This is a genomic window from Lysinibacillus telephonicus, assembly GCF_003966145.1.
In the GTDB taxonomy this organism is placed as follows: domain Bacteria; phylum Bacillota; class Bacilli; order Bacillales_A; family Planococcaceae; genus Ureibacillus; species Ureibacillus telephonicus.
In genome coordinates this window covers 1-57,671 of record NZ_RXNR01000020.1, presented here as the reverse complement: position 1 = coordinate 57,671, position 57,671 = coordinate 1, and the positions used below count along the sequence as shown (strand labels likewise).

51 protein-coding genes, 1 riboswitch and 1 other annotated feature (1 of these 53 running past the window's edge) are annotated in these 57,671 nt (G+C 35.0%); of the genes, 42 read left to right on the top strand and 9 right to left on the bottom strand.

Going from position 1 to position 57,671, the window contains the following annotated elements:
• The 4 genes in view from EKG35_RS09060 to EKG35_RS09045 are tightly spaced (at most 19 nt apart) and all read left to right on the top strand, a layout consistent with a single transcriptional unit that may run on beyond the window.
• Positions 1-1,134, top strand: partial view of a hydantoinase/oxoprolinase family protein gene (locus EKG35_RS09060; RefSeq protein WP_126294126.1) — the 3' portion only. 903 nt of this gene lie to the left of the window's left edge; only the last 1,134 of its 2,037 coding nucleotides appear in the window; its start codon lies off the left edge, out of view; its stop codon occupies positions 1,132-1,134.
• Positions 1,135-2,865: a hydantoinase B/oxoprolinase family protein gene (locus EKG35_RS09055; protein ID WP_126294125.1), complete on the top strand. Its 1,731-nt coding sequence runs from the start codon at positions 1,135-1,137 to the stop codon at positions 2,863-2,865.
• Between the two features lie 18 nt (positions 2,866-2,883).
• Entirely contained in the window at positions 2,884-3,195 is a 312-nt protein-coding gene (locus EKG35_RS09050; RefSeq protein WP_126294124.1) for a cupin domain-containing protein, read from the top strand.
• Positions 3,196-3,214: 19 nt separating this feature from the next.
• The gene (locus EKG35_RS09045; RefSeq protein WP_400194848.1) at positions 3,215-4,543 is read left to right on the top strand and encodes a cytosine permease; all 1,329 of its coding nucleotides are present in this window, start codon (positions 3,215-3,217) and stop codon (positions 4,541-4,543) included.
• Positions 4,544-4,857: 314 nt separating this feature from the next.
• Here the strand turns inward: EKG35_RS09045 and pckA are convergent, their stop codons facing one another.
• A complete protein-coding gene (pckA, locus tag EKG35_RS09040) occupies positions 4,858-6,444 on the bottom strand; it encodes a phosphoenolpyruvate carboxykinase (ATP) (protein ID WP_126294122.1) in 1,587 nt (528 codons plus the stop codon).
• Positions 6,445-6,642: 198 nt separating this feature from the next.
• Positions 6,643-6,753, top strand: a riboswitch (SAM riboswitch).
• 247 nt (positions 6,754-7,000) lie between these two features.
• Between pckA and metK the strand changes: the two genes are divergently transcribed.
• Positions 7,001-8,197, top strand: coding sequence for a methionine adenosyltransferase (metK, locus tag EKG35_RS09035; RefSeq protein WP_126294121.1), 1,197 nt, complete (start codon positions 7,001-7,003; stop codon positions 8,195-8,197).
• A gap of 313 nt (positions 8,198-8,510) precedes the next feature.
• Here the strand turns inward: metK and EKG35_RS09030 are convergent, their stop codons facing one another.
• Entirely contained in the window at positions 8,511-9,023 is a 513-nt protein-coding gene (locus EKG35_RS09030; RefSeq protein WP_126294120.1) for a gamma carbonic anhydrase, read from the bottom strand.
• A 117-nt stretch (positions 9,024-9,140) separates the two neighbouring features.
• Here EKG35_RS09030 and EKG35_RS09025 point away from each other — a divergent pair, with 117 nt between their 5' ends.
• Entirely contained in the window at positions 9,141-9,944 is an 804-nt protein-coding gene (locus EKG35_RS09025) for an alpha/beta hydrolase (RefSeq protein ID WP_126294119.1), read from the top strand.
• A 253-nt stretch (positions 9,945-10,197) separates the two neighbouring features.
• Positions 10,198-11,652: an alanine/glycine:cation symporter family protein gene (locus EKG35_RS09020; protein ID WP_126294141.1), complete on the top strand. Its 1,455-nt coding sequence runs from the start codon at positions 10,198-10,200 to the stop codon at positions 11,650-11,652.
• Between the two features lie 91 nt (positions 11,653-11,743).
• Here EKG35_RS09020 and mnmM read toward each other — a convergent pair whose 3' ends face one another.
• Entirely contained in the window at positions 11,744-12,322 is a 579-nt protein-coding gene (gene mnmM, locus EKG35_RS09015; protein ID WP_126294118.1) for a tRNA 5-(aminomethyl)-2-thiouridylate-methyltransferase MnmM, read from the bottom strand.
• 26 nt (positions 12,323-12,348) lie between these two features.
• Positions 12,349-13,311 (bottom strand): tRNA modification radical SAM protein MnmL/YtqA, encoded by a 963-nt coding sequence (gene mnmL, locus EKG35_RS09010; RefSeq protein ID WP_126294117.1) that lies wholly within the window; start codon positions 13,309-13,311, stop codon positions 12,349-12,351.
• A 359-nt stretch (positions 13,312-13,670) separates the two neighbouring features.
• Here mnmL and EKG35_RS09005 point away from each other — a divergent pair, with 359 nt between their 5' ends.
• The 13 genes from EKG35_RS09005 to EKG35_RS08945 all read left to right on the top strand — a co-directional run bounded on the left by EKG35_RS09005 (position 13,671) and on the right by EKG35_RS08945 (position 28,330).
• A complete protein-coding gene (locus tag EKG35_RS09005) occupies positions 13,671-14,858 on the top strand; it encodes an MDR family MFS transporter (RefSeq protein ID WP_126294116.1) in 1,188 nt (395 codons plus the stop codon).
• Between the two features lie 96 nt (positions 14,859-14,954).
• Positions 14,955-15,169, top strand: a binding site (T-box leader).
• A gap of 155 nt (positions 15,170-15,324) precedes the next feature.
• Positions 15,325-17,739: a leucine--tRNA ligase gene (gene leuS, locus EKG35_RS09000; RefSeq protein ID WP_126294115.1), complete on the top strand. Its 2,415-nt coding sequence runs from the start codon at positions 15,325-15,327 to the stop codon at positions 17,737-17,739.
• Between the two features lie 618 nt (positions 17,740-18,357).
• Positions 18,358-19,128, top strand: a complete 771-nt coding sequence (cobA, locus tag EKG35_RS08995; RefSeq protein WP_126294114.1) for a uroporphyrinogen-III C-methyltransferase — start codon at positions 18,358-18,360, stop codon at positions 19,126-19,128.
• 19 nt (positions 19,129-19,147) lie between these two features.
• On the top strand, positions 19,148-19,903 hold the full coding sequence (locus tag EKG35_RS08990; RefSeq protein ID WP_126294113.1) for a sirohydrochlorin chelatase: 756 nt from the start codon (positions 19,148-19,150) through the stop codon (positions 19,901-19,903).
• Positions 19,896-20,042: a YezD family protein gene (locus tag EKG35_RS08985; protein ID WP_126294112.1), complete on the top strand. Its 147-nt coding sequence runs from the start codon at positions 19,896-19,898 to the stop codon at positions 20,040-20,042. The genes EKG35_RS08990 and EKG35_RS08985 overlap by 8 nt, the downstream gene beginning before the upstream one ends.
• Before the next feature lie 20 nt (positions 20,043-20,062).
• On the top strand, positions 20,063-21,874 hold the full coding sequence (locus EKG35_RS08980; RefSeq protein ID WP_126294111.1) for an assimilatory sulfite reductase (NADPH) flavoprotein subunit: 1,812 nt from the start codon (positions 20,063-20,065) through the stop codon (positions 21,872-21,874).
• Positions 21,875-21,887: 13 nt separating this feature from the next.
• Positions 21,888-23,609 (top strand): assimilatory sulfite reductase (NADPH) hemoprotein subunit, encoded by a 1,722-nt coding sequence (gene cysI, locus EKG35_RS08975; protein WP_126294110.1) that lies wholly within the window; start codon positions 21,888-21,890, stop codon positions 23,607-23,609.
• 57 nt (positions 23,610-23,666) lie between these two features.
• Positions 23,667-24,266: an NAD(P)-binding protein gene (locus EKG35_RS08970; protein ID WP_126294109.1), complete on the top strand. Its 600-nt coding sequence runs from the start codon at positions 23,667-23,669 to the stop codon at positions 24,264-24,266.
• A 415-nt stretch (positions 24,267-24,681) separates the two neighbouring features.
• Positions 24,682-25,449: a sulfite exporter TauE/SafE family protein gene (locus EKG35_RS08965; RefSeq protein WP_126294108.1), complete on the top strand. Its 768-nt coding sequence runs from the start codon at positions 24,682-24,684 to the stop codon at positions 25,447-25,449.
• 130 nt (positions 25,450-25,579) lie between these two features.
• Positions 25,580-25,810, top strand: a complete 231-nt coding sequence (locus tag EKG35_RS08960) for a hypothetical protein (RefSeq protein WP_126294107.1) — start codon at positions 25,580-25,582, stop codon at positions 25,808-25,810.
• Between the two features lie 101 nt (positions 25,811-25,911).
• Positions 25,912-26,358 (top strand): GNAT family N-acetyltransferase, encoded by a 447-nt coding sequence (locus EKG35_RS08955; protein WP_126294106.1) that lies wholly within the window; start codon positions 25,912-25,914, stop codon positions 26,356-26,358.
• 214 nt (positions 26,359-26,572) lie between these two features.
• Positions 26,573-26,983, top strand: a complete 411-nt coding sequence (locus EKG35_RS08950; RefSeq protein WP_126294105.1) for a MerR family transcriptional regulator — start codon at positions 26,573-26,575, stop codon at positions 26,981-26,983.
• A 36-nt stretch (positions 26,984-27,019) separates the two neighbouring features.
• Positions 27,020-28,330 (top strand): hemolysin family protein, encoded by a 1,311-nt coding sequence (locus EKG35_RS08945; RefSeq protein ID WP_126294104.1) that lies wholly within the window; start codon positions 27,020-27,022, stop codon positions 28,328-28,330.
• A 141-nt stretch (positions 28,331-28,471) separates the two neighbouring features.
• Here the strand turns inward: EKG35_RS08945 and EKG35_RS08940 are convergent, their stop codons facing one another.
• Positions 28,472-29,728, bottom strand: coding sequence for a BaiN/RdsA family NAD(P)/FAD-dependent oxidoreductase (locus tag EKG35_RS08940; RefSeq protein WP_126294103.1), 1,257 nt, complete (start codon positions 29,726-29,728; stop codon positions 28,472-28,474).
• A gap of 283 nt (positions 29,729-30,011) precedes the next feature.
• On the opposite strand from EKG35_RS08940, the gene EKG35_RS08935 reads away from it, so the two are divergent.
• A complete protein-coding gene (locus tag EKG35_RS08935; RefSeq protein ID WP_126294102.1) occupies positions 30,012-31,622 on the top strand; it encodes a putative polysaccharide biosynthesis protein in 1,611 nt (536 codons plus the stop codon).
• 16 nt (positions 31,623-31,638) lie between these two features.
• The gene (locus EKG35_RS08930; RefSeq protein ID WP_126294101.1) at positions 31,639-32,355 is read left to right on the top strand and encodes a pseudouridine synthase; all 717 of its coding nucleotides are present in this window, start codon (positions 31,639-31,641) and stop codon (positions 32,353-32,355) included.
• 538 nt (positions 32,356-32,893) lie between these two features.
• Here the strand turns inward: EKG35_RS08930 and EKG35_RS08920 are convergent.
• Positions 32,894-33,115 carry a DeoR family transcriptional regulator gene (locus tag EKG35_RS08920; protein WP_097072935.1) on the bottom strand — a complete coding sequence of 74 codons (222 nt, stop codon included), beginning with the start codon at positions 33,113-33,115 and terminating at the stop codon, positions 32,894-32,896.
• Positions 33,116-33,433: 318 nt separating this feature from the next.
• Between EKG35_RS08920 and pepV the strand changes: the two genes are divergently transcribed.
• The 7 genes from pepV (at position 33,434) to EKG35_RS08885 (ending at position 39,750) form a co-directional block, all read left to right on the top strand.
• Entirely contained in the window at positions 33,434-34,828 is a 1,395-nt protein-coding gene (gene pepV, locus EKG35_RS08915) for a dipeptidase PepV (RefSeq protein ID WP_126294099.1), read from the top strand.
• A gap of 19 nt (positions 34,829-34,847) precedes the next feature.
• Positions 34,848-35,705, top strand: a complete 858-nt coding sequence (dat, locus tag EKG35_RS08910) for a D-amino-acid transaminase (RefSeq protein WP_126294098.1) — start codon at positions 34,848-34,850, stop codon at positions 35,703-35,705.
• A gap of 343 nt (positions 35,706-36,048) precedes the next feature.
• Positions 36,049-37,044: a nuclease-related domain-containing protein gene (locus EKG35_RS08905; protein ID WP_126294097.1), complete on the top strand. Its 996-nt coding sequence runs from the start codon at positions 36,049-36,051 to the stop codon at positions 37,042-37,044.
• Positions 37,045-37,046: 2 nt separating this feature from the next.
• Positions 37,047-37,478, top strand: a complete 432-nt coding sequence (locus EKG35_RS08900; RefSeq protein WP_126294096.1) for an acylglycerol kinase family protein — start codon at positions 37,047-37,049, stop codon at positions 37,476-37,478.
• On the top strand, positions 37,471-37,992 hold the full coding sequence (locus EKG35_RS08895; protein WP_126294095.1) for a diacylglycerol/lipid kinase family protein: 522 nt from the start codon (positions 37,471-37,473) through the stop codon (positions 37,990-37,992). Before EKG35_RS08900 ends, EKG35_RS08895 begins: the two co-directional genes overlap by 8 nt.
• 127 nt (positions 37,993-38,119) lie before the next feature.
• Complete coding sequence (gene trmB, locus EKG35_RS08890) at positions 38,120-38,767, top strand: tRNA (guanosine(46)-N7)-methyltransferase TrmB (RefSeq protein WP_126294140.1); 648 nt, start codon at positions 38,120-38,122, stop codon at positions 38,765-38,767.
• A gap of 107 nt (positions 38,768-38,874) precedes the next feature.
• On the top strand, positions 38,875-39,750 hold the full coding sequence (locus tag EKG35_RS08885; protein ID WP_126294094.1) for a YtnP family quorum-quenching lactonase: 876 nt from the start codon (positions 38,875-38,877) through the stop codon (positions 39,748-39,750).
• 39 nt (positions 39,751-39,789) lie between these two features.
• Here EKG35_RS08885 and EKG35_RS08880 read toward each other — a convergent pair whose 3' ends face one another.
• Positions 39,790-40,107: a hypothetical protein gene (locus EKG35_RS08880; protein ID WP_126294093.1), complete on the bottom strand. Its 318-nt coding sequence runs from the start codon at positions 40,105-40,107 to the stop codon at positions 39,790-39,792.
• Between the two features lie 159 nt (positions 40,108-40,266).
• On the opposite strand from EKG35_RS08880, the gene EKG35_RS08875 reads away from it, so the two are divergent.
• From EKG35_RS08875 to EKG35_RS08825, 11 genes are all read left to right on the top strand, one after another.
• A complete protein-coding gene (locus EKG35_RS08875; RefSeq protein WP_126294092.1) occupies positions 40,267-41,343 on the top strand; it encodes a M42 family metallopeptidase in 1,077 nt (358 codons plus the stop codon).
• 107 nt (positions 41,344-41,450) lie between these two features.
• A complete protein-coding gene (locus EKG35_RS08870) occupies positions 41,451-41,966 on the top strand; it encodes a DUF84 family protein (protein WP_185807691.1) in 516 nt (171 codons plus the stop codon).
• An 81-nt stretch (positions 41,967-42,047) separates the two neighbouring features.
• Entirely contained in the window at positions 42,048-42,584 is a 537-nt protein-coding gene (locus tag EKG35_RS08865; RefSeq protein ID WP_126294090.1) for a hypothetical protein, read from the top strand.
• A 258-nt stretch (positions 42,585-42,842) separates the two neighbouring features.
• Positions 42,843-43,655: a DUF1444 domain-containing protein gene (locus EKG35_RS08860; RefSeq protein ID WP_126294089.1), complete on the top strand. Its 813-nt coding sequence runs from the start codon at positions 42,843-42,845 to the stop codon at positions 43,653-43,655.
• Entirely contained in the window at positions 43,655-44,272 is a 618-nt protein-coding gene (ytpR, locus tag EKG35_RS08855) for a YtpR family tRNA-binding protein (protein WP_126294088.1), read from the top strand. The genes EKG35_RS08860 and ytpR overlap by 1 nt, the downstream gene beginning before the upstream one ends.
• Before the next feature lie 205 nt (positions 44,273-44,477).
• A complete protein-coding gene (locus tag EKG35_RS08850; RefSeq protein ID WP_126294087.1) occupies positions 44,478-44,984 on the top strand; it encodes a hypothetical protein in 507 nt (168 codons plus the stop codon).
• Positions 44,985-45,252: 268 nt separating this feature from the next.
• The gene (locus EKG35_RS21240) at positions 45,253-48,735 is read left to right on the top strand and encodes a DNA translocase FtsK (protein WP_342774107.1); all 3,483 of its coding nucleotides are present in this window, start codon (positions 45,253-45,255) and stop codon (positions 48,733-48,735) included.
• Between the two features lie 368 nt (positions 48,736-49,103).
• Positions 49,104-50,420 carry a UDP-N-acetylmuramate--L-alanine ligase gene (murC, locus tag EKG35_RS08840; RefSeq protein WP_126294086.1) on the top strand — a complete coding sequence of 439 codons (1,317 nt, stop codon included), beginning with the start codon at positions 49,104-49,106 and terminating at the stop codon, positions 50,418-50,420.
• A 92-nt stretch (positions 50,421-50,512) separates the two neighbouring features.
• A complete protein-coding gene (locus EKG35_RS08835) occupies positions 50,513-50,998 on the top strand; it encodes a DUF948 domain-containing protein (RefSeq protein WP_126294085.1) in 486 nt (161 codons plus the stop codon).
• A gap of 21 nt (positions 50,999-51,019) precedes the next feature.
• Complete coding sequence (locus EKG35_RS08830; RefSeq protein ID WP_126294084.1) at positions 51,020-51,478, top strand: YtxH domain-containing protein; 459 nt, start codon at positions 51,020-51,022, stop codon at positions 51,476-51,478.
• A 163-nt stretch (positions 51,479-51,641) separates the two neighbouring features.
• Positions 51,642-52,505, top strand: a complete 864-nt coding sequence (locus tag EKG35_RS08825) for an AraC family transcriptional regulator (RefSeq protein WP_126294083.1) — start codon at positions 51,642-51,644, stop codon at positions 52,503-52,505.
• A 124-nt stretch (positions 52,506-52,629) separates the two neighbouring features.
• Here EKG35_RS08825 and EKG35_RS08820 read toward each other — a convergent pair whose 3' ends face one another.
• Together EKG35_RS08820 and EKG35_RS08815 are read right to left on the bottom strand one after the other, a co-directional pair.
• A complete protein-coding gene (locus EKG35_RS08820; protein WP_126294082.1) occupies positions 52,630-52,773 on the bottom strand; it encodes a YfhE family protein in 144 nt (47 codons plus the stop codon).
• A gap of 158 nt (positions 52,774-52,931) precedes the next feature.
• Complete coding sequence (locus EKG35_RS08815; protein ID WP_126294081.1) at positions 52,932-55,088, bottom strand: cell division protein FtsA; 2,157 nt, start codon at positions 55,086-55,088, stop codon at positions 52,932-52,934.
• Between the two features lie 209 nt (positions 55,089-55,297).
• Between EKG35_RS08815 and EKG35_RS08810 the strand changes: the two genes are divergently transcribed.
• Both EKG35_RS08810 and ccpA read left to right on the top strand, forming a co-directional pair.
• On the top strand, positions 55,298-56,383 hold the full coding sequence (locus EKG35_RS08810; RefSeq protein ID WP_126294080.1) for a bifunctional 3-deoxy-7-phosphoheptulonate synthase/chorismate mutase: 1,086 nt from the start codon (positions 55,298-55,300) through the stop codon (positions 56,381-56,383).
• A gap of 134 nt (positions 56,384-56,517) precedes the next feature.
• A complete protein-coding gene (ccpA, locus tag EKG35_RS08805; RefSeq protein ID WP_126294079.1) occupies positions 56,518-57,516 on the top strand; it encodes a catabolite control protein A in 999 nt (332 codons plus the stop codon).
• Positions 57,517-57,671: the final 155 nt, after the last annotated feature.

Here is a 57,671-nt window from a genome sequence, read left to right as displayed (position 1 = left end):
TACTATATTGAAAAGGACAACCGAAATGCTGGCTATCCAATTAAAACACCGGTTGTTGATATTGTAGAGATTGGTAATGGCGGCGGCTCTATTGCATGGATTGATGATGCAGGTTCATTAAAAGTTGGACCACAATCAGCAGGTGCATATCCAGGACCAGTAGCTTACGGCTTAGGTGGAACAGAGCCTACTACTACAGATGCTAATTTATTAACAGGCCGTCTATCAAGTAAAAACTTCGATTATGAGGTTGATTTAAATGCCGTTCGTGGCGCAATCGAAAGTAAAATTGGCCGAAAATTTGATATTTCAGCTGAAGAAGCTGCTTTAGGAATCATTCGTATCGCTAATTCCAATATGCTAAACGCACTTAAATTAATTTCTGTTCGTAAAGGATATGATCCACAAGACTTTACTTTGATTGCATTTGGCGGCGGTGGTTCAATGCATGCACCGGCATTAGCACTAGAACTTGGTGTGAAAAAAGTTGTTATCCCAGTAGCATCTCCTGTTTTCTCTGCGTGGGGAATGTTGATGACTGATTTGCGAAATGATTATATTCAAACTTATATTAAAAAAATGGACGAGTTATCAGTTGAGGAACTCAACTCACATGTAAAGGAAATGGAAGCAAAGGCTTTGTCGGAATTTTCTGCAGATGGTATTGATGAGAGTTTAGTAGAATTCAAATTATATTTAGACATGAGGTATTTGGGTCAAGAACATACAGTAAAAGTGCCGGTTGAGCTTAGCGATTTATTTAATAAAGAGCGAATCATTAATGAATTCCATAAGCTTCATAAGAAAAACTATACTTTTAATTTACCAGAGTCTCCTACTGAGATTGTGAATTTCCATTTAACAGCCTTTGGTAAGGTGAAAAAGCCGCAACTTAAAGAATCTCGTATTGAACATGAACTTGAGGAAGCAAAAAAAGAAGTGAGAGATGTTTACTTTGAACAATTAGGTTGGGTGTCAACTCCAGTTTATGACCGCGATTTGTTGCCAACAGAACAAGTAATTTCAGGACCGGTCATTATTGAAGAAAAGGCTGCTGTAACAGTAGTTTATAAATCTCAAAAGATAATGAAAGATGTATTTGGAAATCTTATTATCGAAAAGGAGGAAAAATAAATGACAGCAAATGCAGTGAAGCTTGATCCATTTACTTTAGAAATCGTTAAAGATTCTTTACTTGCAGCAGGCGATGAAATGTTCATTGCTTTAGCAAGAACTTCAATGAGTCCAATAATTTATGAAGTGCTAGATTATGCAAGTGGTTTAACTGATGCAGAGGGAAATCTCCTGACACAAGGCAATGGAGTGACAGGATTTATCGGGATGTTGTCGTTTATGGTAAAAGAGACATTAGCAAAATATCCGGGAGATAACTTAAAAGAAGGAGACGTTATTATCATTAATGATCCTTACCAAGGTGGAGGCTCCCATTTATCTGATGTCGGTCTAGTAATGCCAATTTTCCATGATAATAAATTAATTGCTTTTGCAGCGAATAAAGCTCACTGGACAGAAGTTGGAGGAAAAGACCCAGGTTCGTTTACAAATGATGCAGTAGATATCTTCCAGGAGGGGCTGCAATTCCCGTGCATCAAATTGTTTAACGAGGGAGTTGTAAATGAGGCATTAGTGGAAATCATTTCAGCCAATGTACGCTTCCCGGACTTATCATTAGGAGATATGTATGCGCAAGTAGCGGCGCTTAAAACAGGAGAAAAGCGCGTCAAGGAGTTATGTGAAAAATATTCGTCTGAAGTTATTCAATCTGCGATTACGTATCACTTAAATCACGGAGAAAAAATTTCTAGAGCAGAACTTACTAAATTGCCAAAGGGTGATTTTTATGCAGAAGACTTTATTGATACAGATGGCATAGGTAATGGCCCATTCCCGATAAAAGTGAAAGTTACTATTACAGATGAAGAGTTTATTTGTGATTTTAGAGGCAGCTCACCTCAAGTACCTGGTCCTATGAACTGTTCGTTTACAGGGTTAGCCTCTGCTGTTCGAGCAATTTTCTTGGCAATTACAAACCCAGATATTGACGTGAATGATGGAGTATTTAGACCATTAAAAATTATTGTAGATGAAAAATCGATTATGTCTGCTGAAAGACCGGTGCCAGTATCAAATTATTTTGAAACACTATTAGGCAGCTTAGATTTAATTTGGCAAGCACTTGCTCCACATATCCCAAATCGATTATCAGCTGGCCAATTTTTATCCGTATGTGCGGTTACCTTATCAGGAACTCACCATGAAGATGGGGAATCTTTCTTAATAGTAGAGCCTTCTGTCGGTGGGTGGGGAGCATCAAATAATATGGATGGTGCATCAGGACAGTTTTGTTTCTCAGACGGTGAAACTTACAACGTTCCTATAGAAGTAGCAGAAACTCGATACGGGGTTATGATTGATGAATATAGTTTGCGAATCGATGGAGACGGCTCTGGTGTTGGTCAATATGTTGGCGGTAAAGGTGTTATTCGCTCCTATCGTGCAATGACTGATAATCAACTCGTTACAGTTACTTTTGGACGCAATAAGTTTTTACCTTGGGGTGTAAATGGAGGGCATCAAGGATCTCCAAATCAATTTATTATTAAAAAATCAGATGGTACTGAAGATGGACCATTTGGAGTTTACCCAAGATATAAGCTCATGAAGGGTGATGTTGTACAACTAATGACTGGAGCAGGTGGAGGTTATGGAGACCCAAATTTAAGACCGCCAGAAAAGGTTGCACAGGACGTAAAAAATGGCTATTTTACAATCGAAGAAGCACGAAAATATTTTGGTGTAGAAATTGATTCGGAAACTTATAGCTTTAGAAAAATAGAAATATAGAAAAAGAGGTTATTAATAATGGAAATTCAGAAAAATATTGAAATATCTGGAACTGTAGAAGATTTATTTAACAAAAGCTTTGAAAATACTTGTGTACGATTTGGCATTGCAACGATTCAACCAGGTGAAAGACTGCCAAATGAAGGTTTAACGAGCCATGAGGAAAACGAATTTTCTTATATTATGAAAGGAACTCTTAGTGGTGAATCAGGGGGGGTCCCTTATTCTATCAAAGCTGGGGAAGCGTCAATAATTCCAGCTGGCGAACAACATTGGTGTGTAAACGAAGGCAATGAACCGGTTCAATTAGTCTATGCCCTTGTAAAATAAATGAATGGAGGAATTTTTATTGAATAAAGTTGAAGATTCTACACGTTTAGGACAAGAAGAGGAAATAAAATTTCTAAGTAATGATCCTGCTCTGACTGAAATTCCGCTAAAAGATCGACAACATTGGCTTACACCAGCGATGATTTTTGGAGGATTAGAATTTACAATTCCAGTATTAATGGTCGGTGCTTCATTAGCAGCGAGCTTTGGTTTATCAAAAATCCTTTTAATTTTAATAATAGCGCTTTTTGTTTTTCAATGGGTTGGCAATACTGTTGCGGGTTATATTGGTGCGAAAACGGGTAGATCTTCATCTGTTATAGCGAAAACAAGCTTCGGCACTACTCAAGCACGCGTTATTGTAGGGTTAACGATATTTGTCGTATCTCTCGGCTGGTGGGCACTACAAACAGCAGTTGCAGGGAACGCAATTTCGGCCATGTTTGGCATTGATTATACAACACAATATTGGAGCTGGGTTTTAATAACTGTAATTGCTGGTTTACTGTTTGCTTTACCTTCAATAATTGGCTATAACTCAATGAAATGGACAGACTATTTAGCAGTACCAGCAGGGTTGATATTAATTATTGGTGGGATTTACTTATCATTAAAAAATATTGGTTGGTCAACAATAGCTAATTGGAATCCTGAGCCGACAATGACAATTGCAGCTGCTATTAGCCTTGTAATAGGTGTAAACGTTTCTCAATGGGTAATTGCTTCTGACTATACTCGTTATGCTAAACCAACGTGGAAAGATAATTTGTTAATACCTAGTGGAATTGTGGTTGTTGGCTTCCCATTGTTTATTGTTGGGGCGATTATGTCTGTAGGCGTTGGTGATGCCGATATAGTAAATGTAATGATGAATTTAGGGTTTCCTATCTGGGGCTTTTTAATTTTATGGTTAGCTACATGGACTTCACAAATTGTAAATAATTACAGTATGGGCTTAGCCCTTGCAAATGTGTTAAATATTAGTTCAAGTAAAGGACGTGCAGTTTTAACTTTAATAGGTACAATAATTGCGATCATCATTGCAATTTTAGGAATCCTAGATTACTTTGAGGACTTCCTGTACTTAACTGCTTTATTATACCCTGCAATTGCTGGCGTTTTATTTTCTGACTTCTTCTTTATACGCAAACAAAAGTGGGTTGAAATTCCGGGCTGGAACTGGATGGCAACAATAGCAGTAGTTATTTCGGTAATCGTTGGCTATTATACTCAATATATTAATCCAATGGGACTGCCGGCTATTCAATCTCTACTAGCTTCAATGGCTGCATACTTAGTCGCAATGAAAATCAAAAAGAAAGTAGCACCAGATTTGTTTACTGAATAACATTTTATAAGTTGCACTGTAAAATTGTATCATTTAAGGAGCGGGCTTCACATTTTGAGCCCGTTTTTTTTTATAAAAATAAAAAGCAGATTGCTCATGTAATTATGAGAATTTGCCCAGATGTTGACAAACGCTTTAATACTGCACTGTACTTGCCGCTATGCTTATCAGACAGTATTAATGTTTATAGAAAAAAAGTATAGAAAAGTCAAAATTGACTTTTCTATACTCCTAGAAAACAGCTCAAGTAAATAGGAGCTATTTTCTTTTGTTATCTATGATATAAACTTAAATAGGATATGTCTAACTTTGAATTAAACTAAAGGTCCACCTTTTTTCAGGATATCTTCAGAAACGTTGGCGAATTTTTTAAAGTTTTCTTTAAATAAATCTGCTAGGTATTGAGCTTTTTGATCGTATGCATCTTTATCTGACCAAGCAGCACGAGGATTTAATACTTCACTTGGTACACCCTCGATTGCCGTTGGGATGTGTAAGCCAAAGATTGCATCTTGAGTAGTTTCTACATTGTTAAACTTACCATCGATAGCAGCACGTACCATTGCACGAGTATAAGAAAGCTTCATACGACTGCCAACACCATATTCCCCACCAGTCCAACCAGTGTTTACTAAGAATACTTGTGAACCATGTTCATCAATTTTTTGCCCTAACATCTCAGCATACAGAGTTGCTGGAAGTGGTAAGAATGGTGAACCGAAGCAAGTAGAGAATACTGGTTCAGGTGATGTAACTCCACGCTCTGTACCTGCTAATTTTGAAGTGAAACCGTTTAAGAAGTGGTACATTGCTTGTTCTTTTGTTAATTTGCTGATTGGAGGTAGCACACCAAAAGCATCAGCAGTTAAAAATACGATTGTTTTTGGGTGACCTGCAACAGAAGACGTAACAATGTTATCAATATAGTGAATTGGATATGCTGCACGCGTATTTTCAGTTAATGAAATATCATCATAATTAGGAATGCGAGATTCTGGGTCTACAACAACATTTTCTAACACTGTTCCGAAACGAATTGCATTATAAATTTCTGGTTCTTTTTCACGTGATAGATTAACTGTTTTTGCATAGCAGCCACCTTCAATATTGAACACACCGCTATCAGACCAACCATGCTCATCATCACCAATTAATTTACGATTCGCGTCAGCAGATAGGGTTGTTTTACCAGTACCAGATAAACCGAAGAATAAAGCTACATCTCCAGCTTCACCTACGTTTGCAGAGCAATGCATAGGGAAAATTCCGTTTTCCGGCAGTAAGTAGTTCATAATACCGAAGATAGATTTTTTCATTTCACCAGCATATTCAGTTCCACCGATTAAAATGATTTTCTTTTCTAATGATACAATAATGAATGTTTCAGAAGCTGTGCCATCGATTGCAGGATCTGCTTTAAAGTTTGGTGCTGATACGATAGTAAATTCTGCAACATGAGAAGCTAATTCTTCTTCAGTTGGACGGATGAATAATTGATGACAGAATAGATTGTGCCAAGCATATTCGTTCACAACTTGAATAGAAAGCTGTGAATCTTTATCTGCGCCGGCAAAGCCTTTAAATACATAAAGTTCATCTTTTTCTTTTAGATAGTTTACAACTTTTACATAAAGGTTATCAAACACTTCAGCAGAAATCGGGCGGTTTACATTACCCCAGTCGATTTTGTCTTTTGTGCTCTCTTCAGTTACAATATATTTATCTTTAGGAGAACGGCCTGTATATTTACCTGTTTCAGCAACGATAGCACCATCAACAGTTAAAATAGCTTCTCCGCGGGAAGTAGATTTTTCCACTAATTGTGGTACTGAAAGTTGAACTTTAACATTACCACCGTTTAATAATTCCTTCAGTTCGTTTGCAATTTCTACTGAATTCATCGATTAAATACCATCCTTTTTTAAGTATTCCCACTCTGACGGGAGGTTGTTTATATATCAAAAATAGTATAACACATTGAATTAAATAATCTATACTAATGAATAAATTATTTTTTAATTTTTAAACATTTTAAGAAATAGAGAAAAAAGGTTTGACAACAGCTCTTACATTACGTAACATGTTGAGATGAACGGATACTCTTATCCCGAGCTGGTGGAGGGTCAAGGCCCTATGAAGCCCGGCAACCTGCATTTTATAATGCGATGGTGCCAACCTGATGCAAGGGACATACCCTTGAACGATAAGAGTGAAAGGTAATGAAACGACAATTCCTTTTACTCATGTAAATAAACGTGAGTGAGGAATTTTTTTTTTCAATATAGAACACAATGAAAATTGATAGTAATTCTACCTATTTTTATGTGCCTTTCTAAATCCTCGTGTTAAAAAGCAGCAACGGCTTGGAGTCCTATTGATAAGCGGACTTAACATGGGTAATGAGTACCGTATCAAAATCGAGAAACTGTCTCGTTAAGATAATTAGGAGGAAACCAAATGACAAACCGTCGACTGTTTACATCAGAAAGTGTAACAGAAGGGCATCCGGATAAAATTTGTGACCAAATTTCCGATGCAATCTTAGATGCAATTTTAACAGAAGATCCAAATGCACGTGTAGCATGCGAAACAACAGTTACAACTGGATTAGTGCTTGTTGCGGGTGAAATAACAACTTCTACATACGTTGATATTCAAAGCGTTGTTAGAAATACTGTGGCTGACATCGGCTATACTCGTGGAAAATATGGCTTCGATGCTGAAAATTTAGCTGTTCTTACGGCGATTGGGGAACAGTCACCTGACATAGCCCAGGGAGTTGACCAAGCATTAGAGGCACGTGAAGGATCAATGTCAGATGAGGACATTGAAGCTATTGGTGCAGGAGACCAAGGATTAATGTTTGGGTATGCTTGTAACGAAACTCCTGAATTAATGCCTTTACCAATCAGCCTTGCTCATAAATTATCAAAAAGATTAACGGAAGTTCGTAAATCTAAAGAAATTGCATATTTACGTCCAGATGGCAAAACACAAGTAACAGTTGAATATGATGAGGACAACCATCCAAAACGTATTGATACAATTGTTATTTCCACACAACATGACGAAGATGTATCATTAGAGCAAATTCAAGAAGATTTAAAGGAAAAAGTTATTCGCGAAGTTGTACCTTCTGAGTTAATAGATGAAAAAACTAAGTTTTTCATTAATCCAACAGGTCGCTTTGTAATCGGAGGGCCTAAAGGAGATGCAGGTCTTACGGGACGAAAAATTATTGTAGATACTTATGGTGGTTATGCACGCCATGGTGGTGGTGCATTCTCAGGCAAGGATCCAACAAAAGTGGACCGTTCTGCCGCATACGCAGCTAGATACGTTGCTAAAAATATCGTTGCTGCTGGTCTTGCTGAACGTGCTGAGGTCCAACTAGCTTATGCTATTGGTGTCGCTCGCCCAGTGTCTATTTCAATCGATACATTCGGAACAGGTAAAGTTGCAGAAAGTAAATTAGTTGAATGGGTAAGTGAACTATTCGACTTGCGTCCAGCAGGCATTATTAAAATGCTTGATTTACGCCGACCAATTTACAGACAAACAGCAGCTTATGGACATTTTGGCCGAACAGATTTAGATGTACCATGGGAAAATACAGATATTGCTGAAAAGTTAAGAGAAAGAGCAGGGCTATAGTTTTTTTCTAGAATTCTTAGGCTTTGTTCTATTGATAAACTACCAACTTTTTGTAGGGAAATTGAAATAAATGAAGATGCAGGTAGAAAATTAATTTTACCTGCATTTTTTTCTTCTATATTAATATAAAGTATAAAATATGAAGCAGTGTTTGGTTCCAGCGCCCACCGCTTTGGTCGAATGCTGGAAGGACGCTTTCGATTCGGGTCCACCGCCGCATATAGATGTGCAAGTGCCGAAAATCAACTAATAGCATTTTTGCCAGCCAGCGCTGTCGGGGCTAATCAGGTCGCTGCCGCTTTTCTTAATATGGTTATTTTTGAAGTGATTTATAATATTGACCTTTTTCCACATATTCACGAATGATTCGATCCATATCTTCACGATCCTCGCTCGTAATTTCACGAACTACTTTTGCAGGTCGCCCAATCGCCAAAGAATTAGGGGGAATTTTTTTGCCAGGAGGGACTAAGCTTCCAGCACCGATAAACGCACCTTCACCAATTTCCGCCCCATCTAAAATAATAGAGCCCATACCTATTAAAGCTCGCTTTCTAATAACGCAACCATGTAAAGTGACCTGGTGGCCAACAGTTACTTCATCTTCTATAATTAAAGAGTTATTTGGACTTTGATGTAAACAACTTAAATCTTGAATGCTGCAACGTTTTCCGATTATTGTAGGTGCTACATCCCCTCGAATGACAGTATTGAACCAAATTGTACTTTCTTCCCCTATTATGACATCACCAGTGATTACGGCATTATCCGCTATAAAAACAGATGGGTCTATTTTAGGATTTTTATTTTTAAAAGGGTAAATCATCGAAAATCTCCTCATTTCTAAGTATTATATATAAATATCGTATCAAATAAGTTTAATAAATGAAAATTAAAGTGGTATTAATGCCCATTTTTCAAGTGTCAGGTAGGAGGGTAAATTATGTGGAAATGGGAAGCAGAAGGACAAGCAAAAGCTGTCGTTGTTATTATACATAGTGCATTTGAACATCATCGTTGGTATGCTTGGCTAATTGAAAAATTACGGGTGGAAGGCCATCACGTAGTTATGGGAGATTTGCCTGGGCATGGGGAGGATTCGAAATATTCGAGAGTACATGATGAATCAATAAACAAATATTTAGTATATATTAAACATTTAATGCAAAATGCAGTGGCATATGAGCTGCCTGTATTTGTTATCGGTCAGGGGCTTGGAGGAACACTAGCAATTGAATTTTTAAAGAAAAAGTCAATAGAGTGTGCGGGGTTAATATTAACATCTCCTTGGCTACACTTAAAAAAGAATACGAATTTACTTACGAATGCAATTACTAGCTTAGGGACAATAGCTTCAAGTAAAAAAATCTCACTAGAATTCGATAAAAAAATGTTAACGGGAAATATGGAAGGCTATAACGAAATCAACGATAGCATCCCATATCATTCTAATGTAACAGTTAGATGGTATAAAGATGTTCAGCAATTAACAAAAAATATTACAGCAGAACAGGAGAGCCATTTAACACTTCCAATTTTATTAATGACAGCAAAACAGGATAAAATAACAGATCCGTTAGCTGCAAAAAAATGGCTTATGAATCAAGGGACATCTGAAATGCAATATAAAGAATGGACAAATAGCCACCATAATTTATTTCATGATAATGAACGTGAAGAAGTATTTATCTATAAAAGAGATTTTATAAATAATGTCATTCGATCTCTTGGTTATATAGTAAATTGATATTTTGATTAATAAAACTATCCTAAATTATATTTGGATAGTTTTATTTTTTTAGTTCATAAGTAATAATATTGATCACGGGAGAATAGGTATTGTAATATTCGGAAGATTTCGATAATAAAAGCACCTATTCTAATTTTATACATAAAAACAAAATTTAGCTTGAACGGGACTAGTAATTTATGTAATATAAAAAATATTCCGATAGTTAGAGATTTTCCAAAAATAATACAAGACAAGGGGTAGATTTATGATTGATAGCATTGTCACGTGGTTAAATGATTTGCTTTGGGGTCCAGTAATGATTTATGGGATTTTAGTGGTAGGTCTATTGTTTTCAATCCTAACAAAGTTTGTACAGGTTAGAAGAATTAAAGATATGATTGTTCTAATGTTTACTGGAGAAAAATCAGAAGCGGGTGTATCTTCTTTCCAAGCGATGTCCATGGCATTATCGGGGCGTGTTGGTACTGGTAACATTGTCGGAACAGCGACTGCGATTGCCTTTGGAGGTCCAGGTGCAGTGTTCTGGATGTGGATAACAGCTTTTATCGGTGCTTCAACAGCTTATATTGAATCAACTTTAGCTCAAATCTATAAGGAAAAGAAGAACGGTGTATATCGTGGGGGGCCAGCTTTTTATATTGAAAAAGGTACTGGTCAACGTTGGTTTGGTGTAGTATTTGCAATTTCAGCGATTTTAGCGGTTGCAATTCTAATGCCTGGTGTACAATCAAATGCTATTTCAAGTGCAGTTAACAATGCATTTAATATTGAACCGTGGATTACAGGTGTTATAGTTATCGCAATCCTAGCATTTATAATTTTAGGTGGAGTAAAACGTATTGCAAATGCAGCGCAAATTATCGTTCCATTTATGGCAGTCGCTTATATTTTATTAGCAGCTATTGTAATTATTATGAATATTTCTCAAGTACCAGAGGTTTTAGGTCTTATCATTCGAAGTGCTTTTAATGCAGACGCAACATTTGGCGGTATGATTGGTGCAGCTATTGCATGGGGTGTAAAACGTGCTGTCTACTCAAACGAAGCAGGTCAAGGTACAGGTCCTCACTCTGCAGCAGCAGCTGAAGTATCCCATCCTGCTAAGCAAGGTTTAGTACAGGCTGCTTCAATTTACATTGATACATTACTAGTTTGTTCAGCTACAGCATTAATGATCTTATTCATGGGTACATATAATACAAATGTTGGCAGTGCTGAAGGTGAATTGATAGTGGAAAATGTAGCTGGTGCTACGTATTCTGAGTTTACCCAATTGGCTGTAAATGCCGCATTCCCTGCATTTAATAACTTTGGTTCAGCATTTGTTGCGATTGCCTTATTCTTCTTTGCTTTCACAACAATTATGGCATATTACTATATTGCTGAGACAAATGTAGCATATCTTTTCTCAGGTAATACGGAAGGAATTGTTACTTGGATTTTAAAATTTGTATTAATTATATCTACTTTCTATGGTGCTGTACGTACTTCAGACTTGGCTTGGAAATTTGGTGACTTAGGGCTTGGGTTAATGGTATGGGTTAATATTATCGCCATATTAATCTTGATGAAGCCAGCATTAGTTGCCTTGAAAGATTACGAGCAACAAGTAAAAGAAGGAAAAGACCCAATATTTGAACCTAAAAAACTAGGAATAAAAAATGCTGATTTTTGGGATTCTTATAATAAAGAAAAAAAATAATCTAAAATATGAGGGCAGTCCTGAAAAGGGGCAGTCCTCTATTTTAATACAAAAGGTGCCTTCCTTAATTACTTTTAGGAAGGCACCTTCATTATTGTTTAGGAAATTCCTTAACTTTTTCCAATGCGATTACAAAAGGTGGATCATTTCTTTGATTAATAAATTCATATCGAAGTACATGTACATATTTTTGTGGCAACGAGCTGACAAAGTTCATTATTTCATCGCGCTCAGCTTTTCCACCTTCATGACCATGATAAACAACAAGAACAATTATTCCACCAATTTTTAATAGATTCAGCAGTTGTTCGATTGCTTGAATAGTAGTATTCCCCTTGGTGACAACTTGATGGTCAGAACCAGGCAAATACCCAAGGTTAAAGATAGCCCCTGCTATTTCGTTATGAATATATTTAGAAATATGTTGATGGCCATCTAAAATTACATCTGCACGATCTAAAACACCATGTTCTGTTAACCGCTTTATGGTAGTATCCACTGCTAGTTGCTGAACATCAAAGGAATAGACATGTCCCGTTTCTCCAACTAATTGAGCAAGAAATAATGTGTCATGGCCATTGCCAGCAGTTGCATCTACTGCTATCTCACCTTTTTCGATAGAAGAAGATAGGAGGTATTGTGCATATTGTAAAACCCGTTGTAGCTTCATTTTTTCACTTCCACTCTATCAAATATTCAATCAGTAATTTTTGCTGATTGAACATATAGTTTACCTTGCCAGCTGCCTCGTCTTTCAAGCTCCGCATCTATTCCATTTAATACTTCCCATTTATTCACGCTCCACATAGGCCCAATCATTAAATCAATTGGCCCGTCGCCTGTGATGCGGTGGACAATCATCTCTGGTGGGATTACTTCTAATTGATCTGCAACTAGGTTAATATATTGATCTTTTTCAAGAAACTCTAACATTCCTTTTTCGTATTGTTTTACTAATGGAGTTCCTTTTAATAGATGTAGAAGATGAATCTTAATACCTTGTACATCGAGTTTAGCAACCTCTCTAGCAGTCTCCATCATCATGTCATAATCTTCTAAGGGAAGGCCGTTAATAATGTGAGTACATACACGAATATTGTGCTTGCGAAGTTTTTCAACGCCTTCAACATATGTTGCATAGTCATGAGCACGGTTGATTAAATTCGCTGTTTTTTCATGTACAGTTTGAAGACCAAGCTCCACCCATAGATATGTGCGTTCATTTAATTCCGCTAAATATTCAACGACATCGTCTGGTAAACAGTCGGGGCGAGTCGCGATGCTTAACCCCATAACTCCTTCACAAGCGAGTGCCGCTTCAAATTTTTCTTTTAGTACAGGAAGTGGGGCATGTGTATTTGTATATGCTTGGAAATAGGCCATTGTTAAGCCATCCTTCCATTTATGTTCCATTTTTTCTTTTATTTTTTCGAATTGAACAGGTATCGGGTCTACGCGATCTCCTGCAAAGTCCCCGCTGCCGGCAGCACTACAAAATGTACAGCCTCCGAATGCAACTGTGCCATCCCGGTTAGGACAATCGAAACCAGCATCAAGAGCCACTTTATAAACCTTTTTTCCAAATTCGTCTCGCAAATAGCGATTCCATGTATAATAACGTTTCCCATCGGATGGGAAAGGAAATTGTTGTTCTGACATTTGTTTCACTCCTCTAACGATTATTCTAACATGTGATTTTGCATTATGCATTTTTGTTTGATTTATTCATTGTCCACTTTTCTTAAATCTTTCTCTTGTACTTAAATTGAAAGAAGAATACTATTATATTTTGTGATTAATCTTTAATCCACTCTTACAGTGGATAAGACCCCCACTTCAGATTATCGAAGAACAAGACGGTAAAAGTTGGAGATTAACTCACCGTAAAAGTCCGATTTATTTCACTAATCAATGGTGGGTAGTTTAACACCGGTAAAAGTGCTAAGTTGGTATTGTCACTAGCACTCTTGCAAGTCAAAAAACACTTATGGAAGATTCACTTTATGGAGGAGTAGAGTATGCCCAAGAAAGTATGGCTTTTAGTCATTGGGACATTTATCAATATTACAGGCAGCTCACTATTGTGGCCATTAAATACTATTTACATGCATGATCATTTAGGGCAATCTTTATCAATCGCAGGACTAGTTTTAATGATTAACGCTGGTGGAACTGTCTTAGGTAATTTGGTTGGAGGCTATTTATTTGATAAATTTGGTGGATATAAATCCATCATGTTTGGAATTTTAATTACAGTTGCGTCATTAATAGGGATTACTTTTTGGCACGGCTGGCCACATTATGTTTGGTTTTTAACTATAATGGGTTTTGGCAGCGGAATCGTTATCCCCGTAATGTTTGCTCTAGTCGGCTCGGTGTGGCCTGAGGGTGGAAGAAAAGGATTTAACGCAATTTACCTAGCTCAAAATTTGGGAGTTGCAGTTGGTCCTGCTTTAGGAGGCCCGATAGCTGAAAAGAGCTTTGATTATTTATTTGTATCAAACTTAGGTTTGTATGTAATATTTCTTATAATAGCAGCTTTTAGTTATCGCCGCATGGTTCCAAATAAAGAGAATGAAAAGAATCGAGAAAAAATCGTTAATGATAACTCATCAAAGGCTAGTTTATATTCATTGCTTATACTAAGTGGCGGTTTCTTATTAGCATGGATTGCTTATTCTCAATGGTCCACTACACTTTCGACTCATATTCAACAACTAGGTATAAGTCTGAAGGAATATAGTTTACTTTGGACAATTAATGGTTTGTTAATTATCATTCTTCAACCTATCATTAGTCCCATTGTACAAAAGTATGAAAAGCAGATTAAAGCACAATTAGTGTTCGGTATGTCTGTTATGATGGTATCCTTTATCGTAATAATTTTTGCAAATAATTTTAAAATGTTTGCAGTTGCTATGATGATTTTAACAATTGGGGAAATTTTTGTTTGGCCAGCAGTACCAACAATCGCCAGTATGTTAGCTCCAAAAGGCAAAGATGGTTCTTACCAAGGGATTGTCAATAGTATTGGGGCAATCGGTAGAATGATTGGACCGTTATTTGGCGGAATGATTGTGGATTTTTATAGTATGAATGTTTTAATGCTTATTTTGTGCGCGATGTTTATTATTTCTATTGTACCGTGTTTACTTTATGATAGCCCATTAAAAAAAGAAAAAGAGCAATATAATGAAATTAATTAGATATAGCAGTATAAAAAGATATAGGAAATACGAGTTCTATTTACAAGGGACTTGTATATTTTAAATTTTTCCATTAAAATTAATGCATTAATAATATGGACGACTAAGAGAAGGAATAGTAGATTTTGAAGCTTTTAAGAGAGCTAGCGGTTGGTGTAAGCTAGCAAGTAGACGAATCGAACTCGCCTTGGAGTCAGTTTTAGTGAACCACAGTAACTAAAACCGTATGCCGCGTTAAGGAATTGAGCTGAGTGATGTGTCACTAATTTGGGTGGTACCGCGGGAGTTTACAAATATCTCTCGTCCCTTCTTATTGGAATGGGACGGGATTTTTTATTTTTTAAATATTTTGTTAATTTTACCGTTATTAGGATAATCTACTTCATAGACAGCTTTTTACTAATTTAACGTTCCTTCATGTCGCTTTCAGCATGCTTGTTACAAAATAAGGAGGAGAGAGAATCCAATGAGCTTTAATCATCAAACAATTGAAAAAAAGTGGCAACAATATTGGGCAGATAATAACACATTTAAAACGACAAATGACGAATCAAAGCCTAAATTTTATGCACTAGATATGTTCCCTTATCCATCTGGAGCTGGATTACACGTTGGCCATCCAGAAGGTTATACTGCTACAGATATTTTATCTCGCTATAAACGTATGCAGGGCTATAACGTTCTACATCCAATGGGTTGGGATGCATTTGGTCTACCAGCTGAACAATACGCTCTAGACACTGGCAATGACCCTGCTGAGTTTACAGCAAAGAATATTGCAACGTTTAAACGACAAATTCAAGAATTAGGTTTTTCTTATGATTGGGATCGTGAAATTAATACAACAGATCCAAATTATTATAAATGGACACAATGGATTTTTATTCAATTATATAAAAAAGGTTTAGCATATGTTGATGAAGTACCTGTAAACTGGTGTCCAGCTCTTGGTACAGTTCTTGCTAATGAAGAAGTAATTGATGGAAAATCAGAACGTGGCGGACATCCTGTAGAGCGCCGTCCTATGAAACAATGGATGCTGAAAATTACAGCTTATGCAGATCGTTTAATAGATGACTTAGAAGAAGTGGATTGGCCAGAATCAATTAAAGATATGCAGCGCAACTGGATTGGACGATCAGAAGGGGCGGAGGTTACGTTTACAGTTGACGGGACAAATGAATCATTTAAAGTGTTTACTACTCGTCCTGATACACTTTTTGGTGCAACATACTGTGTACTAGCGCCTGAACATAAATTAGTAGCTCGAATTACAACTGCAGAGCAGCAGGAAGCTGTTGACGCATATCTTGAAAAAGTTAAATTAAAATCTGACTTAGAGCGTACAGATTTAGCAAAAGAAAAAACAGGTGTATTTACAGGAGCATATGCTGTAAATCCAATTAACGGCGCAAAGATACCTGTATGGATTGCAGACTATGTACTTGCTTCATATGGAACTGGTGCTATTATGGCAGTTCCAGCTCATGATGAACGCGACTATGAATTTGCTAAGGAATTCGGTTTACCTATAAAAGCCGTTTTAGAGGGCGGCGATATTGAAAAGGAAGCGTTTACTGGTGACGGTCCACATATCAATTCAGATTTCTTAAATGGCTTAGGAAAAGCTGAAGCAATTGCAAAAGCAATTGAATGGCTTGAAAAAAATGGCGTAGGTGAAAAGAAAATTTCTTATCGCTTACGTGACTGGCTATTCTCTCGTCAACGTTACTGGGGTGAACCAATTCCAGTTATTCATTGGGAAGACGGTACGATGACGACGGTACCTGAAGAGGAGCTGCCATTAGTACTACCGAAAACATCTAATATCCGCCCTTCTGGTACAGGTGAATCACCACTTGCAAACATTGAAGAATGGGTTAATGTTGTTGATCCAGTTACAGGCAAAAAGGGTCGCCGTGAAACAAATACAATGCCGCAATGGGCAGGTTCAAGCTGGTACTTCCTACGCTATATTGATCCGAACAATTCACAAGCAATTGCAGATCCAGAATTGTTAAAACGATGGCTGCCAGTAGATATTTATATTGGGGGAGCAGAACATGCAGTACTTCATTTGCTTTACGCTCGCTTCTGGCACAAAGTCCTTTATGATTTAGGCGTTGTTCATACGAAAGAACCATTCCAAAAATTATTCAATCAAGGAATGATTTTAGGTGAGGGCAATGAAAAGATGTCAAAATCAAAAGGGAATGTTGTAAACCCTGATGACATTGTTAATAGTCATGGTGCTGATACATTAAGACTATATGAAATGTTTATGGGACCACTTGATGCTTCTGTTGCTTGGTCTACAAATGGTCTTGATGGAGCACGTCGCTTCCTAGATCGTATTTGGCGATTATTTACAACAGATGAAGGAACTTTAGCTGAAAAAGTGAAGAATACTACAGATACAACGCTTGAAAAATCCTATCATCAAACAGTGAAAAAAGTAACAGAGGATTTCGAGCATCTTCGCTTTAATACTGCAATTTCTCAAATGATGGTATTTATTAACGATTGCTATAAAGCAGAAACGGTTCCGACAGAATATGCAGAAGGATTTGTGAAATTACTTGCTCCAATTGCACCACATGTTGCAGAGGAGCTTTGGGAAATTCTTGGACATTCAGAAACAATTGCATATGAAGCATGGCCAACCTACGATGAATCAAAATTAGTAGATGATGAAATTGAAGTAATTGTCCAAGTAAACGGTAAATTGCGTTCAAAAGTAAAAATTGCTAAAGATGCATCGAAAGAACAGCTTGAGCAAATTGCACAAGCTGATGAAAAAGTAAAAGAATTTACAGATGGAAAACAAATTGTTAAAGTAATTGCTGTTCCAGGAAAACTTGTAAATATTGTTGTGAAATAAGGTATATAGCTGTCTCAAAATGATGATGATATCATATTTTGAGACAGTTTTTTATTTGCAATTTACTTTTTAGTTTAATTTATAGAAATATTTTGAAAAGGGTATTGACTTATATTACCTAGAATTATATTATTTTTATCAGATTACTAAGAATTAAATGTGCTGACTAGAAAACTAGAGGCCCCAATAAACTCTTATTGAATTTATCTCAAAGCTATTTAAGTTTTGAATGATTCAAAGAGTTTATTGGGGCTTTTTGTCAGTTAAAGGAGTGGGATAGAGGTAATGGAAGTACAAAGGCTTCTTAGACATTAATCTAATGTACTGGAAATGACAGAAACTGAAAGGTTAATTAACTTGATTTATGTAATATTTTTAATCAGCTTGGGTTTTGTTAATTTTAATGTTTTAAGAGCAATAGAATTTTTGGCGTGAATTCCATTAATGAGTATATAGCCTATGATTAGCTTCCTTGATGCCGCGGTATATATGGACTATTTATATACAGAATTCTCTTAAACTTTAAAAACATAGTTGACCAATAAGAATTGTATTGTTTATTATAAAATAAACATTTGGAGTTTTTAGAAAATGGAAATTACACCAGGGGGATTCGAGATGGGAAAAGTTTATATTGTTGGGGCAGGTCCAGGAGATGTGGATTTAATTACAGTAAAAGGATTGAAATGTATTCAACAAGCAGATGTTATTTTGTATGACCGACTTATTAATAAAGAGCTGCTAGAATACGCAAAACCGAATGCTGAATTGATTTTTGTAGGGAAGCTGCCGAAATTACATGGCGTTATCCAGGATCGAATTCACCAATTATTAGTAGAAAATGCGAATCAAGGGAAAATTGTAACAAGATTAAAGGGTGGAGATCCATTTGTTTTTGGCAGAGGAGCTGAAGAAGCAGAAGTATTAGTAGAGGCAGGGATTTCCTTTGAAGTTGTACCAGGTATTACTGCTGGAATTGCAGCTCCTGCTTATGCAGGCATACCTGTTACACATCGTCATTTTGGCTCAAGCTTTGCTATTGTCACTGGCCATATGCGTGAAGGCAAGGAAGATGACATTCATTGGAAGGGATTAGCTGAATCTGTTGATACATTAGCAATTTATATGGGTGTTGGAAATTTACCCTATATTACAGAGCAGCTTCTAAAATATAAACGTGATCCACAAACACCCGTGGCATTAATCCATTGGGGTACAACAAAGCAACAGAGAACAATTGTAGGAACTTTAAGTACGATTGTGGACATTGCTCATAAAGAAAAAATTCAAAATCCAAGTATGATTATTATCGGTGAAGTTGTAAAAATGCATGAAAAAATTGCATGGTTTGAGCAATCAAATCAAATTTTACAAGAGATTTCGGTTTGAAGAAGGTAGGTTGCGAAGAATGCAAGCAGTATTATATGTTGCCCATGGAAGCCGTGTAAAAGCTGGTGTCGAAGAAGCGGTTCAATTTATTGAGACAGTAAAACCTCATATTGATGTCGATATTCAAGAAATTTGTTTCCTAGAACTAGCAAAGCCATCAATTTTAGAAGGAGTTGCGGCGTGCATTGATAGAGGAGCAACTAATATTGCTGTTATTCCAATCCTGTTATTGACAGCAAACCACGCTAAACAGGATATACCACAAGAAATTAACAAAGCAAAACAACTATATCCGTTTGTTACATTTTCGTTTGGAAAGCCTTTCGGGATACATGAAAAGCTAATTAACAGCTTACATGATCGAGTTTTAGAAAAAAGTACATCGCTAAGTGAAGAAACAGACATTTTGCTAATTGGGCGTGGAAGCAGTGATCCATGTGTTCATGCTGATTTCCAACAAATTGCAAATTACCTTAAACGAAAATATAACTACGCAAATGTTGATATCTGTTTTTTATATGGAAAAGGTCCGTCATTTGAATCAGCATTAAATCAGCTAAACATCGAGCAAAAAAATCAAACATATATAATTCCATATATTCTATTTACAGGGTTTTTAAAAATTGGAATTCAAAAAAAAATAGCACAACATAGTTTTCTACAAAATAAAGTGGTTCTTTGTGAATGTTTGGGATATGACGAAAATGTACGCCAAGTGTTAATTGAGCGAGTTAATCAAGTTTTAATCGTAAAGGGGGAAGTTTGTAATGGATAAAAAGCAACAAAATTTTGAACAGGCAATTGAAAGTTTAAAAAAACTAATTAGCACAATGAATTATGGTTCCATCACTTTAATCGTTCAAGATAATGTCGTTGTACAAATCGAAAAAAATGAAAAAATTCGATTAAAATAATTGAAGATGAGGTGTAAGTATTGAAGCTAGAAGTAATAAATAGTCCTTTTAGTGAAGAACAAGTAAAGCAATTAAATGAAGTATTAGCTAACCTAACATCACAGCAAAAAATTTGGTTAACAGGTTATTTAAGTGCAACTGCATCTTTACAAGGAATCGAAGCACAAAAGGAAATTAGTTTTAATACAGCTCCTGTTGCGTCTAGTCCGACAGCTGTAAAACAAATAACGATTTTATATGCTTCCCAAACCGGTACGGCACAAGGACTAGCAAAAAAATATGGTGAACAATTACGAAATTTAGGATTCGAAGTAAGTGTTTCTTCGATGAATGATTTTAAAACGAATGCTCTAAAAAAACTAGATCATCTACTCATTGTAGCGAGTACTCATGGAGAGGGAGACCCACCTGATAACGCAATCGCTTTTCATAGCTTTTTATATGGAAAACGTGCACCAAAATTAGAGCATGTAAAATATGCGGTGCTTGCATTGGGAGATAGTTCATATGAATATTTCTGCAAAACAGGAAAGGATTTTGATGAACAGCTTGAAAAACTAGGTGCTAAGCGTATTGTTGAACGTATTGATTGCGATTTAGATTTTGATGAGCCGGCAGCGAAATGGTTTGAATTAGTAAAAGAAAAGCTTAAAGAGGATGGTGCAGTACAAGAATTATATAAAGAAGAGGCTGCGCCAACAGTAGCAGCTCCAACAACTGAATATTCCCGAAAAAATCCATTTCATGCTGAAATTCTAGAAAAGATTAATTTAAATGGCAGAGGTTCAAACAAAGAAACGATTCATTTAGAAATTTCTCTAGAAAATTCGGGACTATCCTATGAACCTGGTGATAGTTTAGCAATTTATCCTACAAATAATGAGAATCTTGTTGCTTCTTTAATTAGTGCTTTAGGTTTCGAGGAACAGGCTAAGATTAACGTTGGAGATATCTCATTATCATTAAAAGAAGCATTAACAGATTTGCTTGAGATTACAGTGTTGTCAAAACCTTTAATGGAAAAAATAGCGCAATTTACAACTAATAAAGAATTCCAAGAACTACTGCTAAACAAAGAAGCGTTAAAGCAATTTATACATGGCCGTGATCTGCTTGATGTTGTAGAAGCTTTTGGTCCTTTCTCATGGGATCCGCAAAGCTTTGTTAATCTATTGCGTAAATTACCGGCGAGACAATATTCTATTTCAAGCAGCCAAAGTGCCTATCCAGATGAGGTGCATGTCACAATTGGTGCTGTTCGATATGAAGTCGATAATCGTCAACGTTTAGGTGTATGTTCAACATATGTTGCCGATCAACTAGAAATAGGCGATAAAATACGTGTTTATGTTCAGCATAATCCTAACTTTAAATTACCTGAAGATGATAAACCAATTATTATGATAGGACCTGGTACAGGAGTAGCACCTTTCCGTTCATTTATTCAGGAGCGTGAGGAACGGGGAGCTCAAGGAAAATCATGGTTATTTTTTGGAGACCAGCACTTTGTAACTGATTTCCTTTATCAAACAGAGTGGCAAGGTTGGTTGAAAAATGGTGTATTAACAAAGCTAGACGTAGCGTTCTCTAGAGATCGTGATGAAAAAGTTTATGTACAGCACAAGATGCAGGAGCATGCGGCTGAAATTTATGAATGGTTGGAGCAAGGTGCGGTTGTTTATGTTTGTGGTGATAAAGATAATATGGCTGACGATGTTCAAAATACATTGCTAGATATTATTTCACAGCAGGGCAACAAATCACAACAAGAGGCACAAGAATATTTAGAGAATTTACAAAAACAGAAGCGATATCAGCGGGACGTCTATTAAGGGGGAAGTAACCATGGTAGGGAAAATTGTATTACCACCTCAAGAAGGTAAACCTAGTGATGTAGAGGAGATAAAAGCGGAAAGTAATTACTTGCGGGGGTCATTAGCAGAAACTATGCAGGAGGAGCTTAGCTCGGGCATTCCGGATTGGGATAATCGTTTGATGAAATTCCACGGAAGTTACTTACAGGATGACCGTGATCAACGATTAGAGCGTGAACGTAAAAGATTAGAGCCTGCCTATCAATTTATGGTGCGCGTACGAATGCCAGGTGGGGTAGCAACACCAAAACAATGGCTTAAACTTGATGAGTTGTCTGATAAGTACGGCAATCAGTCATTTAAAATAACTACACGGCAAACCATTCAATTCCACGGTATTTTAAAATGGAATATGAAGAAACATATGCAGGAACTGAATAGTGTTTTATTTGATACAATTGCAGCTTGTGGTGACGTAAACCGTAATGTAATGTGTAATGCAAATCCATATCAATCAAATTTGCATCAAGAAATTTTTGAATTATCATCTAAAATAAGTGAACATTTATTGCCGCGTACAAATGCTTATTATGAAATTTGGTTAGATAAAGAAAAAGTTGTAGACACACAAGAAGAACAAGAACCAATTTACGGCTCTCTTTATTTACCTCGAAAGTTTAAAATCGGCATGGCAATTCCACCTGCCAACGATACGGATGTGTTTTCACAAGATATTGGTTTAATTGCAGTGGTGGAAAATAATGAATTAATAGGATTTAACGTTGCGATTGGCGGCGGAATGGGAATGACGCACGGTGATACAGCAACTTACCCTCAATTAGCTCGTTTAATTGGTTATATTTCCAAAGACAAAGTTGTCGATGTATGCGAGAAAATTATGACAGTACAACGTGACTATGGCAATCGTTCCGTCCGCAAAAATGCGCGTTTTAAATATACAGTAGATCGCTTAGGGTTGGAAAATGTAAAAAAAGAGATTGAAAATCGTTTAGGTTATGAATTTGAAGAGGCTAGACCATACGAATTTAAGCATACTGGAGATCGATACGGTTGGATTAAAGGCGAGGACGGAAAATATCATTTCACTTTATTTATTCAAAATGGCCGTGTAAAAGACTTTGATAATTATCCATTAAAAACGGCCTTGCGTGAGATTGCACTAATTCATAAAGGTGAATTCCGTTTTACTGGAAACCAAAATGTAGTAATTGCAAACGTCGGATCTCGATCTAAGAAGGCTATTGATGAAATTATTCAAAAATATCATTTAACAGATAGTGATAACTACTCTGCTCTTCGCCGCAACTCAATTGCTTGTGTAGCATTACCAACATGTGGATTAGCGATGGCAGAAGCAGAGCGTTATTTACCATCTTTGCTAGAAAAAATTGAAGCGATTATAGATGACAATGGCTTGCATGATCAAGATATTACAATTCGTATGTCTGGCTGTCCTAACGGCTGCTCCCGTGCGGCTATGGGGGAAATAGGTTTTATCGGAAAAGGTCCAGGCAAGTATAATTTATATCTTGGTGCTAGTCATACAGGCTCACGATTAAATAAAATTTATAAAGAGAACATAGGAGAAGAAGAAATTTTAGCATCCCTTCGTCCGATTATTGAACATTATGCTAAAGAACGATTAGATGGTGAACACTTTGGTGATTTCGTTATTCGTACTGAGTATGTGGAAGCAGTAACGGATGGGCGTTATTTCCATAATCGAGCATAATAAGAAGATTAAAGGTTGCTTTATTGCAGCCTTTTTTCGCTTAAGGAGAGAATATAGATGTATCCAATTATGTTAAAAATTGAACAAAAACGAGTTTTAATCGTCGGTGGGGGAAAAGTGGCAACACAAAAAATTGATAAGTTGCTAGAGCAAAATGCAAATGTATGCGTTGTAAGTCCCACAATAACAGACACTCTACATAATTATGTCTTAAATGGACAAATTCAATGGATTAATCGTACATTTAAACAAGAAGATACTAAAGATGCTTTTTTAGTAATCGCTGCAACGAATAACCGAAGCGTGAATGAGTTGGTGAAAAAAAGCTGCTCGGAAGGACAACTGATAAATGTTGTCGATGCACCAGAAACAAGTGATTTTTATAATATGGCAGTTGTAGAACGCGGAGAATTGAAAATTGCCATCTCAACAGAAGGGGCAAGTCCTACGTTAGCGAGGAAAATTAAGCGGGATTTAATAGAAGTTTTTGATGATGGTTATGAGGACTATTTAAGATTTTTACTTAAAGCACGTAAAAAAATTAAAGAAACTGTACACGATGAAGAAAGAAAAAATTATTTATTGAATGAAATAATGTATGACTTTTATCGTAAAAATGAAGTCGAACGGGAACGTTTTCTTGAAAATATTAACTAGATTCACTTATATATTAATAAAAGAGATAAAAAAGAGAGATCGTCCAAAAAACTTATTTGGAACGGTCTTTTTCATGCCTATTTTAAATTATAAGAGGGGTTGTTTCAGAAATTCACTTCTGAACAACTTCTTTTTTTATTCGTTAAGTAAGGAAGTTTTTTCATCAATTTGGGCTGCTTAAATGCAGGTTATATCAACCAACTATGTTGTTTGTTAATTGTAAATAATATAAGTTTTTTATTGAGATTATGTAAAAGAATAGTACGGAACAATTTCTTTCATTTAAAATTACGTTTATAGTAAGGTATGGTTTTAATGACATTAGCATTTAAAGTCGATGCTAGAGTATGGGGATGAATTATGTCAATGTGGAACAACTATCTTTAGTTTTACAACTTAGAAAGAAGGAAACAACATGGATTTATATTATATGGTGCTCCTTTTCATAATAGGATTCGTCGGTTCATTTCTATCTGGAATGCTTGGAATCGGTGGTGCTATTGTTAAATACCCTATGCTGCTTATGATACCGCCATTATTTGGATTTCAAGCGTTAACAGCACATGAGGTTTCTGGAATAAGTGCCCTCGATGTTTTATTCGTATCGATAGCTGGTGTGCTTACTTTCCGCAAGGGAGGGTATTTAAATAAATCACTAATTACCGTGATGGGTTTATTTGTCTTAATCGGTACATTAATTGGCTCCCTGGAATCAGAGCATTTAACGGAAACTCAAGTAAATACTGTATATGGAATTTTAGCGTTATTAGCAGCAATTATGATGTTTATACCGAAAAAACAAATTGATTTAGACAATGTAACATATAACAAACCGCTTGCAGCTATACTTGCATTCTTTATTGGAATAGGTTCTGGTATAGTAGGTGCAGGAGGAGGATTTTTATTAATTCCAAGCATGTTATTAATTCTTCACATCCCCACAAGAATAACAATCGCTTCAAGTTTGGCAATTACGTTTATTTCTTCCCTTGCTGGCTCATTCGGTAAAATTGTAACAGGGCAAGTAGAATATCTCCCTGCAATTATTGTAATTATCGCTGGAATGATCGCAGCTCCTCTAGGTGCAAAAATCAGCCAAAAAATGAACACGAAGACATTGCAAGGTATTTTAGCTATTTTAATACTAGGAACAGCCGTTAAAATATGGATTGATATTTTATAATAAAAAAACAGACGTGTTTATACAAATGCGTCTTTTTTAGTACAAACAGGTGTAGATTATTAAAGAAAGTGTCTAATATAATAACAAAATTAATATGTTAAAATATGGTGTATATAAAGTGGGGGATAAGATGACAAGGAATAAATATATTTTAGTCAGTTTCGTAATAGCATTTATTTTTGGAATTCCTTTTAAATGGATTCAATATAAAGGCGAAGAAACAATATCGTTTTTCCAACTATTTGATTTAGGTGTAAACCATTTGTTTTTTGATGGTTGGTTATTGGCAGCAAATACTCTAATAATATTTATTGTACTGTCTTGTACTTTAAAATTAAAAAGTAGAATAAAACCTTTATAATCTTTTTGATGTAACCTAAGGCGTTATTCGAACAACGCAAAAACTTTTTATGAAAAACATCTAATCAAATTTACAAAACATTGTGGACAGGAGCAGTTAATATGGGTGAAAAATTTGTACCAATTACAACTAAAAATTTAGAACAATGCAGCGAACTATATATTCATGTTTTTAATAGTGAACCTTGGAATGAAAGTTGGACACACCAAGATGCAAAAGAAAGACTTTCGGATTTAATACAAACACCAAAATTTCTTGGTTTTATACTATATGATAACGACGATTTAATTGGATTCATTGCTGGGAATTGTAAACGATCCTTTTCAGGATTAACTTTTTATTTAGCTGAATTGTGTATTAATAATCAGATTCAAGGCAAAGGTTATGGTTCAAAGCTGCTTCGTTATCTAGAACAAGAGTTAAGGGATAGAGGAGTGCAAAGCCTTTATTTATTAACAGCCACTGGAGGACTTGCAGAAGCGTTTTATTTAAAAAATGACTATGTAGTAAATGAGGATAGGGTTGTTATAAGAAAAAATTTAACTTGAACATACTCTGTAGAAATATCGCTATTCAGTAAAAATATTTTAAGTAAAGGTTAACGTTATGAATTCGTTTATAAAGGTTTAACGAAGCTTTTATTAATACTTCGTCATATTTTGTACTTAAATTTACATAGTTTATCTTTTTAGAATTTGAGAATAATTGATTTTTAATATGGGCTTCACATATAATAAAAGTATCACGTGATGGTTTGGAGGTATGAACAATGGGGTCGAGAAATTAAGAATTGGTGAATTGGCTGAAATTACAGGAATTACAAAGCGAACAATTGACTATTATACAAACCTTGGTCTTTTAAAAGCTGAACGTTCTACTTCTAATTACCGGTATTACAAGTCAGATGCCATTGAGCGACTTTATAAAATTGAAGAGATGAAATCAAGTGGAATGAGTTTAAAAGACATTAAAAATTCATTTGAAAAAGAGCATCAATATGAAGAAATTGATATTCAAGAGCTTCGTTTACACATGCAAACTCTACAAAATGAAGTTACTACATTACTTGAACAAATGAAGCAACAAGAGCAAACAACACAAACTACGATTAAAAATAATGTATCAAAAGAAAGTGTTGCATTAATGCAATCTTTATTATTACTTATAACCTAGGAGGTGAAGTCTTACTTTTTTAAGTAAGACAACTTATTGACCGCGTTAAATTTAACGATTTTTACTATTTTAATAGCGTTAACTGCATTTTTCGTTGCCACTGAATTTGCGATTGTAAAGGTAAGGCAATCGAGAATTGATCAGTTAGTTGCAGAAGGTAAGAAGGGTGCTCTTGCAGCAAAACATGTTACCACCCATTTAGATGAATATTTATCAGCCTGTCAATTAGGGATTACAGTTACAGCACTTGGTATTGGTATGGTTGGAGAATCAACATTTGAATTTATTTTACACCCAATGTTTGAAGCCATAGGTATTTCAAGTAATTATGTTCATTACTTTACAATTGCTGCAGCCTTCATCATCGCCACTTTTTTACATGTAGTGGTAGGGGAATTAGCTCCGAAAACAGCAGCTATTCAAAAATCAGAAACAATTACATTAATATTTGCAAAACCAATAATGATTTTCTATAAAATTTTGTATCCATTTATTTGGTTCTTAAATGGATCTGCCCGTATACTGGTGGGGATTTTTGGTATGAAGCCTGCTTCAGAACATGAACTGTCACATACTGAAGAAGAACTGCGCTTATTATTAACTGAAAGCTATAAAAACGGTGAAATTAACCATAACGAATTAAAATATGTAAATAATGTATTTGAATTCGATGATCGAATAGCAAGAGAAATAATGGTTCCACGAACAGAAATAGTAGGCTTTAATAAGAACGCCTCATTTAGTGAAGTGTTGACAACCATTCAAGAAGAACGCTACACTCGATACCCTGTTTATGAAGAAGACCGTGATAATATTATCGGTTTTATTAATATTAAAGACTTTTTAACACAGGGCTTAAGCAACCGAATTACTGCAGAAACTTTTAATATAGAAAGTTTTATTAATCCTGTTATTAAAACAATTGAAACAGCCCCGATTCAAGAACTATTAACAAGAATGCAAAAAGAACGTACACATATTGCTATTCTTTTAGATGAATACGGTGGCACATCAGGTTTAGTAACAGTAGAGGATATATTAGAAGAATTAGTCGGTGAAATTCGCGATGAATTTGATGATGATGAAATTGCAGATATTCGCAAGGTGAAAGACGGTCATTACATTATTCATGCGAAGGTATTGTTAGAGGATGTATCAAAGTTATTACAAATAGAACTAGAAAACCCTGATGTAGATACTATTGGTGGCTGGTATTTTGCGCAAGATATGGAACTAAATCAAGAAAATATAATTGATTATGGAGGCTATTCATTCTCGATTTACGAAAAGGAAGAACACCATATTCATTTTATTGAAGTGAAACAAACTGTAAACTTAATAGCTTAGTTTTTTAGTAGAAAGACTAAAGTATAACAAGACACTAAGGGCTGCTCAGAATGTAAAAACTCTGAACAGCCTTTTAAGTTACTCTAATATGCTAAAAAAGTATTGTTGTTTGGTAATAGGAAATGAGTTCCTTTTAAAAATTTATTCTACAGCTCCAGCATTCATGCCGGCTATACGTCCAGTTACTAGGGCGCTTGTAATGTTGTAGCCGCCGGTATACCCATGAATATCTAAAATTTCACCACAGAAAAATAGGCCTGATTTCTTTTTGGATGCCATTGTTTTTGGCTCGATTTCTTTTACCGATACACCACCGCCAGTCACAAATGCTTTTTCTAAAGGCAATGTACCATGTACATCCATTGTAAAACCAACAAGCTCGTTTGCTAATTGACGAATTTTTTCCTGCGATAGTTCTGCGGCTGTTTTGGATGCATCAATACCAACCCGGTCCATTAAAAATAACAGCCACCGTTCTGGCGCAACGTTTTTCCAAACATTTTTAACAGCCTTTTTTGGGTCTTCCTTTAATAATTTATTTAAATATTGTACACAAGTTTCAATGTTGAAATCTGTCAATGTTTGAATCCGAACCTGAACAGGAGCGCCGCCATTTTTCTTCCGCTCCTTCACGATAAATTGGCTGCAGCGTAAAATTGCCGGTCCACTTAAGCCAAAGTGTGTAAAGAGCATGTCCATTTGATGTGTGATAATTGCTTTACCTTTTTTATTCAAAACAGATACTGCAACATCTCTTAATGCAAGACCTTGCAATTCACGAGACTGAATAAAGGGCTCGTTTGATTTTACTGGTACTTCTGTTGGATATAATTCTGTTACGGTATGGCCTGCACGTTCGGCCCATGGATAACCATCTCCAGTAGATCCCGTCTGAGGAACTGCTTTACCTCCAACAGCTACCACCACAGCTTTAGCCAATATTTCAGTACCGTCAGATAATCTTACTCCCAATATTTTTTCATCATTCATTAATAATTTACTTACTGTTGTTTGAAGCCGTATTTCGACATGAAGCCGTTCTAATTCATTGATTAACGCGTCGACAACATCCTGCGCGCGATTGGATACAGGGAACATGCGACCGTGATCCTCTTCTTTCAGTTTTACGCCAAGTCCTTCGAAAAAATCGATAATATTTTCATTATTATATACTGTGAATGGACTATATAAAAAACGCCCATTACCAGGAATATGTTTTATAATTTCATCTACCGATAGGCGGTTTGTAACGTTGCAACGCCCTCCGCCAGAAATCGCCAGCTTTTTGCCGAGTTTATTTCCTTTTTCAATTAATAAAACCTTTTTCTTTTGTTCTCCAGCAGCAATTGCGGCCATTAATCCTGAAGGACCTCCACCGATAACAATTACATCAATCATTGATTCTTCTCACTTTCTACACTAACTGCCGTTAATAATTTTATTTTGAATGAGTTAAGCAGCGTGGTTTTATAAAAATTTTAAATAAAGTGCTACCTTGCCATTCATATTATACATAAATTATAGAGAAACTATTTGAGTAAATCGTCTTTCACATGTAAACTAACATGTAGATTCGTTTTCGCAACAACATTCGTTAGAAATCGTCGACTAAATAGGTCGACTCTTATTTTTTAGATTTCTATACATACTTTTACAATTTCATAAAGATTGGAATGTTTATATGTCTTCATTAATGAAAGGGACGGCGATATTAACAATTGGTTTGTTTTTATCAAAAGTGCTTGGATTAATTTATGTATTCCCATTTTACTCAATTGTTGGGGAGGAAAATATTGGGTTATATCAATATTCTTATGTTCCATATAATATTATGCTTTCAATTGCTATTTCAGGGCTGCCAATAGCTGTCTCGAAATTTGTTTCAAAATATAATGCATTAGGCGATTATGAAGCGGGGAGACGTTTATTTAAATCAGGTGTAGTGGTCATGCTAATCACCGGTTTACTATCGTTTCTTGCTTTGAACTTATTAGCGAATCCGATAGCAAACGTTGTTATTGAAGATGATGAGCAAATTTTTACAGTTGAACAAATCTCTTCGGTTATTAGATGGGTTAGCTTTGCTTTGCTGGTAGTTCCGTTCATGAGTTTAATTAGAGGATTTTTCCAAGGCTACAATCAATACATGCCAACTTCTGTTTCCCAATTAGTTGAACAAATTGTTCGTATAATTGTCTTGCTTGGTGGTTCCTTCCTGGTAGTTGTGCTGCTAAATGGTACTCCAGAAACAGCTATTAAATTTGCAGTATTTGCAGCATTTGTTGGTGCTCTTGGTGGTTTAGTTGTTCTTTATTATTATTGGAAGAAATTTAAACCTGAGTTTAATACATTTCTTGAGGGCAGTGTTTCTTCAGGAGAATTGTCTTATAAAGATATTTATAAGGAAATTTTGCAATCCTCTATTCCAATTGTATTTGTTGGGATGTCAAATTCATTATTCCAGTTAGTCGATATGTTAACGTTCAACAATGCGATGACTTCTATCGGACTAGCTAAGGTTACGGATACGTATTTGGCAATGTTAAATTTTTTATCACATAAAATCGTTATTATTCCAGTTATGCTTGCAACTGGATTTTCAATGGCATTAATTCCGATTATTACAAAGCATTTTACACTTGCAGAATTCAATGTACTTCGTGGAGCGATGGATAAAACATATCAAGTGCTGTTATTTATTACAATTCCAGCGAGTATGGGCATCACTATTTTAGCACCTGATATTTATCACGTTCTATATGAGCAAAGTGAAATGGGAGCGGAAGTGTTAGCTCATTATGCACCTACGGCAATATTATTTGCCTTATTTTCAGTGACAGCTGCTATTTTACAAGGTATCGATTATCAAAAGTGGATAATTTTCAGCTTATTAACTGGTTTATTAATAAAGCTCATGTTAAATACGCCTCTTGTAAAATTAATGCAGGTAGATGGTGCTATACTAGCAACTGCAATTGGTTATTTGGTTACTATTTTGATTAATATTGTAGTAATTCATAAAGTGCTGCATTACCGTTCGAAGCTGGTCTTTAGACGTACAATTTTAATTTGTATTTTAACTGCGGTTATGATGATTGCTGTATTTGCTGTAAATAAACTACTATACTTCATTGCTGAGCCAGAAAATAAGGTGATTACAAGTATTTATCTACTAATTTGTGTAGGGGTTGGAGCAGCGGCTTATGGAGCCTTAGCATATAGACTTGGGCTTGCACAAAAGCTTTTAGGTGATCGTATTACCAAAATAGCAAGCAAAATAGGGTTGAAATAGGAGGAATCAACTTTAAGTGCGTTTAGATAAATTGTTAGGGAATATGGGGTATGGAAGTAGAAAAGAAGTAAAACTGCTGTTAAAGCAAAAAGCTGTAACTGTTGACGGAATTGTTGTAAAGGATGCTGCAATGCATGTAAAACCTGAAGTACAACATGTAAGTGTTTTTGGTGAACGGGTGCACTATACAGAATTTATTTATTTAATGATGAATAAACCACCCGGTGTTATTTCTGCAACAGAAGATTTGCATGATAAAACGGTAATTGATTTATTGGATCCATTAGCACAACATTTCAAACCTTTTCCTGTTGGACGTTTAGACAAAGATACTGAAGGGTTGCTTCTCATTACAAATGATGGACAGTTATCTCATAACTTATTATCACCTAAAAAACATGTGCCTAAAACTTACTATGCAAGAATTGATGGGGTAGTAACGGAAGCAGATATTGAAGCATTTAAGAATGGAGTAGTTCTTGATGATGGTTATAAAACCAAGCCTGGCGAACTTGTTATTTTAAAGTCGGATACTGTTTCCGAAATTGAATTAACAATCCGCGAAGGAAAGTTTCATCAAGTCAAACGGATGTTTGAAGCGGTTGATAAGAAAGTAGTCTATTTAAAACGTCTGTCGATGGGAAGCTTGAAACTAGATGAAACATTAGAGCTTGGGGATTACCGTGAACTAACTGAGGAAGAACTGGCTGCATCAAAAAATATTAATCAGTAATCAAAAATACCTTAAAAGAGTGAGTCAATCTCTTTTAAGGTATTTTTTAATTAGACTTATTAAGTGAATTTGAGGCAATACTGATAAAATATAGAACTGCGTAAATATTTTAAAGGGTGAAAAAAACATGGAATTCCACGTAAAAATATTCTGAAGTGCGTAAATCTTTCTGTAAAATTCGTAAAAATAGTCGAATCCACGTAATTATTAGTTAGTGTGTAAAAAGTAGTGAAAGTACGTAAATAATAAAAAAATTACGTGAATAAGAAAGGGAATCGCGTAAAAGGTTAGTAAACTCGCGTAAATTTTGTGAAAAGCACTTTGAAAAATTAACTTTGCGATAATAATATAAAGATCCAGATAAACGCAAAAAAAAGAATGACCACGACGACAGGTCATTCTCTGTTGATTTAATACTTTCTATGTCTAGCAATTAACGCTTGCCTATAGCAACTTAAAAATGAAAGCTGCAAGTCGTATTTTTAGGGAAATATATTTCAATAAATTATTGGCAAAAATGCGCTTATTGCCTTTATATCTAAGATGTTAATTTTACTTTTTTCTTCGTCGTTGTCCATTTGCCTCGGCTTGGGCTAACAACCAAGTCATTAAAGGCTAACACATTCAAATCTCTTTGAATGGTGCGAGGAGTGATGTTGAACTCTTCGACTAAATCCTGTGTAGACACCGTCCCTTTATCAAGGATAAACATATACACGTCTTTAATACGATTAAGCATTCTGTCAGTAGTTGGTTTCATAATTATGAACCACTCCTTCGATCTTAATTCTCATGGCAAAGACTAGCGGACGACAATTAGTGCAGAGGTGCACATAGGCGTATTATATTTCTGCCTTAGACATCCCCTTTTTTAAATTTTTTTGTCAAGTAAATAACTATGACAACGCCATTATATCAGCAAACTATTAATTTTTCCATAATTCTCAATTAATTAATATAATTTTTAAATGTTTGTAATGTGATAATACGAAAAATAGTATTAGATTATGTCAAATGTGCTTGTACTTTATTTTATTAAGAGTAAAATAATCGTAATTACAATTTGAGGTGGTATAAAATGGATTGGTTTACAATCGCGCAATCTAGAAAAGATGAGTTAATTTTAGAATTACAACATTTAATTCAAATTGAAAGTGTTCTTGATGAGGATGGAGCTACTGAGTCAGCGCCTTTTGGTCAAGGTCCGTTAAAGGCATTGCAATTTATGCTTCAAAAAGGGGAACAGCAAGGATTTATTACAAAAAATGTAGACAATATTGCTGGCCATATCGAAATGGGAGAAGGACAAGATATACTGGGAATTTTATGTCATGTAGATGTTGTTCCAGCTGGGGATTCATGGACATATCCACCCTTTAAAGGTGAAATTGCAGATGGGAAAATTTATGGTCGTGGTGCAATAGATGATAAAGGACCGACGATGGCAGCCTGGCTGGCGATGAAAATGGTGAAGGATGCGGGGGTCAAATTAACCAAACGTGTTCGAATGATTATAGGAACAGATGAAGAAAGCGGCTTTCGCTGTGTAGAGCGTTATTTTGAAAAAGAAGAGATGCCTGCTATTGGTTTTGCTCCAGATGCAGATTTTCCGATGATTAATGCTGAAAAAGGAATCGCGGTGCTTGATTTTTCACAGCAGGGTCCAATAAGTAAAGATGAGGAATTAGTTGCTTTTCAATCTGGTCATCGTACAAATATGGTGCCGGACTTTGCAAAGGCTATTGTTCAAAACTTACCAAATGAAATTGAATCAGAATTTCAGAAATTTTTAGAAAAAAATATGACGGAAGGTACTTTAACGAAAGAGGAAAATAGATATATAATAACTATTAAAGGAAAGTCAGCACATGCATTGGAACCAGAAAAAGGTAAAAATGCAGCAGTATTGCTTTCAAGATTTTTACAAGGATTTATAACTACGAATGCAAGTAAGCAGTTTGTATCATTTATGGTAAATGCTTTCGACAACGATCATTATGGGACAAATTTAAAGTTAAATTTTGCTGATGAAATGTCAGGTCAAACAACCTTAAACCCAGGTATCGTTCTGTTTCATAATGAACATGGCGGACGTATTCAAGTTAGTATGCGTTATTCAGTTTCATATCCATTTGAGCAAAAAATTACAGAAGCAGGTGATCTCTTATCCTCTTATGGATTTGCACTTGATGTTGTATCAAACTCAGCTCCGCATTATGTTGCTGAAGAAGAAATGCTCGTTCAAACATTACTAAAGGTATATCGAAAGCATACTGGCGACTTATCAAAGCCGCTATCTACTGGTGGTGGGACGTATGCACGTACAATGGAAAAAGGGGTTGCATTTGGTATGTTATTCCCTGGTGAACCTGATGTTGCGCATCAAGCAGATGAATTTGTTGTCATTGAAAATTTAATTAAAGCAGCTGCTATTTATGCTGAAGCAATTGTAGAACTAGCTAGTGAAAAATAATAAGAAGGACGTGGGAAAAGTGGGTTATACATTATGGAATGATAAGATTGTGAATGATGATGAGGTTATTATTGATAAGGAAGACCGTGGATATCAATTCGGCGACGGCGTTTATGAAGTAATCAAAGTATACAATGGCGAAATGTTTACAGCACAAGAACATATTGATCGTTTTTATTTGAGTGCTGATAAAATTAAAATCACTATTCCTTATACAAAAGATAAATTAATTAAACTACTTCATGAATTAATAGAAGCAAATAATTTAAATACAGGAAATCTTTATTTCCAAATTACACGAGGTACTTCTCCACGTAATCATTTGTTCCCAGGTGATGATGTATTGCCAGTACTAACTGGAAATGTAAAAGAAGCGCCTCGTTCAGTAGAAAATATGCAAAATGGTGTGAAAGCAACAATACTTGAAGATATTCGTTGGCTGCGCTGCGATATAAAATCATTAAACTTATTAGGTGCTGTTTTAGCTAAACAAGAAGCACATGATAAAGGCTGCTATGAAGCAATTTTACATCGTGATGGAACAATTACTGAAGGTTCTTCGACAAATGTCTTTGGCATTAAAGATGGGGTGCTATATACTCATCCTGCTAACAATTTAATTTTGAGCGGAATTACACGTGGTGTTATTTTAACTTGTGCGAAGGAAATTGGCCTACCTATTAAAGAAGAAGCATTTACGACAGAACAAGCATTGAATATGGATGAATTATTTGTTTCTTCAACAACTTCTGAAATTACACCAGTAGTAGAAGTGGATGGAGTGAAAATTAACGGTAGCGTTATTGGCGAATGGACTCGTAAATTACAAGAACAATTTACAACAAAAATTCCACAGCCATTACATTCTAATAAATAAGAAAGAAACTTTTTTAGAATAACATAGTTTCATTAAATGATAGAAAAATTAGGAGTGTAGGCAAAGTTTAAACTGACTTTAAGAGTACAGTTCACTTTTGACTACACTCCTTTTTCTATTTATGACCTTTTAAAAGCAGCTGTTCTGACGATCTAGCAAACACTTGTCAGAAGTTTATCTGCAAAGATAGCAGTGTTAGGTACAACATAAGTATAAAAAGCGAATGTCGACAGTCTGAACTTCTGTTGATAGTCATATTGAGATGCAGGTTAGCCCCTATTTTTTTTTCTTTCCCTCATGTAAAATTGAACCATCGGCTATAGATTAGATAGGAGTGTTTTAATTGGCTCAATTAGTAAAGCTTCAAGATTATATTTCAAGATATCAAATGAATTTAACTAGGTATCCAACTCAGTTTGTACGTTTAAAGAAAAGCCAGTGGGAGAGAGTGAAGCATCAATGGTTATCGGGAGAAGAAATTCCTGAGTGGGAACATATTGATAATCAGGAGGAAATTCAAGAACCAAAAAGACGTATTTCCCTGTTAAAAAAATTTAAGTTCAAAAAACAAGAACTGGAAGAGGAAGATATCGAAAAAGTTGATGTTTCGAATGAGTTAATTAATCAAGAAGATGAAATTCAAGAAGAAGAGACTACATTATTCTTTGAGCCAAAAATAGTGTATTATCCTAGTACGTTGGAAGAATTAAAAAGAATGTTTTTTGATCAATTTTTTCATTTTCAAATAAAATGGGCAAGCTCGACATTACGTGAAAAATCCTATGTTGATCCGAGATTTATGCGGGATACTATGCTAAGAAGCTTGCTTCAACGCTTTCCAGATAGTTATTTAGTATTTTATTACCCTATTGTGAAAGTAAAAAAAGCACCGGTTGAATTAGATATTATATTATTAACACCGACAGAATGTATTTGTATAACAGTTGTTGAAGAAGAAAATTCAGCTGTTTTTGTTGGAAACAGTGATCGTTTTTGGACAAAAAAAGTAGGGAAAATCGATAAAAAAGTGCTAAATCCAATTATTCAACTTAACAGGATGGAATCAATAATTTCGCAGCTGTTTATCAATAATGATGTTGAAATGCCTATTCGAAAAGTACTACTATCAAGAAATGGCTATTTTGATTATCCTGGCTCAATCTATAATGTACAGTTTGTGGATAAACGTGAGTACCCAAAATGGATGCTGCAAATGAAACGGTCAACTTCCCCTATGAAACGTATGCAAATGCATGCAGCTCAAACGATTTTGCAATCCGTCCAAACTACCTCATTTAACCGAGATATTTGGAATGCTGAGCAACAAGAGGAAAAGTAAGCGTGAAGCTATATTTTATTATTAATGAATTTGCAGGAAGTGGGAAAGGGAAGAAAGTTTGGCAGCAATTAAGGAAAGAATTAACTACACCTTCCTTCAATTTTACTTTTACGAGATATGAGGGACATGCAAGTAAGCTTGCAGAACATTTTTGTGAAAAGGCATTAGCTTCTAATCAGACAGCTTTAATCATAGCAATTGGCGGAGACGGGACTATTCATGAAGTGGTAAATGGTGTTATAGGGTATAGTAATGTCTTAGTTGGTGCTGTTTGTGCTGGATCGGGAAATGATTTTTCAAGAGGCTATGCTTCTTTCCAAACAGCACGCCAAATTGATGACTTTATGATGCACAGTGGGAGAGCTTTTCAAGAGAAGGACTGCGGTATAGTAAAGCTGAATAAAGAAAATCTAAAAAAAGTATTTTGTGAATAATACTGGAATCGGCTTTGATGCATATATAGCTTATAAAACAAATAATTCAAAAATAAAGAAAAGATTAAATAAAATAGGTCTTGGGCAGCTCAGCTATATATATTTTGTTCTATATTGCTTATTTACCTATAAATTATTTAAATTAACTATTCAACAAGACGGACAACAGTATACATACGAAAAAGTATGGTTTGCAACAGTTTCAAATCAGCCTTACTTTGGAGGTGGCATGAAAATATCCCCAAATTCTTGTTCAAAAGATGGACTAATAGAGTTAACAATTGTCTATAATCTCTCAAGATTTAAACTATTACTGCTCTTTATAACTGTTTTTTTCGGTGCGCATACACGATTAAAGGAAGTTGTTCAAATAAGCAGCAGCAAGTTCATTTTAAGTGTAGATAAGGAATTGCCGTGCCACGCAGATGGAGAATTAATAGGAACTACAAAGAAAGAGTCGGAAATTACTTATACTGTAAGTTTGAATAGTTTGAAACTAGCCGATGTAAAATAGCGAAAATATGAAATTATAAGAAATATAAGTTATAATAAAATGGAATTTCTCTTCATTCAGCAATTATATTAGGTGGGTGAAGAGCAAAGGTGTAATTGATGTACAACTAGAAATGAGGATAAATGAAGTGAGATTAAGAAATAAACCATGGGCAGAGGAATTCATAAATAGTCATCCAGAAATTATTATTCCAAGCCCAGAGCAATATAAAGGGAATTGGAAAGAAGTATTTGGAAATGATCATCCTCTTCATATAGAAGTTGGGACGGGGAAAGGTCAATTTGTTACGGGAATGGCGCTTGCAAATCCAACTATTAATTATATTGGAATCGAATTATATGATAGCGTCATTGTAAGTGCTTTAGAAAAAGTTTTAGATGCAAATACACCGCCAAATTTACGATTATTAAAAGTAAATGGGGCAGATTTAGATAAATATTTCCAAAAAAATGATATTAGTCGTGTTTACTTGAATTTCTCAGATCCTTGGCCGAAAACACGTCATGCAAAGCGTCGTTTAACGCACGAAGGATTTTTGAAATTATATGAGTCGATTTTAATCGATAATGGTGAGGTTCATTTTAAAACGGATAATCGTGGCCTCTTCGAATATTCCCTTGTAAGCATGTCTGAATATGGTATGCTGCTAAAATATGTATCACTTGATTTACATGCAAATATGCCGGAAGACAATATTATGACGGAATATGAAGAAAAATTTTCAGCTAAGGGCCAGCCGATATATCGTCTAGAAGCACAGTTCGTTGCCAAATAAGGAATTATGATTAGTTAACGGTTGTGTAATTTAAAGATGAAGAAGTGGGCTTAACATCTATCGATTAGAATCATTTCAATTGAAATAGTTGTAAAGGGGAGAGATGGATGGATACGTTTCAATTTCACAACATGTCATTAACATGGCTTAATGGGGGTGTAACTTCTTTAGATGGTGGAGCAATGTTTGGGGTGGTGCCGAAACCTCTTTGGTCACGCAAATATCCTGTAAATGAAAAAAATCAGATAGAACTTGCATGTGAACCGATCTTGCTTCAATATGAGGGGAAAAATTACTTAATCGATAGTGGTGTCGGTTTTAATAAATTAACAGAAAAACAACTTAGAAACTACGGTGTAACCGAAGAATCGACAATATTACAAAGCTTAGAAGAGCTTGGGCTTACTGCAATGGATATTGATGCCGTATTAATGACGCATCTGCATTTTGATCATGCTGGAGGATTGACTCGCTGGGAAGGAGATGTACTAGTTCCGACATTCCCGAATGCAAAAATCTATACGACTCAAATTGAATGGGATGAAATGAGAAGCCCTAATATCCGTTCCAAAAATACGTATTGGAAGGAAAATTGGGAGCCCATTCAAGAGCAAGTGGAAACTTTTACAAATTCATTAGTTGTTGCACCTGGCTTAGAGATGATTCATACTGGTGGGCATAGTGATGGTCACGCAATTATAAAATTATCGCAAAACGATGAAACTATGCTTCATATGGCTGACATTATGCCAACACATGCTCACCAAAATCCATTATGGGTTCTAGCTTATGATGATTATCCAATGACAAGTGTATTTGCAAAGGAAAAAATCATGAAGGAAGCTCTTGCAAACGGCTATAAATTTATTTTTTACCATGATGCTTATTACCGCATGATTCAATGGTCGCCAGATGGAAAAGAAGTAATTGATTCATTAAAACGAGGCAAAGAGGCAAAAATACAATTTCAAACGAATTTATAAAAGAAAGCTGTTCGATTTGATTATCGAACAGCTTTAATATTAACTTTGTTTTATAAGTTCTACCACTACACCTGACCGTGCATCGGCCGCGAATTCATATGTCTCCATTTCACCATTGACAACTCTTGAAATACCCCCGCGATATACTGGAATTGTCATAATGCCATTCCTAAATTCTTCAGCTTTCATATAAATCCAAGATCCATCAATTGGACTTTCTTTTTTAAATTCAGCTTTTACATTATTTAAAACTTGATTTGCAGAAATAAATGGAGAAATTTTTTCAGAAGTTTCTTTAATGATAATTGCTGCAGCTAATCCAGTAGCTACACCTATTAAAAAATCCCGTAATTTCATTTGCCATCCTCCTTTAAGTATTCCTTATTTTAACATCAATTTTTAAAGAAGTCTTGCAGTACAATATGAATTTATTGTTGCTCCTTTAATATGCCCCCAATGATTGAAATTTCACTTTATGGTAAAATGAAGAACAAATGAAATAGGGAGTGTTTATTGATGAACGAGGAGACTTTGCGGTTATTTAAAACTTTAACGGAATTACCTGGCGCACCAGGCAATGAGCATGCTGTTCGTCAATTTATGCGAGGTGAGCTTGAAAAATATTCTGATGAAATAATACAGGATAATTTAGGCGGAATTTTTGGCGTTAGAAAAGCAAAGGATATTAGCGCTCCGAAAATTTTAGTTGCTGGTCATATGGATGAAGTGTCTTTTATGGTAAGGGATATTACAGAAAACGGTATGATTCGTTTTCAAACATTAGGTGGTTGGTCTAACCAAGTGTTGCAAGCACAGCGAGTAACCGTTTATACAAAGAATAAGGAGATTCCTGGGGTCATTGCATCGATACCACCGCATTTATTAAGAAATACTGAAAATAATAAACAAACAGAAATAAAGGATATGCTGATTGATGTAGGTGCAGATAGTAAAGAGGATGCGCTTGAAATGGGTATTCGACCTGGTCAATCGATTATTCCAATATGCCCGTTCACTCCAATGGCAAATCCGAAAAAAATTATGGCAAAAGCTTGGGATAACCGTTATGGCTGCGGACTAGCGATAGAATTATTAAAAGAATTAAAAGATGAAAAGGTTGTAAATAATCTTTATTCTGGTGCGAATGTAATGGAAGAAGTTGGTCTCCGTGGTGCTCAAGTATCTGCTAATATGATAAAGCCAGATTTATTTTTCGCATTAGATGCTTCGGCTGCAAATGATACTACAGGGGATAAAACCCAATTTGGTCAATTAGGAAAAGGAACACTTCTAAGAATTTACGATCCGACAATGGTAACACATCGAGGCTTGCGTGAATTTATTTTAGATACTGCTGAGTCTAATGATATTCCTTACCAGTACTTTGTTTCGAATGGTGGAACGGATGCAGGGAAAGTGCATATAGCAAACGAGGGAATTCCAAGTACTGTAATAGGTATTTGTTCTCGATATATTCATACCGCTGCTTCTATAATTCATATTGATGATTATGCAGCTGCAAAAGAACTGCTTATTAAGCTGGTAAAATCACTTGATCGAACAACGGTTGAAACTATTCTAAACAATGCGTAAAATAGTAAAGGTAAAGAAGGTGCCCAAATCGGCATCTTTTTTATTGAAGTTTGCGTCTTAATATTAGATCCATGTAGATTTGGATTGTTGTGATGGAGATGAATTTAGTGCAAATAGCAATTGGAACAAAAAATAGAGCAAAAACTGCAGCTATTAAAAATATAGTAAATACATTTTTTGATGATGTACATTTTGAGCAGTATTCAGTACCTTCTAATGTATCAGAGCAGCCATTTTCAAATGAAGAGACGAGGCAGGGTGCAATTAACCGAGCAATAAATACGTTAAAATCATCGAATGCTGATTTGAATTTTGGATTAGAGGGAGGAGTCTGCGAAATAGATGGATTAATGTATTGTTGCAACTGGGGAGCAGTTGCTTTAAAAGATGGTACTATTATCTCATGCAGCGGTGCACAATTTTTGCTCCCAGAAGAAATTGCAAATGAATTACGGGCTGGCAAAGAATTAGGACCTGTTATGGATGAGTTTACTAAACAAAAAGATACGAGATCTAGTTTAGGAGCTGTTGGTGTATTTACTGCTGGTCTTGTAGACCGTACTGAAATGTTTGAGCATATTGTTAAACTATTAATTGGTCAATATTTATATATCAAAAATTAAATATTGCAATGCAACTTAAATGCAACATCATTAATCAATAAATAACTATTAAGAAATTGGTAGAAAGTGAGGCATACATATATGAAACGCAAGTGGTTTTTCGGACCTGCTGTTTTAGTTTTAATATTAGCACTAGCAGGGTGTGGCAAAACTGTTGAAGAGCAGATTAATACAGGAGTAGCAAATGCACAAACTGTATTCGAAGAAAATGCTCAAGAACCTAATAAAACAATTGGAGATATTGAATTATATCTGCCTTCTGGCTATAACGTGGAGAAAAGTGATGATGTTAATAATTTAATAGTTACAAAAGGAAAGGACAGCTTCATTTTATTTGTTAATAGCAATGAAAAAGAAGATAGCAACTTGCATTATGAATTATTAAAGAATGATAAATCAAAAAAAATCGTTAAAGAAGAAACTGTTGAGTTTGATGGGGCATTTGGTTTTACAGCAGTAGTTGAGTATGATGAAGAACGCTTTGAATTAATCGCAAGCTGTGGTGGCGTGAAAATTTCAACCATTTCTGAAGATAAAAATATAGATGGAAAACTTGTTGATATGATGACAATTGTTCGTTCTGTTAAATTAGTTGAAGAAGCTGACCAGACAAACTAATCGATAGAAATTAAAACTTTTGTTACAATATAATTAAATGCTTTTAAAGTACGGTTCACTTTATGTGAGCCGTTTATTGCTGTTTAGGAAATATTAAAGAAAATACTTAGAAGAATTTTAATTAGTATCGGTTGGGTGAATGTGAGGGGTGAACACGATGTTGGTTATGGAAGGTGTCACAAGGCGAGACTTTCCCGCTCCTACACAAGTTACAGAGCCACGTTAAAAAAGCTTCTCAAATGAAAAGGATGTGATTTAATGAAATCGAAGGAATTGGTAGAGCAATTAAAATTGCGATTAGGAACCGAACAATTTGAATTTATTTTTGATAAAGAAAAAGATAGTTTAAGACTTAATCATAAATCATTAAATCGAGGAATGGATATATTACTCCCAGATATTTTAGCGAAATATCATACAAAAAAAGAGAAGGCGATTGATGAAGTTGTCTACACAATTGAGCAAACATTTAATGCAATGAAAAAAGAACAGTCAGAAGGATTCCATGATTTATCTTTAGTGTATCCAGTCATCCGTTCTGCCTCTTTTCCATTAAAATCAAACGAAGGTCATCCATTTGTTATGACAGATCATACTGCTGAAACACGGATTTATTATGCACTTGACTTAGGGACAACCTATCGATTAATTGATGAGTCCATATTGGGAAAATTAAATGTTTCAGCAAATCAAATTCGGGAAGCCGCACGTTTTTCAGTTCGGAAATTATCGACAAAAACCAAAAAGGATGAAGTTGCTGGAAATATTTTTTATTTTCTAAATGAAAATGATGGTTATGATGCAAGTCGTATTTTGAACGAATCGTTTTTAAAGGAAATGAAATCAAAAATCGAAGGTGATATGACCGTTTCAGTTCCACATCAAGATGTGTTAATTATTGGTGATATTCGGAACGAAGTAGGTTATGATGTATTAGCACAAATGACAATGCATTTCTTTACAGTTGGTGCCGTTCCAATTACATCATTATCATTTGTATATGAAAATGGTGAATTAGAACCGATATTTATACTAGCGAAGAATAAAGTAAAAAAGGAGCAAGAAGAGTAATGTTAATATCGTACAATAAGAAATATGTTGGAGATGTACTATTAGTACAATTAGCATCTGAAAGAATCGTCAATACGGAAGTTGAGAAAATTGGTGATTTTGCAATTTTAAAAGAGAAGGCAACAGGGGAAATAAAAGCATTTAATTTATTCAATGCAAGTAAATATATAGATTTAGATGTGGAAGGAAATGTGGAAGTAACACCTGAGCTAGTACAAAAAATTGAAAAAGCTATGGATGAAAATGGAGTAAAAGTTTCATTAGATATCGACTTTTCACCGAAATTCGTAGTAGGTTATGTAGAGGAAAAAGAAAAACATCCAAATGCTGATAAATTAAGTATTTGTAAAGTAAATGTAGGCGAAGAAGTATTACAAATTGTATGTGGTGCACCGAATGTTGAAGCTGGGCAAAAGGTAGTAGTGGCAAAAATAGGAGCAGTTATGCCTTCTGGGTTAGTTATCAAGCATTCTGAATTACGAGGTGTTGCTTCAGAAGGAATGCTTTGTTCAGCACGTGAATTGGCAATTCCAAATGCGCCTTCTGCAAAAGGTATTTTAGTATTGGATAATGATACTGAAGTTGGAGTACCATTTGAAATTCCTTCAACATTATAATATCGACAAGCCAAAGAGATTCTAACAATAGTTGGAGTCTCTTTTCTTTATATAGAAACAACGATTAACAAATACATGTAAAATTGTAAATTTAAAGGAAAATCAACAATTCAAATTATTAGAAGTATGATAAACTGTAAAAAGATGCTCAATTGCTAAAATTAATTATTTTCTGAATAAATATCCTGTTGGAAGGGTGATTGAAATGAGACGCAAATGGATTGTAACAGTACTAATAGCTGTTATCGGAGTCGTTTTTTTAACGATGTATTTAAATCAATCAAATACTAAAGCACATCCTAATGTAATAATTGAAACACAAATTTCACCAGTAGATGATAAAACTTATGACAGCATTGGTAGTTTGGAATATGTTAAAAACCCGGAGAAAGATAATTTCAAACTACTAAAATCACTTGTAAAAGTCACTTACCCAAAAAATGTACAAAATGTAGAAATAGAATTTTCAAAAACATATAAAGAATTACTTGGTGATGATATTTATTGGACCGGGGAGATTTGGGAATATCCTCATCCGGACGATAACACAATTGAACATTACCATGAAATTATTATCTATACAGGTGAAACAAATGAACAACAACTAAAAGATATGCTTAGTAAAGGAACAATGAAAGTAACCTGGAAGGAAAATGAAAAAGTAATAAGTGAGAAACACACTCTTGATGAAGCTGTTTTATTTAAGAAATAGTAGGTTTAGCGACAAATTCTGTTAAAAAACCACCAGTGATATTACTGGTGGTTTTAATTTTAACTAAATGTCTCACCATTGTTATAAAATTGCAATCTATTTATGATATGATTTTGATATAAAATATCTTATAAAAATCGTTAAATTTTAAAGTATAAAGCTGTAAAATTAATAGATGAAATGACTAAATCAGGTTAATTTAAGATACCTATATACATATAATTACATTATAATATAAAAGCTATGTCCATAGAAAAGAGTGAGTATATTGAATTGGTTTAAAAAACAATTAAATAAATTATTTGATAATGAAATAGAAGATGATGAAAATTATTACGATGATTTAAATTATGAGGAAGAAAACTCAAATTCTTATATAAATGAAAACCATATAGTTGAACAACAAAATTATACAAAAAGGTCAAGTTTTCGTTTTCCACTTATTGCAGATGATGAATTAGATTCAACAAAAACTGTCCAAGCTTCTAGTGAAATAAACAAGAAGCAATTTCCAAATGATAGAATCGTTGAAAATCCAATCGATAGACCTAAAAATTTTTATCAACCAAATGCGATATCTAAAGTGTATGATGTTGAGGTTTCTGGGATTAAAGAGCTTTTAGAAAAACGTCAGCGAATTAAAGGCTATTCCAATGTATTAAATCAAAATGCAACGAAAATTCGAAAAGTTGAAAAGCCAAGAAGTGAAGAGCGGATAATAAAAGAAGTTATCAAACAACAGCAGCCTATTCGAGTAAAAACTGCAAATAACCCACAGGAAAGTAAACGAAGATTCATTCCAACGGATGTACCTTCTCCTGTTTATGGCTATAAAAAGCCGAGTAACATTGGTGACCTGTTAGAAAAAAAGCAGAATCATGATAAACAACAAATTACGAAGTACTACGAAGAAGAGAATGATATTGAGGCATCAACTGAAAATGTTCAATTAAAAAATAACATCAGTGCACCTAGTTTAACGGAAAGCTTTCAATCATTAGAGAGTACGAACAATTCGATTGAAACGATAAATTCGCGCGGGAAAATAGCAGAATCAGTTGAAACAGTTCAATTAGCTGAAGAAATTACGAGTACAGTTGAAACAATTCAAATAGCAGAAAAAGCGAGTACATTTGAAATAGCCCAAGCTGCAGAAGAAATGGCAAGTTCGGTTGAAGCGATTCAAACAACAGAGGAAATGCTAAGTTCGGTTGAAGCGATTCAAGCAACTGAAGAAAAAGCAAGATCAGTTGAAACAGTTCAAGAAGCAGAGGAAATGCTAAGTTCGGTTGAAGCGATTCAAGCAACTGAAGAAAAAGCAAGATCAGTTGAAACAGTTCAAGAAGCAGAGGAAATGCTGAGTTCGGTTGAAGCGATTCAAGCAACTGAAGAAAAAGCAAGATCAGTTGAAATATCTCAAGAAGCAGTGGGAATGGCAAGTTCGGTTGAAACAATTCAAGCTGCAGAAGAAACTACGAGTACAATTGAAATCGAAGCAGAAGAAAAAACAGAACCAAGTGAGATGGTTCAAGCAACTGAAGAAACATTAGAACGAGTTGAACTAGAAAAAACTGAAGAAATAGTTGGTTCTATTGAAATGGAAAAAACAACAAAAGAAATAGCAAGTATAGATGAAATGATTCAAGTTGGCGAGGAATTTATTCATACAGTTGAAATCGCTGAGGAGCTAGGTGAAATTCAAAATCCCCAAGCTGAAAATATGGAAGTAAATAAGCAAATTTTCGAGCAATATTTAAGTAATAGTTTCATAGATATTGATAGAGAAGATGAACAAAAACCAGTTGTTTTAAACAACGTGATTTACGAAAACGCCGAAGAAATTCCGATATTGGCCGAAGAAGTAGTCGAAGCTCCTGAATCGGTTGGCGATTTAACAGAACAATCAAAAAATATTACTGAAGAAACTGAGTCTGACTTTTCTGATGTAACAACTTTGGAAAAATATGAAGAAGAAAAAAAAATAATTGAACCGCTGGATGAAAATTTAGAGAAAAGCGAGCAACCAAAAGGGAGTAAGCTGCCTTTTAACGTATTAATGCTAAAATCCGATAAAGAAAAATATGCAGCCAAATTAGCACAAAAAGAAATGCAGCAACATAATGATGATATTAAAGAAATTTCTAGGCACTCACCTCATGTAGTTTCAAAAACTGTTATTGAACAAACAACTGAAGTAAACAATCAAGAAATGATAGATCATCATTCAAGTACAGATGCAGCGTTCACAGAACAGAAAATGATTTTAGAGAATATAGAAGAGAAAGAAGACACAATAAGTGAATTAAATGTAACAGAAAATATTGAAAAAGCATCACCTAAAATATACAAAAAACCTTCACTGGATTTTTTATCGCCTCCTGAGGAAAAAACGGAAGATCGTGAGTGGATGGAGTCCCAGGCGGATGTTTTGGTTGAAGCATTGTCTTACTTCCAAGTAACAGCGCAGGTTGAATCAATTATGCAAGGGCCGGCTGTTACCCAATTTGAAATTACGGTAGGTCATGGTACAAAGGTAAGTAAAATTCGCAATTTAGCAGATGATTTGAAACTTGCTTTGGCTGCAAAGGATATTCGAATTCAAGCACCGATCCCTGGGAAAAGTTCTATCGGAATCGAAATCCCAAATCGTATTTCGCGTGCTGTTCGATTGTCTGAGGTAACATCCAGTGAATCATTTAGAGATTCTGAATCACCGTTAGAAGCAGCGCTTGGTCTTGATTTAACAGGGAAACCGGTAACAATTGACTTGAGAAAAATGCCGCATGGTCTTATTGCAGGGGCTACTGGATCGGGTAAATCTGTTTGTATTAATTCAATTTTAGTAAGTTTATTATATAAAGCGGACCCTCATGAGTTGAAACTAATGCTTATTGATCCGAAAATGGTCGAGCTCGCACCATTTAATCATATTCCTCATTTAGTCAGCCCGGTTATAACAGATGTGAAGGCTGCTACAGCTGCGTTAAAATGGGCAGTTGAAGAAATGGAACGTCGCTATCAATTGTTTGCGCATGCTGGTGTACGAGACTTGCCACGTTTTAATAAGTTAGCTGAACAAAACGGAGAGTATGGTCATAAATTACCTTATATTTTAATCGTGATTGATGAGCTTGCAGATTTAATGATGATGTCTCCAGCTGACGTAGAAGAAGCGATTTGTCGAATTGCTCAAAAAGCAAGAGCATGTGGTATTCACTTAATCGTTGCTACCCAACGCCCGTCAGTAGATGTCATTACAGGGCTAATTAAATCGAATATCCCAACTAGAATTGCCTTTGCAGTTTCTTCTCAAGTTGATTCACGCACTATTTTAGACAGTCAGGGTGCAGAGAGACTGCTAGGTAGAGGGGATATGCTTTATTTAGGTAATGGAATGAGTGCACCAATCCGTTTACAAGGAACATTTGTTACAGATGACGAAATCGAGGAAATTATCGAGCACATTCGTGAGCAAGGAGAACCTGACTACTTCTTTGAGCAAGATGAATTATTGAAAAAGACTGAAATGATTGAAGAAACAGATGAATTATTTGAAGAGGTTTGCCGTTTTGTGTACGAACAAGGGACTGCATCTACTTCTTCTATTCAAAGAAAATATCATATTGGTTATAATCGTGCAGCACGCTTAATTGACATGCTTGAAAGTCACGGATTTATTTCGGAGCAAAGAGGAAGTAAACCTAGAGAAGTTTTTATTACCGACACAGATTTAACTTCAATGTTTGATTAATGCTTGGAAAGTTGTGCTTTTGATAAAACTTATCTTTTGCGCAACTCTCTGGCAGTAAATTCTATATTGAATTTGTTGGAGGGGGCACTCCCTCTCATTTTTTTGCAAATAAGAAAATAAAAAACTCTCTTGTCTGCATAAGTGCAACTAGGCTAATCAGCAATAATGCTGAGCAATTAGCCAAGTTTTCTAATCGGATAACAAAAAAGCTTGATAAATTAGGAATATATGTGCAAATATTAGTTATCCTTCATATATCGTTTTATAAAATTAGTGCTATAATGGGGTAAGTTTTTAAAATATGGCACAAACTAACTAAAATAACAATTGTTTATTCAATGAGGTCAAGTACCTCGGGAGGTTCAAATATGACATTTTATCACTTTACAGGAATTAAAGGATCAGGTATGAGTTCACTTGCACAAATTTTGTTTGATTCGGGTGAGCAAGTTCAAGGATCCGACGTTGAAACATATTTCTTTACTGAACAACCATTAAGAGATCGAAACATTAAAATTTTACCTTTTGACGAAAATAATATTCAGCCAGGTATGACCATTATAGCTGGAAATGCCTTTCCAGATGACCACCCAGAGCTATTGCGTGCAAAAGAATTAGATCTGGAAATCATCCGATATCACAAATTTTTAGGAGAATATATTAAAAATTATACTTCTATAGCAATTACAGGAGCACATGGCAAAACTTCAACAACAGGTCTTATGAGCCATGTAATTGGTGGATATATGCCTACTTCATACTTAATAGGAGACGGAACAGGTACTGGTAAGGAGGATGCTTCATTTTTCGTTATGGAGGCATGCGAGTACCGACGCCATTTCTTAGCATATCAACCTGATTATGCAGTAATGCTTAATATTGATTTTGATCATCCAGATTATTTTGCGGATGTAGAAGATGTATTTTCGGCATTTGAACAATTAGCATTACAAGTTAAAAAAGCTATTATTGCATGTGGCGACGATGAGCACTTACAAAAAATTCAAGCGAATGTTCCAGTTGTTTACTATGGCTTTGGTGAGAACAATGATTTCTCTGCAAGAAATATCGAGAAAACAACTGAAGGTACATCGTTCGAAGTGTATGTACGCAATGAATTTTATAGTAAATTCTTCATCCCGCTGTTTGGAGATCATGCAGTACTAAATTCATTAGCTGTAATTTCTTTATGTCATTACGAGGATATTCCAGCACAAGTAATTCAAGAACGGTTAACTACTTATACAGGTGTGAAAAGACGTTTTACAGAGACGAAAATTGGGAATAATGTACTTGTTGATGACTATGCGCATCATCCAACAGAAATAAAGGCAACAATTCAATCTGCACGTCAAAAATACCCAGATCGACCAATCGTTGCGATTTTCCAACCGCATACTTTTAGTCGTACACAAGCATTTTTACAACAATTCGCTGATAGTTTATCTAAAGCAGATGCTGTTTATTTATGTGATATTTTTGGCTCTGCTCGTGAAAAACAGGGCGCATTGTCGATTGATGATTTAGGAAAGTTAATTGAAGGAAGTAGTATTATTCAAACTGAAAACATTGAGTTGCTAAAACAATACAACAATGCTGTTTTCTTATTTATGGGTGCAGGTGATGTTCATAAGTATCAAGATGCTTTTGAAGATTTACTGAAAAAAAGTGAAGAAACAGCTTAAACATTAAGTTTAGGCTGTTTTTCAAACTCTAGAAGGATTTTTAAAAATTTTGTCGAATAGTAATATTTATCAGACGTAGGAGGTTCATCATAATGGAAGTAATATTATACATCGCAGCACTTATTGCAGCAATTGGATTTTTAGTACTATGTATCAGTGTAGGAATGACATTATTCTCACTTAAAAATACATTAAACAGTATGGCAGGTACAGTAGCAGGAATTGAAGGGCAAATGGAAGGAATCACTCGTGAGACAACCTCACTTTTAGAAAAAACAAATACATTAGCTGAGGATATTACGCAAAAGTCTGCAAAATTAAATTCTGTTGTAGACGCTGTAAAAAATATTGGTGAATCCGTTAATGGTTTAAACAATTCAATCAATCAAATTACAACTTCAATTTCATCTGAAGTTAGTAAAAATGAAGAAAAAATCGCACAAGTTGTACAATGGAGTAATGTAGCGCTTGAAATCGCTGAAAAATGGAAACAAAGAAAAACGATTGATCAAGATGATGTTGATGAAGCTACTGAAAAAATTGTAAAAAAATCTTCGAAATTTAGAAGAAAAAAATAAAGAATTAAGGGGATGGGTATTATGACTGGGGAAAAGCCAAATTTTAACGAAGTAAAAAATGAAATAGCAAATTTACCTCTAAGTTCGGGGAAACATGAAGTAATATACGAGGAGGAGACATTGAACATGAAAGACTTTGTGATTGGTGCTTTAGTTGGAGGAATTGTAGGAGCAGCAGCTGGATTATTGCTGGCGCCGAAAACAGGAAGAGATTTGCGCAGTGATGTAGCTACACAAGCAGTAAATTTAAAAGATAAAAGTGTAACACTTTCATCGACTGCAAAAGAAAAAACTGTACAATTATCAAATCAAATTAAAGAACAATCTACTCAATTAGTAGATAAAGTAAAAACGAAGAATACAAAAGTTCCGCCAGTATTTGACGATGGCACAGTATCTTCTGAAGGCGAAGAGCCATTGGAAGATGAGACGTATGAAGGTGTAGATATGGCAGAAATTTCACGCCCATCTTCAATTTAATAAAACAGAATAATATGTAAATAAAGGACCGTCCCAAAAACAACATTTTGGAACGGCCTTTTTATTATTTATTAGTGAACAAATTTCGATATATTCCGTATATAAAATATCAAGTAAATCAAAAAATTTACCGATAAGATGTATTTGTAAAGGAGGGGAATGAATGTTAAAAGAATTCAATAATTTAATGGACTACATTGAAAAACATTTGACGGAAGAAATCTCTGGAGAAGATATATCAAAAATTGTAGGAATATCTGATTATCATTTTAAAAGAATGTTTTCTTATATGGCTGGCATGTCATTAAAAGAGTATATCAAAAATAGAAGATTATCAGTTGCAAATGAAGAATTAGTTAACGGAGCAAAAGTGACAGACATTGCCTATGAATATGGTTATCAATCTATAGAAGGATTTTCAAGAGCCTTTCGTGAATGGAGCGGTTTTTTGCCTTCAGAAGTAGCTAAGAACAAAATTCAAAAATCATTTCCTAAATTTACGTTCTTTATAGATGTAAAAGGAGGAATATCAATGGAATTCAAAATTGAAAAGAAAGAAAAGTTTAATATAGTAGGCGTATCGAAAAGAGTGCCAATTCAATTCGAAGGTGAAAATAATGCGATCATAGAACTGGCTCAGTCGATTACACGACAACAAAGGGATGAAATGCATAGGTTAGCTGATTTATATCCTCATCAAGTGTTGAATGTATCGTATGATTTTGATGATGGTTTTTTAGAAGAAAAAGGATACTTAACTCATATGATTGGTTTTGCAACGACAAAAAAGAATACATTCGATGATTTAGAGCAAATTTCTATTGAAGAAAGCTTGTGGGCAATTTTCCCTAATCAAGGGCCGTTTCCTGCTACACTTCAAGAAACACACGCTAAAATTTATTCTGAATGGTTGCCTTCTTCAGATTATGAAGTTGCAGATTTACCTGGGATTTCTTTTACAAAGTACAATAATTCTTCGGAAAATGTATATAGCGAAATATGGATGCCAATAAAAGGAAAAAAATAGCGATAAACTTGGATGATTATTCTGTTTACTGAGGGGATTTCAGTTAATACTTTCTATACAATACTAGACCAGTTAGTAATTATCTAACTGGTCTTTTTAAATTTGATAGTAATCAACCTTATCGCTAATAAAGCTTTTTATTTTCGTTATTTTTTGTGGTTGCTTTATCAGCCCGTTTGAATTCTTTTCGGTATAAAACTTCTTGCGTCGATGTCAATCCATTATCTTTTGTTGTTAACTGCTCATGCGGCTTTTTTTGTTCCTTCATTGTAAACACTCCTCTCATTTTTAGTCTTTATCAGTTTTTCCTTTATAACATTAGATATTCCATCTATTAAAATTCGAATAAAATTTTAAAAAGAGATACCCTTAATTTTATTTTTGGGTACCTCTGTTGGTAAGGATGTGATATTTATTTCTCGATTTTTAGCTTGTAACTGGATTTTCCGATAATAATATTTCTAATGAATCTCCACCGAAGATTTCTGCATCAAATGATGAAGGAATACCATTTTTTAAAATCGTAAAACTTCCTTTGAAATTCGATGGCAATTGCCAGTTAGAAAAACGAAACACATCTTGAAAAATCCATTGATTTGTATCTTTATTTATAATTTGAATAGCAGTTCCATTTGAAATAGTAGTTGTCGGTAGAGCAGCGACGCCATTTATTAACACTTCTCTGCAGACCTTTCTTAGTTCCACCTGTTCATTTTGGAATGTTACAACAATTTTATCTTCTAATAATAAATCTAATTTATTCACTACTGTATCTACTGTTGGAAGTGTTGTATCTTGGATTGTAATCGTATCTCCATCATTAATTGGATACTGTAGTTTTCCAGGTTTACCATTAATAAAAATCTTCGCCGAATACTCAGGCAAAAATAAAGGCTGCCCATCGACTAAAATATAAAATGACTGCAATTTTTTTAGAATATCAAATCGATTAATATGCTTTAATACTTCTTCTACGGTTTCAACGGTCTCTACTTTTACTTGATCATAATCTTTTAATTCCTGATCTAGAGAAGCGGCTTTATCATTTACATGTATAGTAGGCTCAATAGTATAGTTTGTTTCATTAACAGTAACGGTTTTTACTGTTGCATTATCAACAATGTCGCGGACTGTTGCTTGTGCATCTTTGCCGTTTCTTCCTTCAACTAAGGAAATCACATCACCATTCTTTATCTCTGTTTTTGTGGAAGCAATCTCTCCATTGACAAGGATGCTTGCAGGTTGACCGTGTTCGCCTGGAATAAGAATATTTTGTTCATTGACTGTTATTGATATTCCATGTCCTGGCCTTCCATATAACTGGTTTGCTCGAATATTTGCGGCTAAAAATGCGTCTGCAACAGTCATTTCCTTCATTTCAAACAACCGGACAATTTGATCATTTACAGTAATGGTCATATATTGTATTGGTGCCTTTTTTGCAGCAATCGCAATTCCTATAGGTGTTACAAGCTCTGGTGTAGCAGGGATTGAATCTTCCTTTGTTAAATTTTGAATTGCATCAATTCCACGAACTGCTACACGATTTGCAGGAAGCTGTAAAATTGTAGCTATTTCATTCGTTAAATTAGGCGTTAAACTTCCTCCACCGACTAGCATAATTGCTTTAGGAGGATTTTGATTATTTAATCTTAGAATTTCATTACTTATTGCTTCTGCTAATGCACGAATAGCTGGCTGAATAGCATCTAATACTTCACTTTTTGGATAAAGCTGATCAAAGCCTAATATATCTTTAATTAATATTGATTCTTCCGTTGCTAATTGTCGTTTAGCATTTTCAGCAATATGGAAATCTAATAAGAAATGATCACTTAAAGCCTCTGTTATTTCATCTCCAGCAGTAGGTACCATTCCATATGCAACAATTGTACCTTTATCCGTTATAGCAATATCTGATGTTCCGGCTCCGATATCAACTAGCGCTACATTTAATCGCCTCATAGAAGATGGAATTAGTACATTAATGGCAGCAATCGGTTCAAGCGTCAATGCTTCCATTTCTAAGTCGGCTCTTTTTAAAGCTGCTAGAAGTGATTCAACAACAACACGTGGTAAAAATGTAGCTATTACTTCAACTGTTGCTTCATTGCCTTGCTGATCAAGCAAACTGCCAATTTCCTCTCCGTCCAATCGATAGTACAGTACAGAGTATCCAACACAGTAATAATGATTTGAACTTGCGTCTTCCCTATGTTGCAGCAGTTGTTGCTGAGCCTGCTGAACTGCCTGCAGCTCTAGTCGACTAATATCCTCTTCAGTAAAGATTGGGCGATTTTTAATATTAACTGTAATGCTTGCTTGCTCTGTTTTTAAAGCTCGTCCAGCTGCTGCTACACTAACCTTAGTTAACGGCCCATGTTTTAATTCTAATTCAGCCTTAATTTCTTTTATTAGATCTGCCACATATAAAACATTATGTATTTGTCCATCGACCATTGCCCGTTCTTTATGTTCTTTCATGATAATATCAATGACATGAAAATGTTCGTTCTGCTCTTCTAAAATGATACCGACTACTGAACGAGTACCGATATCTAAAGCAAATAATTTCGAACTCACTTAAAACACATCCTTTCATAAAATATTATTAAATTCATTTTAGTGAAGAATAGTAGCATTTTCACAAGGTTTGCTTTAGCGAGTTGAAGCGCTAAATTAAAATGCGTGACAATTTGAATATTCTTGATTATAATAGGATTATTATTTTAAAATGTATCATACATTTCAGCAATCTGAAAGAGTTGGGTACAGTGAGAGGAGAAAAGGGAATGAGTGAGCAAAATCTAGAAGCACTTCGCAGTCAGATTGACGAATTAAACCTAGAAATTCTACGTTTAATTAACGAAAGAGCAGAAGTAGTAAATGAGATTGGTAAAATTAAAGAAAAACAAGGTGTTAACCGATACGATCCTCTACGCGAAAGACATATGTTGAATTTATTAAAAGAACATAATAAAGGCCCGTTAAATCAAATGACGGTTGATTATATATTTAAACAAATTTTTAAAACTGCTTTAAAACAATTAGAAGCAGATAAGAAAAAAGAATTGTTAGTATCTCGTAAGAAAAAGTCAGAAGATACTGTCATTGAGATTAATGGAGAAAAAATTGGTTCAGGCACACCTACATTTGTATTTGGTCCATGTTCAGTAGAATCATATGATCAAGTAGCAAAGGTAGCAGCTTCAATCCAATCTAAAGGATTAAAGTTAATACGTGGCGGTGCTTACAAGCCTCGTACATCTCCATACGATTTCCAAGGTTTAGGTCTAGAAGGGCTGAAAATTTTAAAACAAATTTCAAAAGAATACGGTTTAGCTGTTGTAACTGAAATTGTAACTCCTGCTCACATTGAGGAGGCGTTGGATTACATTGATGTCATTCAAATTGGTGCACGCAACATGCAAAACTTTGAATTATTAAAAGCAGTAGGTGCAACGAATAAGCCGGTTTTACTAAAACGTGGATTAGCAGCAACTATTGATGAGTTTATTCATGCAGCTGAATACATTATGTCAAAAGGTAATGAAAACATTATGCTTTGCGAACGTGGTATTCGTACTTATGAGAAAGCTACACGCAATACGTTAGATATTTCAGCAGTTCCAATTTTAAAACAAGAAACACATTTACCAGTTTTCGTAGATGTTACTCATTCTACTGGTCGTCGTGATCTATTATTGCCTTGTGCGAAGGCGGCAATTGCTATTGGAGCTGACGGGGTAATGGCAGAAGTACATCCAGATCCATCTGTTGCATTGTCTGATTCACAACAACAAATGGATATTCCACAATTTGATGCTTTCTACGAAGAAATTCAAAAATTTATGAAACAATACGAATTTAAAGCTTAATAATTATAAGTACCGGCCAATATATTTTGGTCGGTATTTTTTCATGTTTGTTAAATCTAAGCTTTGTGTTGAAAATGAAAAGGGAAGTGTCGTATGATTAAACATAACAATAGAAATAAAAGGAGGCGTATCCTTTGACTGTAACGATTTATGATGTTGCACGTGAAGCGAATGTTTCAATGGCGACTGTATCACGTGTAGTTAACGGAAACCAAAACGTAAAACCAGCTACGAGGAAAAAAGTACTTGAGGTTATTGAGCGCTTAGAATATCGACCAAATGCCGTAGCTCGTGGCTTAGCTAGCAAAAAAACAACAACAGTAGGCGTTATCATTCCTGATATTTCTAATAATATTTATGCCGAAGCAGCTCGCGGCATAGAAGATATTGCGACTATGTATCGGTATAATATTATTTTAGCGAACTCAGACCAAAATGAAGAAAAAGAATTATCCCTTCTCGATACGATGCTTGGTAAACAAGTTGATGGGATTGTGATGATGAGTGATGCCGTTACACCTAAATTGCGTCAGTCGATGGAACATTCTCCTGTACCAATTGTACTTGCAGGTTCTGTTGATGAGTTAGATCAATTTGCTTCAGTTAATATAGATTATTTCCAAGCGTCATATGAGGCAGTACAAATGTTAATCACTAATGGTCATAAACGGATTGCGTTTGTATCAGGTCCTCTACAAAATACAATTAACTCAAAGTTTAAGCTGGAAGGCTATAAAAAAGCACTTGAAGACGCAAATATTTCAACTGATGAGAACTTAATCGTTTCAGATGAAGGAACTTATGATAGTGGGGTTGAAGCATGGGAAACGTTGAGTGCTCTTGATGAACCGCCTACTGCATTTTTTGCTGGAAGTGATGAGTTGGCAATTGGGATAATTCATGGAGCACAGGATAATGGAAAAAATGTCCCGGAAGAAATCGAAGTGATTAGCTTTGAGAACTCGAAGCTTGCTCGTATGGTGCGTCCTCAATTAACAAGTGTTGTATTTCCTTTATATGATATTGGAGCAGTTGCTATGCGTCTACTTACGAAAATTATGAATAAAGAAACGATAGAAAATCAATCTGTTATTATTCCACACCGTATTGAAAAACGAAAATCGGTGAAATAATTGGTAAGATGCCGTTCTATTTCAGAACGGCATCTCAGGTTGTTGACAAAAGACCTTCAGAATGGGCTTATTCTGAAGGTCTTTTGTAATTTTAATAGATTATTGGGTATTTAACCGACTTATTTGGGGTAAAAACACTCTTCGAGTATTATATT

Excerpts from the sequence above, each read along its gene's own strand:
- EKG35_RS08960 (WP_126294107.1), top strand. The coding sequence starts at position 25,580 with ATGACAAGGAATAAATATATTTTAGTCAGTTTCGTAATAGCATTTATT.
- EKG35_RS09025 (WP_126294119.1), top strand. The coding sequence starts at position 9,141 with ATGTGGAAATGGGAAGCAGAAGGACAAGCAAAAGCTGTCGTTGTTATT.
- EKG35_RS08990 (WP_126294113.1), top strand. The coding sequence starts at position 19,148 with ATGCAAGCAGTATTATATGTTGCCCATGGAAGCCGTGTAAAAGCTGGT.
- murC (WP_126294086.1), top strand. The coding sequence starts at position 49,104 with ATGACATTTTATCACTTTACAGGAATTAAAGGATCAGGTATGAGTTCA.
- EKG35_RS09050 (WP_126294124.1), top strand. The coding sequence starts at position 2,884 with ATGGAAATTCAGAAAAATATTGAAATATCTGGAACTGTAGAAGATTTA.
- EKG35_RS08935 (WP_126294102.1), top strand. The coding sequence starts at position 30,012 with ATGTCTTCATTAATGAAAGGGACGGCGATATTAACAATTGGTTTGTTT.
- EKG35_RS08965 (WP_126294108.1), top strand. The coding sequence starts at position 24,682 with ATGGATTTATATTATATGGTGCTCCTTTTCATAATAGGATTCGTCGGT.
- cobA (WP_126294114.1), top strand. The coding sequence starts at position 18,358 with ATGGGAAAAGTTTATATTGTTGGGGCAGGTCCAGGAGATGTGGATTTA.
- EKG35_RS08880 (WP_126294093.1), bottom strand. The coding sequence starts at position 40,107 with ATGAAATTACGGGATTTTTTAATAGGTGTAGCTACTGGATTAGCTGCA.
- EKG35_RS08860 (WP_126294089.1), top strand. The coding sequence starts at position 42,843 with ATGAAATCGAAGGAATTGGTAGAGCAATTAAAATTGCGATTAGGAACC.
- EKG35_RS08830 (WP_126294084.1), top strand. The coding sequence starts at position 51,020 with ATGACTGGGGAAAAGCCAAATTTTAACGAAGTAAAAAATGAAATAGCA.
- mnmL (WP_126294117.1), bottom strand. The coding sequence starts at position 13,311 with ATGTCAGAACAACAATTTCCTTTCCCATCCGATGGGAAACGTTATTAT.
- EKG35_RS08950 (WP_126294105.1), top strand. The coding sequence starts at position 26,573 with ATGAACAATGGGGTCGAGAAATTAAGAATTGGTGAATTGGCTGAAATT.
- pepV (WP_126294099.1), top strand. The coding sequence starts at position 33,434 with ATGGATTGGTTTACAATCGCGCAATCTAGAAAAGATGAGTTAATTTTA.
- EKG35_RS08885 (WP_126294094.1), top strand. The coding sequence starts at position 38,875 with ATGGATACGTTTCAATTTCACAACATGTCATTAACATGGCTTAATGGG.
- EKG35_RS09030 (WP_126294120.1), bottom strand. The coding sequence starts at position 9,023 with ATGATTTACCCTTTTAAAAATAAAAATCCTAAAATAGACCCATCTGTT.
- EKG35_RS08970 (WP_126294109.1), top strand. The coding sequence starts at position 23,667 with ATGTATCCAATTATGTTAAAAATTGAACAAAAACGAGTTTTAATCGTC.
- EKG35_RS08955 (WP_126294106.1), top strand. The coding sequence starts at position 25,912 with ATGGGTGAAAAATTTGTACCAATTACAACTAAAAATTTAGAACAATGC.
- ytpR (WP_126294088.1), top strand. The coding sequence starts at position 43,655 with ATGTTAATATCGTACAATAAGAAATATGTTGGAGATGTACTATTAGTA.
- EKG35_RS08810 (WP_126294080.1), top strand. The coding sequence starts at position 55,298 with ATGAGTGAGCAAAATCTAGAAGCACTTCGCAGTCAGATTGACGAATTA.
- EKG35_RS08825 (WP_126294083.1), top strand. The coding sequence starts at position 51,642 with ATGTTAAAAGAATTCAATAATTTAATGGACTACATTGAAAAACATTTG.
- EKG35_RS08940 (WP_126294103.1), bottom strand. The coding sequence starts at position 29,728 with ATGATTGATGTAATTGTTATCGGTGGAGGTCCTTCAGGATTAATGGCC.
- pckA (WP_126294122.1), bottom strand. The coding sequence starts at position 6,444 with ATGAATTCAGTAGAAATTGCAAACGAACTGAAGGAATTATTAAACGGT.
- leuS (WP_126294115.1), top strand. The coding sequence starts at position 15,325 with ATGAGCTTTAATCATCAAACAATTGAAAAAAAGTGGCAACAATATTGG.
- EKG35_RS08875 (WP_126294092.1), top strand. The coding sequence starts at position 40,267 with ATGAACGAGGAGACTTTGCGGTTATTTAAAACTTTAACGGAATTACCT.
- EKG35_RS09005 (WP_126294116.1), top strand. The coding sequence starts at position 13,671 with ATGCCCAAGAAAGTATGGCTTTTAGTCATTGGGACATTTATCAATATT.
- EKG35_RS08835 (WP_126294085.1), top strand. The coding sequence starts at position 50,513 with ATGGAAGTAATATTATACATCGCAGCACTTATTGCAGCAATTGGATTT.
- metK (WP_126294121.1), top strand. The coding sequence starts at position 7,001 with ATGACAAACCGTCGACTGTTTACATCAGAAAGTGTAACAGAAGGGCAT.
- cysI (WP_126294110.1), top strand. The coding sequence starts at position 21,888 with ATGGTAGGGAAAATTGTATTACCACCTCAAGAAGGTAAACCTAGTGAT.
- EKG35_RS08820 (WP_126294082.1), bottom strand. The coding sequence starts at position 52,773 with ATGAAGGAACAAAAAAAGCCGCATGAGCAGTTAACAACAAAAGATAAT.
- EKG35_RS08865 (WP_126294090.1), top strand. The coding sequence starts at position 42,048 with ATGAAACGCAAGTGGTTTTTCGGACCTGCTGTTTTAGTTTTAATATTA.
- EKG35_RS08920 (WP_097072935.1), bottom strand. The coding sequence starts at position 33,115 with ATGAAACCAACTACTGACAGAATGCTTAATCGTATTAAAGACGTGTAT.
- EKG35_RS08985 (WP_126294112.1), top strand. The coding sequence starts at position 19,896 with ATGGATAAAAAGCAACAAAATTTTGAACAGGCAATTGAAAGTTTAAAA.
- EKG35_RS08850 (WP_126294087.1), top strand. The coding sequence starts at position 44,478 with ATGAGACGCAAATGGATTGTAACAGTACTAATAGCTGTTATCGGAGTC.
- EKG35_RS09055 (WP_126294125.1), top strand. The coding sequence starts at position 1,135 with ATGACAGCAAATGCAGTGAAGCTTGATCCATTTACTTTAGAAATCGTT.
- mnmM (WP_126294118.1), bottom strand. The coding sequence starts at position 12,322 with ATGAAGCTACAACGGGTTTTACAATATGCACAATACCTCCTATCTTCT.